The organism is Alkaliphilus pronyensis, from assembly GCF_009017275.1.
In the GTDB taxonomy this organism is placed as follows: Bacteria; Bacillota; Clostridia; order Peptostreptococcales; family Natronincolaceae; genus Alkaliphilus_C; species Alkaliphilus_C pronyensis.
In genome coordinates, this window is sequence record NZ_WBZC01000022.1 from 1 (window position 1) to 54,179 (window position 54,179).

Annotated in this window: 56 protein-coding genes and 1 other annotated feature; of the genes, 4 read left to right on the top strand and 52 right to left on the bottom strand. The window is 34.7% G+C overall.

Annotated elements, in window-relative coordinates:
• Positions 1–202: 202 nt before the first annotated feature.
• From F8154_RS06750 to F8154_RS06760, 4 genes are all read right to left on the bottom strand, one after another.
• On the bottom strand, positions 203–2,848 hold the full coding sequence (locus F8154_RS06750; protein WP_151860850.1) for a valine--tRNA ligase: 2,646 nt from the start codon (positions 2,846–2,848) through the stop codon (positions 203–205).
• Between the two features lie 51 nt (positions 2,849–2,899).
• Positions 2,900–3,073 (bottom strand): hypothetical protein, encoded by a 174-nt coding sequence (locus F8154_RS15050; RefSeq protein ID WP_192930190.1) that lies wholly within the window; start codon positions 3,071–3,073, stop codon positions 2,900–2,902.
• 274 nt (positions 3,074–3,347) lie between these two features.
• Positions 3,348–3,559: a binding site (T-box leader), on the bottom strand.
• A gap of 58 nt (positions 3,560–3,617) precedes the next feature.
• The gene (pgsA, locus tag F8154_RS06755; protein ID WP_151860851.1) at positions 3,618–4,157 is read right to left on the bottom strand and encodes a CDP-diacylglycerol--glycerol-3-phosphate 3-phosphatidyltransferase; all 540 of its coding nucleotides are present in this window, start codon (positions 4,155–4,157) and stop codon (positions 3,618–3,620) included.
• Positions 4,158–4,258: 101 nt separating this feature from the next.
• A complete protein-coding gene (locus tag F8154_RS06760) occupies positions 4,259–4,579 on the bottom strand; it encodes a hypothetical protein (protein ID WP_151860852.1) in 321 nt (106 codons plus the stop codon).
• A 140-nt stretch (positions 4,580–4,719) separates the two neighbouring features.
• Here F8154_RS06760 and F8154_RS06765 point away from each other — a divergent pair, with 140 nt between their 5' ends.
• Positions 4,720–5,727, top strand: a complete 1,008-nt coding sequence (locus F8154_RS06765) for an ABC transporter substrate-binding protein (protein ID WP_151860853.1) — start codon at positions 4,720–4,722, stop codon at positions 5,725–5,727.
• A gap of 24 nt (positions 5,728–5,751) precedes the next feature.
• Here the strand turns inward: F8154_RS06765 and F8154_RS06770 are convergent, their stop codons facing one another.
• From F8154_RS06770 to F8154_RS06795, 6 genes are all read right to left on the bottom strand, one after another.
• Positions 5,752–6,435, bottom strand: a complete 684-nt coding sequence (locus F8154_RS06770) for an anaerobic ribonucleoside-triphosphate reductase activating protein (protein WP_151860854.1) — start codon at positions 6,433–6,435, stop codon at positions 5,752–5,754.
• A 15-nt stretch (positions 6,436–6,450) separates the two neighbouring features.
• On the bottom strand, positions 6,451–6,996 hold the full coding sequence (locus tag F8154_RS06775; protein ID WP_151860855.1) for a GNAT family N-acetyltransferase: 546 nt from the start codon (positions 6,994–6,996) through the stop codon (positions 6,451–6,453).
• 113 nt (positions 6,997–7,109) lie between these two features.
• The gene (locus tag F8154_RS06780) at positions 7,110–9,248 is read right to left on the bottom strand and encodes a ribonucleoside triphosphate reductase (protein WP_151860856.1); all 2,139 of its coding nucleotides are present in this window, start codon (positions 9,246–9,248) and stop codon (positions 7,110–7,112) included.
• Between the two features lie 296 nt (positions 9,249–9,544).
• A complete protein-coding gene (locus tag F8154_RS06785; protein ID WP_151860857.1) occupies positions 9,545–9,727 on the bottom strand; it encodes a hypothetical protein in 183 nt (60 codons plus the stop codon).
• A gap of 108 nt (positions 9,728–9,835) precedes the next feature.
• Positions 9,836–11,368 (bottom strand): putative polysaccharide biosynthesis protein, encoded by a 1,533-nt coding sequence (locus F8154_RS06790; RefSeq protein ID WP_151860858.1) that lies wholly within the window; start codon positions 11,366–11,368, stop codon positions 9,836–9,838.
• A 109-nt stretch (positions 11,369–11,477) separates the two neighbouring features.
• Positions 11,478–11,864 (bottom strand): hypothetical protein, encoded by a 387-nt coding sequence (locus F8154_RS06795; protein WP_151860859.1) that lies wholly within the window; start codon positions 11,862–11,864, stop codon positions 11,478–11,480.
• A gap of 248 nt (positions 11,865–12,112) precedes the next feature.
• On the opposite strand from F8154_RS06795, the gene F8154_RS06800 reads away from it, so the two are divergent.
• Complete coding sequence (locus tag F8154_RS06800) at positions 12,113–13,405, top strand: Sapep family Mn(2+)-dependent dipeptidase (protein WP_151860860.1); 1,293 nt, start codon at positions 12,113–12,115, stop codon at positions 13,403–13,405.
• 53 nt (positions 13,406–13,458) lie between these two features.
• On the opposite strand, the gene F8154_RS06805 is transcribed toward F8154_RS06800, so the two are convergent.
• The 25 genes from F8154_RS06805 to F8154_RS06925 form a co-directional block, all read right to left on the bottom strand.
• Entirely contained in the window at positions 13,459–13,716 is a 258-nt protein-coding gene (locus F8154_RS06805) for a YkoF family thiamine/hydroxymethylpyrimidine-binding protein (RefSeq protein WP_151860861.1), read from the bottom strand.
• A 151-nt stretch (positions 13,717–13,867) separates the two neighbouring features.
• The gene (locus F8154_RS06810; RefSeq protein ID WP_243141193.1) at positions 13,868–14,845 is read right to left on the bottom strand and encodes a DMT family transporter; all 978 of its coding nucleotides are present in this window, start codon (positions 14,843–14,845) and stop codon (positions 13,868–13,870) included.
• Complete coding sequence (gene murI, locus F8154_RS06815) at positions 14,838–15,650, bottom strand: glutamate racemase (protein ID WP_151860863.1); 813 nt, start codon at positions 15,648–15,650, stop codon at positions 14,838–14,840. The genes F8154_RS06810 and murI overlap by 8 nt, the downstream gene beginning before the upstream one ends.
• A gap of 114 nt (positions 15,651–15,764) precedes the next feature.
• The gene (locus F8154_RS06820) at positions 15,765–17,114 is read right to left on the bottom strand and encodes a glucose-6-phosphate isomerase (RefSeq protein WP_151860864.1); all 1,350 of its coding nucleotides are present in this window, start codon (positions 17,112–17,114) and stop codon (positions 15,765–15,767) included.
• A gap of 197 nt (positions 17,115–17,311) precedes the next feature.
• Positions 17,312–18,010, bottom strand: a complete 699-nt coding sequence (locus F8154_RS06825; RefSeq protein ID WP_151860865.1) for an ATP-binding protein — start codon at positions 18,008–18,010, stop codon at positions 17,312–17,314.
• Positions 18,011–18,110: 100 nt separating this feature from the next.
• Positions 18,111–18,476: a hypothetical protein gene (locus F8154_RS06830; protein ID WP_151860866.1), complete on the bottom strand. Its 366-nt coding sequence runs from the start codon at positions 18,474–18,476 to the stop codon at positions 18,111–18,113.
• A gap of 161 nt (positions 18,477–18,637) precedes the next feature.
• Positions 18,638–19,984, bottom strand: a complete 1,347-nt coding sequence (gene ypeB, locus F8154_RS06835) for a germination protein YpeB (protein WP_151860867.1) — start codon at positions 19,982–19,984, stop codon at positions 18,638–18,640.
• A 41-nt stretch (positions 19,985–20,025) separates the two neighbouring features.
• Positions 20,026–20,715: a spore cortex-lytic enzyme gene (sleB, locus tag F8154_RS06840; protein WP_151860868.1), complete on the bottom strand. Its 690-nt coding sequence runs from the start codon at positions 20,713–20,715 to the stop codon at positions 20,026–20,028.
• Between the two features lie 209 nt (positions 20,716–20,924).
• The gene (gene mgtE / locus F8154_RS06845; protein ID WP_151860869.1) at positions 20,925–22,253 is read right to left on the bottom strand and encodes a magnesium transporter; all 1,329 of its coding nucleotides are present in this window, start codon (positions 22,251–22,253) and stop codon (positions 20,925–20,927) included.
• Between the two features lie 141 nt (positions 22,254–22,394).
• Positions 22,395–23,510: a rod shape-determining protein RodA gene (gene rodA, locus F8154_RS06850; RefSeq protein WP_151860870.1), complete on the bottom strand. Its 1,116-nt coding sequence runs from the start codon at positions 23,508–23,510 to the stop codon at positions 22,395–22,397.
• A 195-nt stretch (positions 23,511–23,705) separates the two neighbouring features.
• Positions 23,706–23,963, bottom strand: a complete 258-nt coding sequence (locus F8154_RS15500) for an alpha/beta-type small acid-soluble spore protein (protein WP_151860871.1) — start codon at positions 23,961–23,963, stop codon at positions 23,706–23,708.
• A 346-nt stretch (positions 23,964–24,309) separates the two neighbouring features.
• A complete protein-coding gene (locus F8154_RS06860; protein WP_151860872.1) occupies positions 24,310–24,525 on the bottom strand; it encodes a hypothetical protein in 216 nt (71 codons plus the stop codon).
• 75 nt (positions 24,526–24,600) lie between these two features.
• On the bottom strand, positions 24,601–25,143 hold the full coding sequence (locus F8154_RS06865; protein WP_151860873.1) for a TlpA family protein disulfide reductase: 543 nt from the start codon (positions 25,141–25,143) through the stop codon (positions 24,601–24,603).
• Positions 25,144–25,165: 22 nt separating this feature from the next.
• A complete protein-coding gene (locus F8154_RS06870) occupies positions 25,166–25,870 on the bottom strand; it encodes a cytochrome c biogenesis CcdA family protein (RefSeq protein ID WP_151860874.1) in 705 nt (234 codons plus the stop codon).
• A 21-nt stretch (positions 25,871–25,891) separates the two neighbouring features.
• Positions 25,892–26,833: an LCP family protein gene (locus F8154_RS06875; protein ID WP_151860875.1), complete on the bottom strand. Its 942-nt coding sequence runs from the start codon at positions 26,831–26,833 to the stop codon at positions 25,892–25,894.
• A 42-nt stretch (positions 26,834–26,875) separates the two neighbouring features.
• Complete coding sequence (locus F8154_RS06880) at positions 26,876–27,631, bottom strand: DUF1385 domain-containing protein (RefSeq protein WP_151860876.1); 756 nt, start codon at positions 27,629–27,631, stop codon at positions 26,876–26,878.
• Between the two features lie 105 nt (positions 27,632–27,736).
• Complete coding sequence (locus tag F8154_RS06885) at positions 27,737–28,330, bottom strand: CDP-alcohol phosphatidyltransferase family protein (protein ID WP_151860877.1); 594 nt, start codon at positions 28,328–28,330, stop codon at positions 27,737–27,739.
• Between the two features lie 32 nt (positions 28,331–28,362).
• Complete coding sequence (locus tag F8154_RS06890; protein ID WP_151860878.1) at positions 28,363–29,382, bottom strand: ABC transporter ATP-binding protein; 1,020 nt, start codon at positions 29,380–29,382, stop codon at positions 28,363–28,365.
• 15 nt (positions 29,383–29,397) lie between these two features.
• Positions 29,398–30,132: an ABC transporter permease gene (locus tag F8154_RS06895; protein ID WP_243141194.1), complete on the bottom strand. Its 735-nt coding sequence runs from the start codon at positions 30,130–30,132 to the stop codon at positions 29,398–29,400.
• Positions 30,133–30,213: 81 nt separating this feature from the next.
• Entirely contained in the window at positions 30,214–31,083 is an 870-nt protein-coding gene (locus F8154_RS06900) for an ABC transporter permease (protein WP_151860880.1), read from the bottom strand.
• A gap of 1 nt (position 31,084) precedes the next feature.
• Positions 31,085–32,329, bottom strand: a complete 1,245-nt coding sequence (locus F8154_RS06905) for an ABC transporter substrate-binding protein (RefSeq protein WP_151860881.1) — start codon at positions 32,327–32,329, stop codon at positions 31,085–31,087.
• A 21-nt stretch (positions 32,330–32,350) separates the two neighbouring features.
• Positions 32,351–33,034 carry a TVP38/TMEM64 family protein gene (locus tag F8154_RS06910; RefSeq protein ID WP_151860882.1) on the bottom strand — a complete coding sequence of 228 codons (684 nt, stop codon included), beginning with the start codon at positions 33,032–33,034 and terminating at the stop codon, positions 32,351–32,353.
• Between the two features lie 16 nt (positions 33,035–33,050).
• Positions 33,051–33,836: a (Fe-S)-binding protein gene (locus F8154_RS06915; RefSeq protein ID WP_207706855.1), complete on the bottom strand. Its 786-nt coding sequence runs from the start codon at positions 33,834–33,836 to the stop codon at positions 33,051–33,053.
• Positions 33,833–35,620: an FAD-dependent oxidoreductase gene (locus F8154_RS06920; protein ID WP_243141197.1), complete on the bottom strand. Its 1,788-nt coding sequence runs from the start codon at positions 35,618–35,620 to the stop codon at positions 33,833–33,835. Before F8154_RS06920 ends, F8154_RS06915 begins: the two co-directional genes overlap by 4 nt.
• 100 nt (positions 35,621–35,720) lie before the next feature.
• Positions 35,721–36,695 carry a sulfurtransferase gene (locus tag F8154_RS06925; protein ID WP_151860884.1) on the bottom strand — a complete coding sequence of 325 codons (975 nt, stop codon included), beginning with the start codon at positions 36,693–36,695 and terminating at the stop codon, positions 35,721–35,723.
• Positions 36,696–36,955: 260 nt separating this feature from the next.
• Here F8154_RS06925 and F8154_RS06930 point away from each other — a divergent pair, with 260 nt between their 5' ends.
• Positions 36,956–37,855 carry a LysR family transcriptional regulator gene (locus F8154_RS06930; RefSeq protein ID WP_151860885.1) on the top strand — a complete coding sequence of 300 codons (900 nt, stop codon included), beginning with the start codon at positions 36,956–36,958 and terminating at the stop codon, positions 37,853–37,855.
• Between the two features lie 111 nt (positions 37,856–37,966).
• On the opposite strand, the gene F8154_RS06935 is transcribed toward F8154_RS06930, so the two are convergent.
• The 12 genes from F8154_RS06935 to F8154_RS06990 all read right to left on the bottom strand — a co-directional run bounded on the left by F8154_RS06935 (position 37,967) and on the right by F8154_RS06990 (position 49,911).
• Positions 37,967–38,488, bottom strand: coding sequence for a YeeE/YedE thiosulfate transporter family protein (locus tag F8154_RS06935; RefSeq protein ID WP_151860886.1), 522 nt, complete (start codon positions 38,486–38,488; stop codon positions 37,967–37,969).
• A 28-nt stretch (positions 38,489–38,516) separates the two neighbouring features.
• On the bottom strand, positions 38,517–38,744 hold the full coding sequence (locus F8154_RS06940; protein WP_151860887.1) for a sulfurtransferase TusA family protein: 228 nt from the start codon (positions 38,742–38,744) through the stop codon (positions 38,517–38,519).
• 14 nt (positions 38,745–38,758) lie between these two features.
• A complete protein-coding gene (locus tag F8154_RS06945) occupies positions 38,759–39,451 on the bottom strand; it encodes a YeeE/YedE thiosulfate transporter family protein (protein WP_151860888.1) in 693 nt (230 codons plus the stop codon).
• A 211-nt stretch (positions 39,452–39,662) separates the two neighbouring features.
• Positions 39,663–40,625 carry an acyl-CoA dehydratase activase gene (locus F8154_RS06950; RefSeq protein WP_151860889.1) on the bottom strand — a complete coding sequence of 321 codons (963 nt, stop codon included), beginning with the start codon at positions 40,623–40,625 and terminating at the stop codon, positions 39,663–39,665.
• Positions 40,626–40,642: 17 nt separating this feature from the next.
• Entirely contained in the window at positions 40,643–41,734 is a 1,092-nt protein-coding gene (locus F8154_RS06955; protein ID WP_151860890.1) for a 2-hydroxyacyl-CoA dehydratase, read from the bottom strand.
• Positions 41,735–41,736: 2 nt separating this feature from the next.
• Positions 41,737–42,729: an acyl-CoA dehydratase activase-related protein gene (locus F8154_RS06960; protein WP_151860891.1), complete on the bottom strand. Its 993-nt coding sequence runs from the start codon at positions 42,727–42,729 to the stop codon at positions 41,737–41,739.
• Positions 42,730–42,945: 216 nt separating this feature from the next.
• Entirely contained in the window at positions 42,946–44,298 is a 1,353-nt protein-coding gene (locus tag F8154_RS06965; RefSeq protein ID WP_151860892.1) for a TldD/PmbA family protein, read from the bottom strand.
• 2 nt (positions 44,299–44,300) lie between these two features.
• Positions 44,301–45,689, bottom strand: coding sequence for a TldD/PmbA family protein (locus tag F8154_RS06970; protein ID WP_151860893.1), 1,389 nt, complete (start codon positions 45,687–45,689; stop codon positions 44,301–44,303).
• A gap of 209 nt (positions 45,690–45,898) precedes the next feature.
• Positions 45,899–47,209: a CapA family protein gene (locus tag F8154_RS06975; RefSeq protein WP_151860894.1), complete on the bottom strand. Its 1,311-nt coding sequence runs from the start codon at positions 47,207–47,209 to the stop codon at positions 45,899–45,901.
• A gap of 26 nt (positions 47,210–47,235) precedes the next feature.
• Positions 47,236–48,138 (bottom strand): tellurite resistance TerB family protein, encoded by a 903-nt coding sequence (locus F8154_RS06980; RefSeq protein WP_151860895.1) that lies wholly within the window; start codon positions 48,136–48,138, stop codon positions 47,236–47,238.
• A gap of 76 nt (positions 48,139–48,214) precedes the next feature.
• Positions 48,215–49,027, bottom strand: coding sequence for a PfkB family carbohydrate kinase (locus F8154_RS06985; protein WP_151860896.1), 813 nt, complete (start codon positions 49,025–49,027; stop codon positions 48,215–48,217).
• Complete coding sequence (locus F8154_RS06990; protein WP_151860897.1) at positions 49,024–49,911, bottom strand: Cof-type HAD-IIB family hydrolase; 888 nt, start codon at positions 49,909–49,911, stop codon at positions 49,024–49,026. The genes F8154_RS06985 and F8154_RS06990 overlap by 4 nt, the downstream gene beginning before the upstream one ends.
• 170 nt (positions 49,912–50,081) lie before the next feature.
• Between F8154_RS06990 and F8154_RS06995 the strand changes: the two genes are divergently transcribed.
• Positions 50,082–50,588: a ferritin gene (locus F8154_RS06995; RefSeq protein ID WP_151860898.1), complete on the top strand. Its 507-nt coding sequence runs from the start codon at positions 50,082–50,084 to the stop codon at positions 50,586–50,588.
• Between the two features lie 50 nt (positions 50,589–50,638).
• On the opposite strand, the gene F8154_RS07000 is transcribed toward F8154_RS06995, so the two are convergent.
• The 5 genes from F8154_RS07000 to F8154_RS07020 all read right to left on the bottom strand — a co-directional run bounded on the left by F8154_RS07000 (position 50,639) and on the right by F8154_RS07020 (position 53,973).
• Positions 50,639–52,225 (bottom strand): DEAD/DEAH box helicase, encoded by a 1,587-nt coding sequence (locus tag F8154_RS07000; RefSeq protein ID WP_151860899.1) that lies wholly within the window; start codon positions 52,223–52,225, stop codon positions 50,639–50,641.
• A 216-nt stretch (positions 52,226–52,441) separates the two neighbouring features.
• A complete protein-coding gene (locus tag F8154_RS07005) occupies positions 52,442–52,642 on the bottom strand; it encodes a cold-shock protein (protein WP_151860900.1) in 201 nt (66 codons plus the stop codon).
• A gap of 216 nt (positions 52,643–52,858) precedes the next feature.
• On the bottom strand, positions 52,859–53,050 hold the full coding sequence (locus F8154_RS07010; RefSeq protein ID WP_151860901.1) for an asparagine synthase: 192 nt from the start codon (positions 53,048–53,050) through the stop codon (positions 52,859–52,861).
• Positions 53,051–53,202: 152 nt separating this feature from the next.
• Positions 53,203–53,484 (bottom strand): helix-turn-helix domain-containing protein, encoded by a 282-nt coding sequence (locus tag F8154_RS07015; protein ID WP_151860902.1) that lies wholly within the window; start codon positions 53,482–53,484, stop codon positions 53,203–53,205.
• Between the two features lie 297 nt (positions 53,485–53,781).
• A complete protein-coding gene (locus tag F8154_RS07020; RefSeq protein WP_151860903.1) occupies positions 53,782–53,973 on the bottom strand; it encodes a hypothetical protein in 192 nt (63 codons plus the stop codon).
• Between the last annotated feature and the right edge of the window lie 206 nt (positions 53,974–54,179).

Genomic DNA, 54,179 nt, shown 5'->3' on the forward strand with positions numbered 1-54,179 from the left:
ACCCCTTTTTTTCTTTAATTATATCATACAAACCTTATTATTTAAACGTTTATAGACATTTTTATATGCTATTTTATAGTTTGCTTTTACGCAGTCTGCCGTCCCTGCGTTTCCATTGTTAAAAAGTATTTAACTCTTAAATACTAATATAACTAAAAGTTAAAGGAGCTCATCCTATATGATGAACTCCTTTAAATAGTTTTTAACCTCTGTTTTCTATTGATTCTAGTCTTTCTAAAACTGTATTAAGCATTTGCTGATATTTATCTTGTTTTTTCTTCTCTTCTTCAACAAGCTCTGGTGGTGCCTTCTTTAAAAAGCCTTCATTGGAAAGCCTTCCTTCACCCCTTTTAATTTCTGCCTCTAGCTTCTCCTTTTCCTTCTGTAATCTTTCTATTTCCTTTTTAAAGTCAACCAAATCATCGAGGGGAATAAATATTTCTGCCCCTTCAACTACTATGGATATGGCATCTGAAGGTATAGTTTCCTTGCCTTCTAAATACTGGATTTCTGATACACTGGCTAAGGTTGTAAAAAACTGCTTTGCAGCTTCTATAATTCTCTTGCTGTTATCATTAGTAGTTATTACAATCATTTTTGCCTTTTTGGAAGGAACTACGTTCATTTCTGCTCTAACATTTCTTATGTTTTTAATAATTGACATTATTATTGTCATTTCTTCTTCTGCATCTGTGCTGATGTTTGCTTCATTATATTGTGGCCATTCTGAAACTATTATATCTCCTTTAACAGTAGGCATTGTTCCCCAAATCTCCTCTGTAATAAAAGGCATGAAGGGATGTAATAGCTTCAATATGTTTTCAAGTACATGGGTTAGTGTATATTGTGCTGTTCTTCTATTTTGTAGATTTTCACCATATAATCGTGGCTTTGCTAGCTCTATATACCAGTCACAATATTCACTCCATATAAAGTCATACAGTTTTTGAGCAGCTAGACCTATTTCAAATTTCTCCATGTTTTCTGTTGCTTCTTTAATTAATCTATTTAACTTTGAAATTATCCATTTGTCTGCTACATTTAAGCTAATTTCATCATTATTAAACTTATCAACATCTAAGTTCATTAATACAAAGCGTGTTGCATTCCATAGCTTATTGGCAAAATTTCTACTGGATTCAAGTTTTTCTATGTGAAAACGCATATCATTTCCCAGTGAATTTCCAGTTAGTAATGTGAATCTTAAGGCATCTGCTCCATATTCATCAATGATCTCTAGTGGATCTACCCCATTTCCTAATGACTTGCTCATTTTTCTTCCCTCTTGGTCTCTAACGATTCCATGGATAAACACATGCTCAAAGGGAACCTCATCCATAAACTCTAAGCCTGAGAAGGCCATCCTTACAACCCAGAAGAATATTATTTCATAGCCTGTTACTAGTACGTTTGTGGGATAGAAGTATTTCAGCTCTTCTGTTTCCTGTGGCCAGCCTAACGTTGAGAAGGGCCAAAGGGCAGAGCTAAACCAAGTATCTAGTACATCTTCATCCTGCTTAAACTCTTTGCCTTTACACTTTCCACATATCTGTGGCTTTGATTTTGAAACAATAACCTCTTGACAATCTTCACAATAGTAGGCAGGTATTCTATGTCCCCACCATAGCTGTCTTGATATGCACCAGTCTTGAATGTTTTCTAGCCAATGTAGATATATTTTTGAGTATCTTTCTGGAACAAACTTAATTTTTCTTTCCTTTACTGCATCTATTGCTGGTTTTGCTAAAGATTCCATCTTAACAAACCATTGAAGTGATGTTACTGGTTCTACAACTGTATTGCATCTATAGCATTGTCCTACACTATGGCTGTGATCCTTTACCTTAGCCAACAGCCCAAGCTCTTCTAAATCCTTTACAACTTGCTTTCTCGCTTGGTATCTATCCATTCCAGAATACTTTCCACCCTTTTCATTAATGGTGGCATCATCATTCATTACTACTATTTGTGGAAGATCATGTCGCAAGCCTATTTCAAAGTCGTTGGGGTCGTGGGCTGGTGTAATTTTTACGGCTCCAGTACCAAATTCTTTATCAACATATTCATCCGCTATAATTGGGATTTCTCTATTCATCAGTGGTAGCATTAGGGTTTTTCCTATAAGATGCTTATATCTTTCATCCTCTGGATGCACTGCAACAGCTGTGTCTCCCAGCATTGTTTCTGGTCTGGTGGTTGCAATTTCAATAAATTCATGACTGTCTACTACTGGATATTTAATATGCCAAAAGTTGCCGCTTTTCTCTTCGTGATCTACCTCTGCATCTGATAATGATGTTTTACAAACTGGACACCAGTTTATAATACGGTTTCCTCTATAGATTAAACCTTTCTCGTAGAGCTTAATAAAAACCTCTAAAACAGCCTGACTACAGGTTTCATCTAGTGTAAATCTTTCTCTTGACCAGTCACAGGAATCACCTAATTTCTTCATTTGCTCTACTATTCTACCACCGTATTTCTCCTTCCAATTCCATGCATGCTTAAGGAACTCTTCCCTTCCTATTTCCTTCTTTGTTAGTCCACTTTCCTTTAATTTTTCTACCACCTTAACTTCTGTTGCTATACTTGCATGGTCTGTGCCTGGCTGCCAAAGAGCCTCATAGCCCTGCATTCTCTTCCAACGTATAAGTACGTCCTGTAGACTATGGTCGAGGGCGTGACCTATATGAAGCTGTCCTGTTATATTTGGAGGTGGTAATACTATACAGTAGGGTTTTTTATTTGGGTTTACCTTTGCTTTGAAATAACCCTTTTCCATCCATTTTTCATAAATTCTATCTTCAAAGTCTAATGGATTATAGGTTTTAGGCAAATTATTATTCATTTGATTTCCTCCTCATTATTTACATAATTTTTATTGTGAACTGTAGCATTATTAATTTTTATACAAGAAAATCATTATAGCTCCAATAATAGTAAATACTAAGCCACATAATTTAACATATAATACGTTGTTAAAGGGAGCTTTTTTAATTATCTTTATAATTATTCCTGTTGCATATACCATTAATGCTCCAATAAGTAAGAATACTATTCCTAACTGAAACATTTTTTATCACCACCTATGACAGTAAAGTTAAAAGTTAAAAATGAAAAATGAAAAGTTAAAACAAGAAAACATAGTATAAATCAAAAGCTACAATAATAACTAAGAGTTAAGAGTTAAGAGTTAAGAGTTAATATTTAAAAGCAATGTTGAATGTTGAATGAAAGACGAAAACAAAAACCTTAAAACATAAAATTGAAAATGGATAATCGAAAATTGAAAATTAAAACCATAAAACAAAAATCTTGAAACTAAAAAAACCTTCATTCCTTAAATGTATAAGGACGAAGGATTTCGCGGTACCACCTTAATTCCTGCTCTTAAACAGGCTCTTAATAAAATTTAACGGTTTCCCGTCTGTACCTACTTTGTTTCAATACAGAAGCTCAGAAGCTACCTTCAATAACCATTACCTTAAAGAACCTTTCAGCCTTGGGTTCTTTTCTCTTTTAGGCTGTATTATTTACTCCTCTTCTTCATTGCTGTTATTTATATAATTATATTATTACTTTTATTTACACCTATTATAATGGTTTGTTTAGAAATGTCAAGAGATTTTTTCTGTTCCCTTAATTTTTATAGCCTTTAAGGCTTCTCTTGCATATTGAATAAAGGCATATGCAGTAAATAAAACTGCTGACCAGGTTAAATAAGTATAAAACGAAAGCTCAAAGGCCACCCAAATGATAGCTATATAGAAAACAACCGTAGCTATTTTTCCGTATTTATTGGCTGGAATTACTATTTTACCCTTTTTGGTATATAGAAATAAGCCACCTAACACCATTAGTATTTCTTTGATTGCCACCACCAGTAAAATCCATATTGGAAGGAACTTTTTTATTGTAAAGCAGACAAGTACAGTCAACTGCATAAGCTTATCTGCTAAAGGGTCCATTGCTTGTCCCCACTTTGTAACCAAGTTATATTTTCTAGCTATATAACCGTCAAGCATATCTGTAAAACCAGCTAGCATAAAAATTACTACAGAATATATTACAGCATAAGAGGAGCCTGAGAAAAAAACCATTGTAAAAATAGGTATTAGCAAAAACCTAAGCACAGTAATTGTGTTGGGTAAATTCATAGCTTTTCCTCCTTCTCTTATCAGTATTTAGATATAATTCTTATATAATAGCTCTTCTATTCCTTATTATAACAATTAATTTGTAAAAACAAAACCATTAACTATTTAACAAGCTTAATTGAATAAATTCTTTCTAAGTATTCCACTAAATATCTTATCATATCCTCATATGAAGTATTAAAAACATCCCACCTACGTTTATAGTTGGCGTATATGAGACGTTTTGTATAGGATGACATTGGTATGTCTTTATATACACAAAGCCTTGATATTCTACCATATCCACCTTCAAGATTTATTGGGTCTATCCCAAAGCTAACAGAATCCTTATGGACCAATGCATACCAATGGAAATAATCTATTTCTCCCTTTATATATCCATATCTATTTTTACCTGGCAAAATTTTAATATTCCAAGACATATAAACCCCTCCACGTTTCACTTCTATATACTTTAATTTTATGCCCCTTATTCAAATCCTATTCATATGGAGGTAACACAATATCTTAATATGAATATAATGGATTAAAGCTGTAATATTTTATTTTGGAGGTGAGCAACATGAAAAAGCTTAAATTACTTAGTTTTGTAGCTGTTATGCTGCTATTAGCTTCATTGGTATTTACTGGATGCAGTAGGGAGGATTCGATAACAGAAATTAAGGTTATGGAGGTTACCCACTCAGTTTTCTACGCTCCTCAATATATCGCCATAACTGAAGGCTTCTTTAGGGAAGAGGGGTTGGAGGTGGAGCTAATTGATGGCAAGGGAGCCGATAAGACGATGGCGGCTTTACTTAGTGATCAGGTTGATATTGGTTTTATGGGGCCAGAGGCTTCTATTTATGTTTACAATCAGGGGAAGGATGATTACGCTATTAACTTCCTACAGCTTACCCAAAGGGATGGCTCATTTTTAGTAGCAAGAGAACCCAGCCCAAGCTTTGACTTTGAAGAGCTAAGGGGAAAGGAAGTATTAGGTGGCCGTAAGGGTGGTATGCCTAATATGGTGCTGGAGTATGTGTTGAAGAACAATAGCTTAGTTCCTGGTACTGATTTAAATGTACGTACAGATATTCAATTTGGTGTTATGGCAGGGGCCTTCGCTGGTGGAGAGGGTGACTATACTACTTTATTCGAACCCACCGCCTCTATGATAGAAAAAGAAGGAAAGGGTTATGTTGTAGCATCAATTGGTGAGGAAAGTGGATATATTCCATACACTGTCTATAGTGCAAAGAAAAGCTATATTGAAAAAAATCCTGATGTAATTCAAAGGTTTAGTAATGCCATCTATAGGGGAATGCTTTGGGTGGAGGAGCATACTGCTGAAGAAGTGGCTAAATCTTTACAGCCTCATTTCCCAGATGCTGATTTAGACATTCTTATTTCAGTAGTTGAGAGATATCGTGATATAGGAGCATGGGCACCTAACCCTGTGCTAACAAGGGAGGGCCTAGATAGACTTCAAGAGGTTATGATAGAAGCTGGAGAGCTTGATGAAAAAGTGGATTATGCTGCTATTGTAAATACAGAGTTTGCGGAAAAAGCAATAAAAAATTTAGAATAAAATAAAGGGTGGTTAATACCGCCCTTATCTTATTTCACATATTTCAAACCAGTTCTTTATTTGCTCTTTTATTTTTTCTAATTCCTCTTTTTTAAATGGAGTATACTTATTGATGCCACCATATACGGTTTCACCATCTTTAAAATTTTGAATATAATATCGTTTTGCTCCTTTAACGATAACTGCAGTGCTTATAATATCTTCAGCAGTTAATAGTTCTTTACAGACTGTTGTTCTAAACTCATGCTCTATACTACTATTAGCTAATAGGTTAATGCTTTCGATAATATCCTTTTCCTCTATAGTAGATCCAGTTAAAGCACTGTACTTATTTAGTGGTGCCTTTAAATCCATTGCTACATAATCTAATAGTTTTTTCTGTAACAAATCCTTTAAAACCAATGGTCTTGTACCATTTGTGTCTAGCTTTACACTAAAGCCCTCTGACTTAAGCCTAGTAATAAACTCCATTAAGCCTATTTGTAGAGTTGGTTCACCACCTGATATACATACTGCATCTATGTATCTTTTTCTTTTTATTATGTATTGCCAAACATCCTTTTCTAAAGCTACTTCAGCTTGTTCTTTAACAATATGTCCATTGTGACAATAGGGACACTTAAGGTTGCATCCTCCAGTAAATAGTACCGTTGCAATTTTCCCAGGGTAATCTATAAAGGAGGATTTAGTTATTCCTAGTATTCTCATAATCCACCTCTATTTTTATCTATTTTTCCAATCCTTTGCTAACATTCCATAGACTACATGATTTACATAGTGATCATATAGCCACTCAGCTTCTCTAATTAGCCCTTCCTCTTTAAAGCCTAGCCTCTTTGGTATGCTTCTGCTTTTGCTGTTTTCTTCAGCACATCTTATCTCTACTCTATTTAACTTCATGTCTACTAAGGCATATTCAACGAAAGCCTTTGTTGCCTTAGTCATAATACCATTGCCTTGAAATCTCTCTCCTAACCAATAACCTAAGCTGGTAACTTTATTAGACCAGTCCATACCGTGATAACCTATTACCCCAGCTAGTTCTCCTTTATACCATATTCCTGACTGAAAGCCTTTATTATCTGCATATTGCTTTTTAGTCATTTTTATAAAATTTAATCTATCTTCTATACTAGCACTATCATCTACCCAAGGTAACCACCTTCTAAGATATTCACTACATTCATTTGTTAAATTTGTTAGGGCTTCGGCATCACTTAACTCCAATAGCCTAAGCTCTATTTCATCATTAATATTATGCGTGAACATATGCATACCCCCTTAAATTTTCAATAATTATAGCATATATATTCTATTAATACTATTGGCTACTATAACAAATAATCCCCATCTAAATATAGTAGGGGATTATTTGTTATATATTAACTTGCATTAATATTTTTTTCTTCCTTTATATTTATGGTTTTATTCTTTAAGCTGACCTCTGGAGAAAACTCTTCTCGTATTTTATATTCCTCTTGCTTTCCTTTATTCCATGCCTGCACAGGTCTGTGGAAGCCAACAACTCTAGTCCATACCTCTGCCTCCTTACCACAGTGGGGGCATTCAAAATGTTCTCCAGATAAATATCCATGGTCAGAGCATATAGAAAAGGTGGGGGTTATTGTTATATAGGGTATACTACTGTTCTCCATTACCTTTTTAATTAATAGCTTACAGGTTTCTATATCCTTTATTTCTTCACCTATAAAGCCATGTAAAACAGTGCCACCTGTATATAATGTCTGAAGCTTCTCCTGCAATTCTATAGCTTCAAAAATGTCCTTTGTGTGGTCTACTGGAAGCTGTGTTGAGTTTGTGTAAAAGGGCTCCTTTTCTCCCTGTGTAATTACCTTAGGGTACATTTTCTTATCTAATCTTGCAAATCTGTAGGCGGTTCCTTCTGCCGGTGAGGCTTCAAGATTCCACAGGCTACCTGTTTCTTCTTGGTAAATTTGAATTACTCGATTCATAAACTCCATAACCTCAATTGCAAACTCCTGTCCCTCTTCTGTTGTTAAATCCTTTCCTAAAAGATTTACGCATGCTTCATTCATACCATTTAAGCCTATGGTAGAGAAGTGGTTTTTGAAGTACTCACCTGTGCTATCCTTTACATTTTGAAGATAAAATCTTGAATATGGGTATAGTCCTGCATCCATATACCTTTCTAAAACCTCACGCTTTGCTTCACAAATTTCTTTAGAGTACTCCATAAGCTCCCTAACACTGCGTTTAAACTCCTCTGGTGTTTTTGATAAATAGCCTATACGTGCCATATTTAAGGTAACAACATTTATGGAACCAGTTAATGGATTTGCTCCAAATAAGCCTCCACCTCTTTTTCTTAGTTCTCGGTTATCTAGTCTTAAACGACAACACATTGACCTAATGTCCTCTGGTGATAGGTCTGAATTTACAAAATTCGCAAAATATGGTGTGCCAAACTTCTTTGTCATTTCCATTAGACAGTTAACAACTTCTGTATTCCAAGGGAAGTCATCTGTTATATTAACAGTTGGTATTGGGAAGCTGAAGGCTCTACCTGCTCCATCTCCCTCCATCATAACTTCAAAATAAGCCCTATTGAACATATCCATTTCTTTTTGAAACTCCCCATAGTTTTTGTCCATAGGTTCTCCGCCAACTATAGCAGGAGATTTTTTTAATAGCTGATGGGGTGTTATATCTAAAGTAATATTAGTAAAGGGGGTTTGGAAGCCTACTCTTGTAGGGACATTCAAATTAAACACAAATCTTTGTAATGCCTTTTTAACCTGCTTAAAGTTCAGCTTGTCATAATAAATGAAGGGTGCTAAATAAGTGTCAATACTTGAAACTGCCTGAGCTCCTGCTGATTCCCCCTGCAAAGTGTATAATAGGTTTACCAATTGACCTAAGGCAGACTCAAAGTGCTTAGGAGGTTTTGATTCAATTTTTCCTTTTGCTCCTTTAAAGCCCTTGGTTAAAAATGCTTCTAAATCCCACCCACAGCAATAGGGTGCAAGTAGGCCTAAATCATGTATATGTAAATCTCCCCTTATATGGGCATCCCTTAACTCTTTACGATATATTTTGTTTAACCAATATTTTGTGGTTATACTCTCAACTATATGGTTATTTAAGCCTTGTAAGGAAAATCCCATATTGGCATTTTCATTAACTCTCCAATCTTCAAGGTTCACATACTCTTCAACCATTTTTTCTGCATCCATAAAAAGGTTTTTAACCTCACGTATTTCCTCATGCTTTTTACGATATAGTATATAGGCTTTCGCAGTTTTAGCATGACCTTCTTCAATTAACACCTTTTCCACAACATCTTGTATATCCTCTACCGACGGAATACTGGCTCTGTAGGTTTCATTTATAATATCTGAAACTATCTTTGTTAGTCTAGCCGACTTGACCTCATCCTTTCCCCCAACTGATTGGGCTGCAGCAAAGATGGCATCCTTTATTTTATTTAGATCGAAATCTACAATCTCGCCATTTCTTTTTTGAATTTTGTTAACCGCCATGATACCCCTCCTATTGTATTATTTTCCAAGTAAGACACTATATATTGTATATAATACAATGTTTAACCTCAAAAAATCAATATTACTTGAGTCTTATATTTTGCTTTTTTTCGTCATAAATCTACTCTATTCTTCCAGTATCTTTAGGTTATAGAAATTTAACAATATAATAGCTTTGAAAACAGTATTATTAAAAAACTCAGTTGGAAGCTTGACGGTACTTATTCTCTTTCTTTAGAAGCGGCAGTGTTAATAACGCATCTTAGGTAAATAAAAATAGGAGGCTGTTTAACCTCCTAGCTCCACTTTGGTGTATTAAATTTATTTCCGCCTTTTTTTAATCTTTTGCCTTCATCCTCAGACACAATATAGGCATTAATTCCATTTTTCTCATATTCCTTAACAGTTTTTATAGCTTCAGACCTAGACATAGTACTGGAAATACCACTGTCGGTTCGCACCATAAATTTTTGATCCATCTAATTCCTCCTTCAAATCTAATAATAAATTATATGCTATTGATTCAGAGCTTTTTTCAATACGTTAAGTCTTTACCCTTAGTAATATTTTATACATTATAACTCCATCTATACTTGGAGAAGGTTTCCATCAATAATATATGTTATAGCCAAGTAATATACAAGACCTGCTAATATTGATAATATCGTAGCTATGTACTCTATTGCAAGGTAGTGTAAAGTCAGCTTGAATACTAGATATACTATAATACCCATTGTTAAAGCAGCAAAGAGGGGTTTAATAATTGAATCTAAAATTTTTATTTTAAAACCTATTAACCTCTTTAATTCAAAACAGTTTAAAAGCATAATTATAATATAGCCCATCATTGTACCTATTACAGTACCAATTATGTTTAAGTAGGTCATCAAAAGTAAATTACTTACTATCCATTTGACAATTACTCCTATAATGAGATTACGTACAGGTAAATAAACATTACCTATTCCCTGTAAAATAGCTGTTGTTGTTTGGGCCACTGAAATAAATAGCACATTACATGCCAAAACCCTAAGTATATCTCCACCTAGCTCACCCTTCCCCCAAAGCAGGTGTATTATTTGATTAGACAAAATTGATAAGCCTATTGCTGAAGGTAATGCCAGCATAACTGTTATTTTAATTCCTAAAGCAGCCTTTTTTCTAAGCTCATTAAGGCTTCCTCTACTGAAGGATTCTGAAATAGCAGGAACCAAGCTGGCTGTCATTGCCATACTAAGGGTTAGTGGAACGTTCATTAAGGTTACTGCCTTTCCAGTAAGTCTGCCATAGAGAATTGTAGCTGCCTCGGCTGTATAACCGGTTTCAATTAGCCTAGAATGTACTATAATAGAGTCTATTAATCCCATAACTGAGGCTAAAATACCACCAATAGTTATGGGAAAGGCAATCCATAGTAGCTTTTTTATAATTGAACAGGTGTTATCAATATTTACTTTAGCTATGCCTATACTACTGACTCTTGTTCGCTTTCTGTATTTAAGGTAATAAAGGATTAAAACAATTGTACCTAAAAAGCCACCTATTGTGGCTCCAAAGGAGGCAGCACCTGCTGCAAAACCAGTTCCTTTAGCTATAAAAAGGTATGCAAGCCCAACACCAAAGAATACTCTACCCATTTGTTCTACTATTTGTGATATAGCAGTTGGTGTCATTAGCTGTAAGCCTTGAAAATATCCTCTAAAGGCAGACATAATTGAAACAAAAAATGGTGCAAAGGCTAAAGCAATTATAGAGTAATAGGTTTCTTGAGGCCAGTTTAAGATAGCTATTATTCTGTTTACGTTAAAATATATGAAAAGTGATGTAGCTAGACCTATACATAACAACATGAAGAATGCAACTTTAAATATTCTATTGGCTGCTAAATAGTTTCCTACTGCCATTTTTTCTGAAATAAGCTTAGATATTGCAGAAGGAAATCCAATAATAGAAATGGTTAGTAAAACAGTATATATTGGATATGGTAGTCCATAAATTCCCATACCCTCATCATGGATGAGCCTTTGTAATGGTATTTTAAAGAAAATGCCCATGAACTTAGCTATCAATCCTGCTATTGCCAGTATTAACGCTCCCTTAATAAGCTTATTATTGGTCATAAAAAATCTCCTTTTCTATGGAGTATAATATCTAATATATTCTTTAGACCTAAAGCAATATGTTAAAATACAAGGAAATAATGGATTAATTAATCAACTAAAAAAGATCCTAGAGATTAGGATCTTTTGATTTATTATCATTGTCGATTTTTTTCCAGTGGTACAGCCAAAAACCCCCACCTACAATCATTGCAGAAAAACTAGATGCCAGCTGTCTTAAATCATTTTTTCGTTCACGATTCTTTTCCCGGGTTAAATATTCTTCGTATCTTTTTTCAACTTCTTCGTCAGTTAGCCTTTGCTGGGTATTCCCGTCTGGACCTTTTAACATATATCTTTGTTCATATTCTTCTAGTGTCGGATAGTAGTATCCACCATCAACTGCTATGTCCACTACCCTTTCAATAGTAAATATAGTACCAAAAACAAAGATAATTAGTGTTACAAAGCATACTAGGTAAAGATATATACTTCTTAAATTAAAGTTTTTTGACATAATAACTATACCTCCAATAACTACTAACAGAATTACAAATATCATAATTGGAATTAAAAAGCTTAGAACCAATAGTTACATCACCTCTTTCTTTAAAAAAGAGTTACTTTCCTACTGTAATTTTATACTTATCACCGGTTAATGTCAATGGAAGCCACTATTTACCAATATATAAATCAAAACTACTATATAAAACCTAGAGTAAATGTTAATTATAACAGTATTAGATTTACTAAGGAGAGCTTGATATGGATAAATTACACCAGATAATTTTAAGCTATAAAGAGGATATTATAAGGTCAACCCAGGAACTAATTAGAATTAACAGTGTTAATACAAATGAAGCTACTGGAAAACCCTTTGGAGTGGGTATAGATGCTGCCCTTAATTATGTACTGCAGTTGGGTAAATCCTTTGGCTTTAAAACTGAATATTACGATGGATATTATGGTTATATAGAAATGGGTGAGGGTAAAGAATTAGTTGGTATTTTAACCCATGTTGATGTTGTACCAGCTGGTAATATAGATGAGTGGAAATATCCACCCTTTGGTGGTGTAATCCACCATAATAGAATATACGGAAGAGGTAGCCTCGATGATAAGGGTCCAATTATTGCAGCTTTATATTCTATGAGGGCGGTGAAAGAGGCAGGAATTCCTTTAAATAAGCGTATTCGACTTTTTATTGGTACTAATGAAGAATCCCAATGGCAATGTATTGAAAAGTATTTGCAGATTGAAGAAGTACCCAGCTATGGCTTTGTAGCAGATTCCGATTATCCACTTATTAATGCAGAGAAGGGGCTGCTTCAGATTAAGCTATATACAGATGAAAAGCCAGACTTTATTGTGAGGGGCGGAGATGCCTTTAACAGTGTACCTGATTATTGTCTATTTAAGAGTAATAATTCTACAATTGAGTTTACTGGAAGGGCAGCCCACTCTGGAAAGTGTTGGCAGGGTGAAAACGCCATTGTTAAAGCTGCTAATAGTCTATACAAAGCAGGTATTCAAAATGATATTATAGATTTTATACATAAAGAGCTTAGTGAGGATTGCTTTGGTACTAATATATTTGGTGTCTGTAAGGATTTAGAGTCTGGCACTTTAACTATTAATACTGCCAGGATAAATATTTCTGATAATGCCTGTGGGCTATACCTTGATATACGTTATCCAGTAACCGCCTTAAAGGAGGATATTTTAAAGCAATTACAGTTTAAATGTAGTCTATACAATATTAAAACTGAGGTTATAGATTTTTTACCCCCTTTATTCATTCCTAAGGAAAACTATCTAGTACAGCTTTTATTAAAGGTCTATGAAGAAGAAACAGGCTTAAAGGGTGAGGCTATATCAACTGGTGGTGCAACATATGCTAGAGCTATAAAAAACTTTGTTGCCTTTGGTCCTTTATTTCCTGGTCATGAAAAAATGGCCCATAAAAAGGATGAGTACATTGATATTGATTTATTAATAAAAAATACCCTTATATATTGTAAAGCAATTGCTACCCTAATTAAGGAAAAAAAACAATAAATTATCACTAAAATGGGATGTTTGCCTGTTTGTAGGTAAACATCCCTGTGATATTAGTCTGCAGCATTTGTTATTGTTACCACCATACTAACCTCTCCTGCCTGCTTGGCATCATCAAATAGGCTACGTAGACTATTCCAAACTTCATCATCACTTCCTTGAATGTGGGTATCCATTGCTCCAACATTATAGGTTATTCTATGGTTTTGAAGGGTGTTAATGGAATGGTTTATAACTTGACTGGCATTTGATGTTTTTAAAGGATATAGGGCTACCTCTGCATGGATTCTAATAATAATCACTCCTCTCATACTGACTTTATCTCATAGGCATTATTAATATCCCCCTTCTAAGGGGTAAATAAGTACCCACAAGCTTCGAAAATAAGTGGAACTAATTTTCTTCATAAATAGTATGGATTTATGATTATTCAATTATTCTTAAAGGACAATTAATAAAAAATTATTGCTTTGCTTTTTCTGGTGTTTTAAACAGCTTATTTAAATTATAACTATCTTTAAGCCTTGTTGTTAGGTATACTCCAGCTACAATTAGAATACCACCAATAATAGTAATTGTAGAAACTTTTTCCCGTAGAATTATAACCGATAGAAGCATTGAGAAAACAGGAACAAGGTTTATAAAAATTGCAGTTTTACTTGCTCCTAGCTCTTTTATAGATGTCTGTTGAACTAAATATCCAATGGTTGAGGGGAATATTGCCATATACAGCACGCTACTCCAACCTAATATGGAGGTATTACCTAAAAAAACATCTGGCCTTTCTAACAGTGCAAAGGGAAAGGTAAAAATTGTACATAGAATAAAGCTGTAGCAGGTTAAAATTAAGGGTGAGTATTTACCCATAACTCTTCTGCTAACTATTGAATATATAGCCCAGCAGGATACTGCAATAATCATAATAATATCTCCCCTATTAAAGCTAAAGCTTTGAATTACCGATAAGTCTCCCCTCGATATTGTAATAACAACACCTATTAAGGCAATTATTATTGCCCCTATCCTCAGTAATCCTAGCTTTTCATCTAAAAAGATGCTGGCAAGAATAGTAGTTAATAATGGATTGATAGCAGCTATCATTGAGGCATTAACAGCCGATGTATACTTTAAGGCAATAAAAAATAATATATGATAACCAACCATGCCTACTAAGCCTAAAAACATCATTACAGGGTAATCTTCCCTCTTTAAATGCCAGTTCTTTTTTTCGTACTTAACCATAACCGGAAAAATAACAATTGAGGCAAAGAAAAATCTCAAAAAGGTTAATGAAAATGGGGGAAACTCTTCAACTGCAAGTTTACCTCCTATGAAAGCACCTGCCCAAAATATTGAAGATAGTAGCATTAGTAGTATTGTTTTATTGTTGGTTTTTTCCATTTTAAGTCCTTCTTCCTTTAATGTATTATCTTTACACATACTTAATTGAACCCTTATGATTAAGCTTATGAAGCTCTTCCTCTAGTAGTCGCTTACTTAAGTTAACCATAGCCTTTGAGGTGCTGGAACTCATTATTTGTACACTGGTATGTTCATCTACTTGGTTGTTTTCTTTTCCACTTAGTAGGGATTTAACATGAATAGCTGTACCGTAGTTTCCATCAATTAAATCTACGTTGTTTCCTACTACATTTCTAATTGTATCCTTTATAAACACATAATGGGTGCAGCCAAGTACAATGGTGCTGACTTTTGAAAGGTCTAGGCCATAAAACAGTCTTTTTAAATAAGCTTCTAAATCCTTAGATTTTGATCCATGCTTTTCTATTATTTCAACTAGACCAGGTGCTGGTAGTTTAATTATATCTGCTTCATTTTCAAATTGAAGTATTAAATTACTAAACTTTTTTTCCTTTAGTGTTACTGGTGTTGCCATTACAACAATTTTTTTATGGTTATTCAGCTTTACTGCAGGCTTTAATGCTGGTTCCATACCAATTACTGGTATGTCCAGTTTTTCCCTAAGGGGTACAATAGCAGCACTGGTTGCAGTATTACAGGCTACTACAAGCAGCTTTATCCCTTTCTTAATCAGTATATCTGCCACCTCCAATGACCTCACCATAACTTCCGTGGTGGCTTTTGTACCATAGGGTGCATTTTTTGAGTCTCCATAATAGATGTATTTCTCATTAGGGATTATAGCTATAAGTTGGGCTAAAGCACTTATTCCTCCTACTCCTGAATCAAAAACCCCAATAGGTAATAGTTCAACCTCTTTCATTAATAATTCCACCTATCTTTTAAGATTAATATTATTATATTATCAAAATTCAAAATTAAAGACAATGGTCTACTAAAAGTAGTACATTGCCTTTAATATTATTAACAACTTAAATTACTTTAATCTTTTTAACAGCTGAGCCCTTTCTTTTTCAAAGCCTGGCTTTCCTAGTAGTGCAAACATATTTCTTTTGTATTCTTCTACACCTGGCTGATTAAATGGGTTTACCCCTAAAAGGTACCCACTAATGCCACATGCCTTTTGAAAGTAGTATACTAAATAACCATAGTAAAAGGGAGTAAGCTTAGGAACACCTATTATTAAATTTGGTACTCCTCCATCTACATGGGCTAAAATTGTTGCCTCTAAGGCCTTCTCATTAACAAAGCTAATTGTTTTTCCAGCCAGGTAGTTTAATCCGTCTAAATTATTCTCTTCTTCATTAATAACAATATCCTCTAATGGCTTTTTAACTTGTATCACTGTTTCAAATAGATTTCGTTTACCCTCTTGAATATATTGACCCATTGAATGTAAATCGGTAGAAAAGTTAAGGGTTGCTGGAAAAATACCCTTATAATCTTTACCTTCACTTTCTCCGAACAATTGCTTCCACCATTCGCCAAAATATTGAAGTGCAGATTCATAATTTACTAGAAGCTCTATTGTTTTACCTTTACTGTATAAAATATTCCTTGCTACAGCATATTGATAGCAATAGTTATTGCTTATGTCTGAATTATAGCTATTCTCCATACATGCCTTCGCACCTTCAATAATATTTGTAATATCAATACCAGCTACAGCAATGGGTAATAGTCCCACAGGGGTAAGTACTGAGAATCTTCCTCCAACATCATCTGGAATTACAAAGGTTTTATAGCCCTCTTCATCTGCTAGTTTTTTTAATGCCCCTTGCTTCCTATCGGTGGTGGCTATTATTCTTTTTCTTGCTTCTTCCTTTCCATATTTTTTTTCCAAAAGATTTTTTAGAGCTCTAAAGGCTAGAGCTGGCTCGGTGGTGGTTCCAGACTTAGATATAACGTTTACGCAAACATCCTTTTCCTTAATAATTTCAATTAGTTGGGCTAAGTAGGTTGAGCTTATATTATGGCCTGCATAATATATGTTAGGGGTTTGTTTTTCATCCTTCGAGGTATAATTATGAAAATGATTAGTAAGCATTTCTATAGCAGATCTAGCACCAAGATATGAGCCACCTATACCAACAACTATAAATGCATCACATTTACCTTTTATTTCCTCTGCTGTTCTGATAATTTCTTCTAACTCATCATTGCTAATTTCTTCAGGTAATTGAAGCCAACCGGTATAATTATTTCCTGCACCTGCTTTGTTGTGGAGAAGGTTGTGGGCTACATCTAGCATAGGCCTCATATTCTCAAATTCATGCTCTCCTATAAAATTTATTGCTTTAGAGTAGTCAAACTTAACTTTTTCCATTAGCTTTGCCTCCCGATAAATATCTTGTTATTAAATAAACAGCTCAATTATATGTGAATTACCCCAAGTAAATTAGGGGGTTTTTGGTACTTTTCTATAAGGTAACACAATTAACAGTATATTACAAGGTTATCAATGCTTATGTAGCTAATTGTAAAAGCCTGCATTATGCAGGCTTTGTAATATATAGTTTTATATTATTTTTTACCATTTATACCTATTTTGACTTTGTTTAATGGAATGTCTTTATTTGCAGCTTTCAAAGCCGCTTCTGCTGCCATTACAATTCCTTGACAGCATGGAACCTCCATATATGCCACCGTGACTGAATTTAAGTTGTTCTCTTTTATAATTTGTGTTAGCTTTTTAATGTAGAATTGAAGATCGTCGAGCTTTGGACAGCCTACTACAACTGATCTCCCCTTTAGCAAATCTAAATGATAGTTTGGATAAGCAAAGGGTACACAATCTGCTGTTATAAGTAAATCACTATTGTTGAAATATGGTGCATTTACTGGTACAAGCTTTAATTGAACTGGCCATTGCTTTAATTGAGGCTTTATATTGATTTCTATATCACCGCTGCTAATTAATTCTCCTGTACTTTCATTATCTTCTTCCTTAAAATCCATCATTCTACTACCTGGACAACCACCTTGTCCTCTAGCTTCAATAACTGCCTCTTCATCAAATTCTTCTGCTTCCCTTTCAACAATTTTTAGGGCATCCTCGGGACAATGACCTAAGCAAGCTCCAAGCCCGTCACAATAAACATCACTTATTAGCCTTGCTTTGCCATCTATAATTTTAATAGCACCCTCTGCACAGTTGGGAACACATAAACCACATCCATTACACTTTGCTTCATCTATTTCAATGATTTTTCTTATGCTCATTTTATCCTCTCCTTTAGCTTATCTTAAGTTAATAATACACTAGAGGGGATATTAAGTATGTGATAATTAGCACAAAAACCATTGAGATACATCACAATTATTAATTTTTTAATCTCTTCCCACACAGAGGACAGTATTTAGCCTCATCATCTAGCTCTATTTCACAGGCTTCGCAAAGGTTTACACCCTTTAGATTTAAAATAAGCTTCTCTAATGAGCTTATATCCTCCTCCAGCCCATGAATTTCTGAAATAAGCTCTACAAGCTCAATTCGATTTATCATATTCATTCTTTTCAGGCGTCCATATACATATTGTCCTATCTCTTCAAATTTTTCTCGTATCTCCTCCTCTCTTCTTTTAATACTAAGATTTAATTTACTTATTTCTATCATATTATTAGAAACCTTTGAAAAGGATTTAGCAGTGTTGGACATTGAGCTTGATAATTTATTCATTAACCCCATGATATTACCTCCTTTAATACAATTTATTCTGATTAAAAATAAAGGGTACCATTAAGTTAATCTTCAACTTTAACTTCAAGCTACTATTTAGTATTTTAAACATGTACAAACTTAAAGTTAAACATTAACTTTAAGTTTGTCTCTTTACCAAATTCAGTTGATTAAATTACTAATGTACCGTCCTCCTGCTCAATTAATAATAATACTCTTTTTTGCTGCCCTGTGTTGGCATCAATGTATATTAGATAATTGTCCTGCCCAAACTTAACCTTAAACTCGTAGCATAGTATTTCATGTTTACCTTCTGTAGGTATTATTGCTAATCTTGAATTTTCTACTTTCACCCTACTTGAAAGCTTCTCCTTTGCCTCTTCCTCCGATAGCTCTGGCTCTTGGATTTCCCTTTCATGGTGATTAACTAAATAGCCATGAGATTCCATACCAATAATATCACCATTATCTAGGGCTACCTTAACCTTAATAAGGTCGGTGTATATTAAAACATCCTTTTCCTTGTATGCAAAATTAATAATCATCTCACCCTCATATGCCATTTTATAGGTGGGCTCCATTTTTGAATAGCCTCTTTTTTCTAGAAATTCATTTGCCTTAGCAACAGCCTCCTCTGCATTTAGTTTACTTTCTCCTAAGGCTCTAGGGTTAAGATACCATATAATATTACCTCCTATTTTACTAACACCAACAGAGACCTCACTTCCATTATCACCATTCTTTTCAGCTTTAATATAGTATCCATCTATTGTTGTGTTTTGTATGCTTTCTATTACTCTTGGATTAGTTATTCCTTCATCCTTAAAGGTATCTGTAACTATTTGAAGGGCTTCCTCTTGATCTATAGCTTCTCCCTTTATTCTTGCTTTAATATCCTTCATATGCTCGGAAAAGGGACCATCATATATTAATTCGGGGTAATCCTGCATTCTCTCTTCAATATTAATTAGGTTTAAATCCTTCATATGTTCATCTACATCTTCAATATCTCTGTTACCTATTCTCCTTAAATCTCCAAAGTTAACTCCCCCAGAGGCAACATGCTGCTGCATTTCTACTAGCTCCTTTGCCAATAAATTAGCATAATTATGTAGCTCCTTCATTGTTGTCATTTCTTCTTCATTGGGAACATAGCCCTCTAAGGACTTGCTTACCATGGCTGTACAATAGTCTCCAATTTGACTTAAAAACTTCTCTGTTTGTCTTATGGTGCTATGATTAAAGGGTAATTGGGTTAGCTTTTCCTGTGCTAAATAGGATTGGTTGACTGTATTGTTTAAAAATCTAACCATGTCATTACTTGAACCAGAAAGCATTGCCTTTGATAAATCCACTTGAACATTTTCTACATGACCTATTAAATCATAAAACTGTCTTTGAAACTGGGTATCAAGGTAGATATGATAATCATTTTTTTGCTGTTGTTGATTATATCCCCATACTCCTACAGCAATTAGGGCAACTAAAAGTATACCGGGTATAATATATTTTTTCATCTAATACCTCCTCCTTTTTCATAAGTTACTTAACACTACTTTTAATGGGCAAAAACATGCCTTCCAATTCTTAATGTTATTTGCCTAGTCCAAATCCATCTACTGGTTGCTGTAGCAGGGTTCCAAAAGTATATGGCACCACCAGTAGGATCCCATCCGTTTAATGAATCCCTAGCAGCCCTGTAGGCTTCATCATCTGCTGCTTGATTTATTGATCCATTTTTAACTGGCTCGAAGGCACAGGGCTGATAAATAACCCCAGCCATAGTATTGGGGAAAGCAGGATTTCTAACTCTATTTAAAATTACTGCACCAACAGCAACTTTTCCCTCATAGGGCTCTCCCTTTGCTTCAGCATGGATAATCCTAGCTAGTAGATTTATATCGTCACTTCTTGAAACCCCCTGACCTGTGGAAGCTGCAGCTGTAACCCGTTGTTGTGACATTCCTAGAGCAGCCCTGGTCTGAGGTCCAACAACCCCATCAACAGCCAGCCCATTTGCCCTTTGAAAGTCTTTAACTGCTTCAAAAGTTTGTGGTCCATATACACTACTGATTGGTCCATCATAATATCCCCATCGCTGTAGTTTTGTTTGAAGCTCTCTTACATCATCGCCCCTAGAGCCCCAGTATAAATTTTGTCCATTTACCCTTTCTATCGCTATATAGGATATGGACAAAAACAGCATAGCTGATATAAAAAAGATGGCAAGAGTTTTGATTCTTCTCATAAGTATCCTCCTCGCATAATCTAGTTGAACAATATTATTTTTATCAAAATTTAGTGTATTTATCCAAAATATCATAACTAAAAAAAGGGGCTGTTGCATTAGCAAATTGAATTTGCTATTGCAACGCCCTTTTCCTCTTGGTTTATGGATTATTAGGCTGGCTATGTGTGAACACAGCACCTCCGTCCCCCTGTGTTTCGAGGGTTTGTCTACAATATTAAAACTCCTGCAATATTGAAGTAAACTAATAGTGCCATAACATCTACAATGGTGGTAATCAATGGCCCTGCCATTATTGCTGGGTCTAGCCTTAGCTTTTTTGCCACTATAGGTAAGGTACCACCTACAACCTTAGCCATCATAATGGTAATTAGTAAAGTAATAGATACTGTAAAGGCAACAGATGCTTCACTTCCCAATAAAAGCATACGGATTAAATTTATAGAAGCTAGGGCGATTCCTACTATGGAGCTAACCCTAAACTCCTTCCAAAATACCTTTATGTAATCTGTTAGCTCTACCTCACCTAATGCTATACCTCTAATTATTAGTGTTGATGATTGGGCACCAGCATTACCTGCGGTATCCATAAGCATAGGGATGGAGGCAGCCAAAACTGTAATAGCAGCTAGAGTGCTTTCAAACCTGCCTATAATCATTTCTGTTAATGTTGCAGTTACCATTAATAGAGCTAACCAAACTATTCTTCTTCGGGCTAGGGAAAATACATTGCTATACAGGTACTCCTCATCATTTGGTTCCATAGCAGCCATTTTTTGAAAGTCCTCTGTGTTTTCTTGATCAATTACATCTACAATATCATCAATCGTTATAATCCCCACTAGTCTAGCCTCTTTATCAACAACAGGTACAGTTAATAAGTCATATTTCTTAAAAAGCAATGTTACTTCCTCTTGATCATCTAGGGTTGTACAGGAGATATAATCCTCGTTCATTATCTCTTCTACTAATAAATTATCCTCCAGTAAAACAAGCTTCCTTAAGGATACAATACCCTCCAGCTTCCTTTTCTCATTTAAAACATAACAGGTATATATTGTTTCTTTATCAACCCCTGTTTTCTTTATATGCTCTAATGCCTCTTTAACTGTCATTTCCTTTTTTAGATCTACATACTCAATAGTCATCAGGCTTCCAGCTGAGTTTTCTGGGTAGTTCAAAAATTGATTTATTAGTTTTCTTTCTTCATCTGTAGCATTAACTAAGATTTTTTTTACAACATTGGCTGGCATCTCTTCTAAGAAGTCTATCATATCATCAAAGTACAATTCATCTATAATTTCATTAAGCTTGGTTTCATGGATGGCATCTACAATATCCTTCCTCTGCTGCCCTGATAGATAGGAAAAAACATCTACAGCCAAGTCTTTACTTAGTAATCTAAAAAGAATAATGCTGTTTTTTTTGTCTAGCTCTTCAAAAGCTTCGGCAATATCAACTGCCATAGCTTCATTTAATTCTTCCTTTAATATTGAAAACTTTTTTTCGTTTATTAGTTGAATAATTCTCTCATTCATTATTTCACCCTCCTAACTATGAAGAGGATATTTTCTTAGTGATGGAAATATCCTCTCCCTTATATTGTTTTTTATATGTTTTCTGTAAGAGTCCGGGTGCGAATCCATTTCCACCACCTCCATTCTAAATGCTGTTTTATGTTAAAAATTAATTTTATCTCGCCTCATATTAACATTTAATATTATACCAACAGCTATCATATTGGTTAGCATGAAGGTTCCACCATAGCTTATGAAGGGCAGGGGTTTTCCAGTTACAGGCATTAACCCTATGGTCATTGCAATATTGGCGAAAATATGAAAGGCTAACATAAAGGTGTTACCTATTACAAGAAATGCTCCAAAATCATCCTTTGCATCTCTTGCAATGCTTATAAATCTTTTAAGGAGAAAACCATACAGTGCTATTAAAGCAGTAACTCCTATAAATCCTAGCTCCTCTGCAATTACTGAAAAAATAAAGTCGTTATGCTTCTCTGGTAAAAAGCCATATTGGGTTTGACTGCCATTATATAGTCCTTTACCCCAAAACATACCTGAGCCTACAGCAAGCTTTGATTGTAAAATTTGATAGCCAGTATCTGATGGATCAAGCTCAGGATTTAAAAAAACCATAATTCTATTTTTATGATAGGGCTTTAATAAGCCAGTAAACCACATTATGGGAAAGCAAATAACTCCAGTTAATATAGTACCTATAATATATTTAAACCTTAGGCCTGCTATAAAGATCATACCAAAGGTGAAAAAGGCAAAGGCCATGGTAGTTCCTAAGTCTGGCTGTAAATAAATTAAAACCATAGGTAATCCAGCATAAGCAAATATTTTTAATAGAACTAAGGGTTCATTAATACGATCTTTATTATCGCTAATTATTTTTGCTAAGCAAATGATAATCCCTATTTTTACAAAATCAGCAGGCTGAAATTGACGGCCTGCAATTCGTATCCATCTATTGGCACCCCATGTTTCCTTACCTGAGCCAAATAACAGCACTGCCAATAGTAAGCCATTACAGGCTATATATATTGGCACCCAAAATCTAGCAACTGAATTATAATCTATTAATAGTATAATAGCTATAGCGATTAGTCCTAAAATTATCGAAGTAATTTGCGTTTTAATAAAGCCTTCGCTTCCTCCAACATAGGTATGGGTAGCACTGCCAATCATTAAAACTCCTAAGCTACATATAAGCAGCACTATTATAATTATTGTATAGTCAATTTTTTTTATTAATCGACCTTCTAGTTTCATTTTATTCACTCCATATCCATTTTAAAACACACTATTATGTCTAAGCAAGCATGTCATAGTTAAATCTTTGAATTGCTATCTGACACTAATAAGTTTACTTTAATTTATAGTATTTTGCAACACTTATATAGGCTGTAAAATAAAAGCGAAGCCTATAGGCCTCGCTTTTATTTTTATTTAGTTTAATCTATTTTATTATTTTCCACCCATAGTTCTTTCAGCATACTCAACTAATCTCTTAGTAATTGTTCCGCCTACATAACCGTTTTGTCTTGCTGTTAAGTTACCCTTATCAATTTGATCGTAATTTGATATCCCTAGTTCATTAGCAACCTCAATTTTCATTTGGTTTAATGCTTGTCGAGCTTCAGGAACTACAATATTGTTTCTGCCTGTTCTGTTAACATTACTAGTTGTACCAGTTTGGCTAGTTTGATTAGGTGTTGTATTCATTATTGTTCCTCCCTTCGATGTTATTTTTTTAGTAGCTCATTTGCTACACTAGTATTATTTGTAGAATCTTTTCTTTTACACATTGTAAATTTTAGCACCAACCTCATAATTTAAGTGTTTTTCAACTATTTCCCTAAATATCATAATTAATTTTATTTAAAAATAGTTGTTAACTATAATCATTTTTTTATTAGTAATAATATTTACAGCCATTAAAGCAAATATAATTCAAAGCATTATACATTTTGGAAATATATTTATATGGGCAACAAAAAACCCGGCAATCATTTTTACTCAATTAAATAAGATCGCCGAGTTTTTTAAGGAAAGAGGATATGTTAAGTACTTAAAATTTAAAGGAACCACTACCACCAAGTAGAATTATGAAAAGAACAAACACAAGAATCAAGTTTTCATCAAGTTTGCCCCAGAAGGTTCCTACGTTACCCAAAAGCAGTAATACAACTATTATTAAAATAATGTTGCTGTGTTTTCCACCGATTCCACCAATGCCGCCCAAAAAGGAACTTAAAATATTATTATTATTTTTTACCTCTGACATTAATTATTCACTCCTTTTATCATCTTTATTGCTATAATATGATATTAAGTGAAATATGTGATTAGATTATATTTATCAATTGAATTTTTCTTTTAGGTCTTCTAATGTCAAAAGTCCTACGTGAATATCTTCAATTATTCCTTCCTCATTAATAAAAAATGTTGTTGGCATATAGATTATTCCATAGTCTTCAGCAACACTAAGCTTTTCATCTAAAAGAATTGGAAAGCTGTAGCCTCCATCCTGTATAAAGTCCTTAACGGTGTTAGAATTTTCACCGAGGTTCACCCCTAAAACTACAATGTTATCGTGGCTTAAATGAAACTCATCTAATGCTGGCATTTCTTCTCTACAGGGTGGACATTCACTAGACCAAAAATTAAGAATAATCTTTTTTCCTGCATAATCCCTCAAGCTAACTTCTTCACCCTTAAGATTACGGAGAGTAAAATCTAAGGCTTTATCATTTTCTTTAGAGCCAAAATTTAGCTCCTCATTTTGTGTATCTTCTATTTTAGTATTATCTTTGCTACTGCCATTATCTTCAAGGATATTGCAGCCAGTATAGGCCACCATAGCAACAGCTACCAACAGAATTATAATGGTTTTTTTTAGCATATTATCATTCCTTTATTTAGATTTAAATTCCAATATTAATGAAATCAAAGTATTTATTAAAAAAGGTTAATTTATTAAAGAAAATAGCTAAACCAAATATAATCATTACAATACCTCCTACTTTTGCAATAATAGGAGATATTTTGCTTAGCTCTTGAGAGTTCCTATTGAATTTGTTTATTAACATAGCAGTAAGCATAAAGGGCAACGCTAAACCAACTGAATACATTATTAATAGTAAAACTCCCCTATAAAAGGTGGTAGTTGTGCTGGCATATAAAAGGATAGAGCCTAATACAGTACCAACACAGGGGGTCCAGCCTGCTGCAAATGCTATTCCCATTAGAAAAGCATCTAACCCATTATTTATTTTTGTAGGTGCCTTCACCCTAAGCTCTCTGTTTAAAAAGGATATATTCAGTAATCCTACCATTTTCATACCAAATATAATGATAAAGATACCTGCAATTCTCATTAAATAAAGTCTATAGGTAAAAAGCCTACTACCAATGAATCCTGCTGCTGCACCTAATAATGTAAAAACCATAAAGAAGCCTATAACAAACATTAAGGCTCTTCTTATGATTAAACCCTTTTTAGTATTAACATTATCAGAAAAATCATTACTTATAAAGCCTATATAGGCAGGTATCATTGTTAACACACAAGGAGATAGAAAGGACAACACTCCAGCCAGCAATGCTATTATTAAAGATACCTCTGTCATATTTATACTCCCCTTAACAAGCTATTGATTTTCATTATTAGCTCCATATATATCATTTTTTAAGTTCTCTAGCTGTTGTTTATCAATTACATAATAGTTTTCTGGCGTCATATTTCCTGGTATTATGTGAAAATTAATGTTTTCTGATTTAATACCCACTAATGATATACCTATAACAGCAATATCTTTAGCTGTAAAATCTGTAGTCAAATACTTAAAGGCTGTTGTTAACACAGTTGGTAGCTTATAGGTGAAGGCTTTATCTAAGGCCTTTCCTATAAATACCTGGGTTTCCTTAATCCTGCCTATATCATCTCCACGACTTGCAAAGTTAGATTTATTTCCCTTGATATAACGGATATATTTTAAGCTATCTGTGCCATTAAGATTATATGTGCCGGGCTGAAAATCTATTATTAGGGGAGGCTTTTGATATGGATCATTATAATACATCCTATCTTTTATTGTAATCTCAACTCCACCTATGGAATCAATAATGTTTATGAAGCCTTTATAGTCAGTTACTATGTGGTTATTTATTTCAATATCACCCATTATATCCTTTACAGCATGTATTAGCCCATCTACTTTCATGGAATCATAAACATCCTGAATTTTATCTACATTGGCCTTTTTACCACCTTTAAATCTATAATAGGTGTCCCGTGGAATAAAAACTAAGTCAAGCCTTTGATTTTTCCTGTCGTAGGTGGCAAAGGCTAGGGTATCATTCTCACCCTTATCTATACCTGCAATTATAAAGTTTATATGTTGCTGAGTTGATTCATTATTTACTGCTGTTTCTTTTATTAGTTGGTTGGCTTCCTTTATTGTATCCCTTTTAAGGCTGTCGTCATGGTCAACACCATCTGAAGTAAGCATAAAGCTAACAAAACCAGAAATAAAGGCTAATGCTATACATGCCAACACAAACGCAAGTCCCTTTAGAATAAATCCCTTCATATTTATCCACCTCTTATTCTTATGCTGAATTGATCTATTATATTATAACACATCTATATTAGCTTTTCTCATTTCTCTACAATAGATGTTGTAGGACTTGTATAGCTTTAAAAAAGCTTGCGTAGCTATATATATCTCCTCTTCAGAGGGTTCCCAAACGGTTATCCATTGAAAAGCATTTACAATTGAGTTGGTCCTTTTACCTTTTAGCTTTGTTAGTGCCTTGGAAATTATAATTGATATAAAGAATGCAAAAACTACAATAATTATTGATTCAGCAGCAAAAACTGTTGAAATACCATATAATATTAGAAAGATTACAGCAAGATTAGTACCACACCTCTTGTTAAACCTTGAGGATTTTTTTACTAGTTCTTCACTTACATAGCCATAGCTTATATAACAGTTTATTACCTTATGCTCTGCCCCATGGAATTTTAAGGTTTTAATTATGGGTCTATGGAATATAACAATTATTGCTATAACTACACCCATTGCTTCTAGCGGATTTAAATAATATTGAGGGTTATACTTTATTGGTATAAAGGGTTCAATAAAATAAAGTAGAAGTATTAAGGCCAACAGCAGCTTAATCTTTGTATCAAAGACCATAAATTGATAGTATATTGTATTAATTATAGTAAATACAGGTCTAATTCTTATTTTTTTAAACCAGCTAGGTGGTAATATCCATTTTATTTTATAGTCTATTTTATTGTTTTTCTTTATGGCTTTTATTTTAAAGGCGTCACTAAAAAAAGTAACGCCATTTCTATGGGCTAACCCACCAACCTTCAAAAAATCACCTCTTTATAGACTATTTGTTCATTTTCCGCATCCATCTCCCCAAATAGCAACAACCTTATTATCCATTTCAACCTTTATTACTTCACAATTGGCTGTTTATTTATCCTTAAAAAAACGATGAGCCTCCATAAACCGCTGCCCAGAAGTAAATATAATCATAGCTGCAAAAATTAGTGCAATATAATCAGTATAATTAGGCAGTAAAATCATTAAAGAAAACATAATAAATCCTTCAGTTCTTTCAGTAAGTCCAGGTTGGTAATAAAAGCTTTTCTGCGAAACTTTATCTGAGGCTGCACCAACAGTTAGGAAAATTGTCATATTTATGATGATGGTGGCTGCTAGAACTACAAATACGAATGGATTACTGGAAAATTTCAGGGCCAATACAAGCATCAAAGAGATTTCTACTATACGATCAAAGGTAATGTCCATAATCGTTCCAAAAGGAGATGATGCCTTAGTTTTTCTTGCAATTGTTCCGTCAACTGCATCTAGGCATCCCGACAGCCATAGTATACTGACAGCCAGTATGTTGGAAAAATCTAGATATAACACTATTGATGGTACTAACCCAATTATTAAGGCTATGACCGTCACATGATTAGCAGATAATTTATACTTTATACATAAGTCTGCCACCTTGTCAAACAAAGGTTGTATATAGCTTCTGGCTCTTGTATCTAACATCTGCTTCCTCCTTATTCCATGCTACAATCCAATTATATAAAATAAACTGCTTTGTCAAAGTTTGCTTGCAGAGCTACTTCTTCTCCTACTTTAAAATCCTTATGTATAAAACTAGAAACATATATTTCAAAGTCCCTTACATCTATGGTGTACATGACTTTATCGCCAGAGTACACTCTCCTTTTTACAATACCTTCTATGCTATCCTTCTGCTTTTCACCGAAGCTAATCTGCTCTGGTCTAAACATAAAGGTTATTTTCTCACAATCAGATAAATGAGTACTAAATCTTCCTAGTGGAGAATGAAATTCTCCATCTATGATTTTTCCTTCAAAATAATTTCTTACACCAAAAAAATCTGCTACTTCTTTTGAAACTGGTTTTTCATAGATTTCATTTGGCGAAGCGTACTGTTTAATTTCTCCATAAAGCAACAGGGCTACTTGATCTGCCATTGATAATGCTTCCTCCTGATCATGGGTCACCATAATCAAGGTAATATTCAACTTTTTTTGCAATGCTCTTACGAACTCCTGCATATTTTTTCTTAACATGATATCTAGCTTTGAAAATGGCTCATCTAAAAGCAATACCTCAGGCTCGATAGCTAAAGCTCTAGCAATGGCCACCCTCTGCATTTGCCCTCCCGATAATTCATTGGGATACTTTTTTTCATGTCCCTCTAATTCTAATAATCGAATCAATTCATCTACCTTTTGCTTGATGACGCTTTTCTTTACCCTTCTCATCTTTAATCCAAAGGCTATATTGGATTCAACTGTCATATGGGGAAATAATAGTAGGTTTTGATCTACTAAAACAGCATTTCTTTTATCAATGGATACATGGTTCATCAGTTGGTCACCAAAAAAAATATCCCCTTGGTCAAAATCAATCATACCAGCAATACCATGAAGCAATGTCGTTTTACCAGAACCACTTGGTCCCAGCAACACTACCAATTGTCCTTCATTTATTATCAAATTAATATCCTTCAAAACGACTTTATTATCGTAGGATTTGTTTATGTTCTTTAGATATATTATTGCCATAATTGCCTCTTTTCACTAAACGTAGTATCGACTACTCTTCTCATAGAAGTTTCCAACTATTTTTTCCGTAATAAATAGTACTAATGTAATGGAGAGAATAAAAACAATGCTTAATGCAGAAGCCATGGTTCTGTCCCCTGATTCAACAAATGGGAACAAAAACATAGCATAGGTGACAATCCTTCCGCCTCCAATCAAGAAGGTGATAAAATACTGACTAAAGGAAGCGATATAGATGATACTTCCCGCAATGATTAATCCAGGGGTAATCAATGGCAATGTTACATAGCGGATCACCTGCAAAGGTGAAGCCCCCAATATTCTAGCATGAGTTTCAATCTTATTGCCATTTAATTCAAAAACATTTAAAAGAATTTTTACTCCATAGGGTATCCCTGGTATTACATGAATCAAGACAACTCCCCAAAAAGTATTGGCTAGACCTACTTGAATAAATCTTAAATGCACCCCCATAGCCACCGTCAACATGGGAACAATAAGGGGCAACAGGATTAATACCTTTACCACTGATTTTCCTTTAAAATCATAAAATGCAATTGCTCTAGCTGCTGGTATACTCACCAACAAAGTGAGGGCAGTCACTACAATAGAAAGGATCATACTATTTATGAGGATTTTAAATACTCCAGTTGTAGGCTCCAATACATAGGAATAGGCCCTGAAGGTAAACCCTTGAGGGATTAGACTGGGCCATGACCACCCACTGGTAATACTCCATCCTATCATCATTAATAGTGGAAAAAGGAGCCCCGTTAAGATTATATATTTTATTATCCATTTTACTCTCATTATAACACATCTTTCCATAATTTATTGATTATTATATTTTTTAATAAACTGAAAGGTTAGTACATATAGTCCAACTGTTATGAATCCACAAAGGGCAATGCACATATTAATAACCATAGCATAGGGTCGATCTGCTAGATTCACACTGTTATAATGAATATATGACAAGATGGGCAATGCCTTTGGTGTAGATGGTCCTAGTAAATAGGGTATTTCAAAAGCACCAAAGGAAAAAGCAAAAATAATAATGAACCCTGAAGCAACAGTGGGCAGAATCAAAGGTAATAAAATATACCAAAACACTTGAAAATGGTTGGCACCTAGATTAGCAGCAGTTTTGGCATACTTATTCTCAACACTCCTCAAAATATCAAAAGTGACCAATGTAATAAAAGGCAGTCCCTTCCATACATAGGCCATTATTACCCCTAATCCTTGCCGATCAAATATCAGAGGCTTAAAATATTTCATATCTTCAATAAATCCTAGGTGATACATCAGCCTTGCTACCCATCCACTTTGGGTAAATAGGATGAAGATTAAGAGGGCTGCAATAGTGTGGGGTACAATGATGGGTACCTTATAAATATTGACCAGTGGCCCTCCTTTTCTTCTTCGATCATAAAGCAGTAGGTATGAAAATAAAACACCTAATACAACCGCAACCAACGACGATATAAAAGACGTAGAAAAGCTAAATCTCAGGGCCCTTATAAAACTAGGGCTACTTAAGACATCCTTATAATATTGCAATGTCAATGTTTTCAACCCTATTGCAGGAAAGTATCCGAAGCTCTGTAGTAGTCCAGATACTATTCCCACAATAAATATCCCTAATATAAAGACCATAACAGGTATTAACATGATATAGGGTTTTATTTTCTTCCTCATTTTACTCATGTCCTAAAACAACTTCCCTCCATAATTCTTCAATAATCGGTACTAATTCTGCCCTCATTTCAGGTACTCTATGTTGTAGTAGAATATCTTGAGGAATTACACCTTCTCCTAATTCAACACTCTCAAATAATTGTTTTTGCTGATCATTTAATAAATTTGGATCAGTTACTGGTAAGTCTCCCCATACCGTTGGGTCGTACTTTGTCACTTGTACTTCTGGAGATAGGATGTGGTTAATTACAACCAATGCCCCTGCCTTGTTTGGTGCATTAAAGGGAAGCCCCATGAAATGAGTGTTCCCAATGGTTCCTTTGTCAAACAAGAAGGACTGAGATGTTTTAGTAAAGGTACCATCAGCAATTTTTCCTGCGATGTGGAAGGGGGTATAGTTCATAGTCATCAGCACTTCACCATCGGCATACATGTTGTCTAACTGGGCAATTGTAGCTGGATAACTCTCTCCTTGTCGCCATAGATATGGCTTTAGATCAACTAAATAATCCAACGCTGGCTGGATAACCTCCCTCACCACTTCTTTATCTGCTTCTAATTCAAGAAAAGCTTCATATCCTACAATGTCATAGATGATATTTCTAATAAAGGCACTACCTGTAAAGTCTGTTAGGTCAGGATAAGTTATCTTCCCCACATGCTTTTCAGCTAATTCCTTTAGTTCAACATGATTTGTTGGTAATTTTTTAATCACTGCGGTTTCACCAATAAAAACCATTTGAGCTTTTCCATAGGGTGCTTCATATCCCTCTACTGGGTGTCCAAAGTCGTACTCCACATCGGGGGAATCTGTATCAATAAATTGGTTAAAATTTGGCAACATTTGAGTAAATGGTCCATATAAAAGATCTTGATTTTTAGCATTATAGAAGTTCTCTCCATTTATCCATACAATATCAATAGTCCCTTCAGCCTTTAACTGTTTTTCATTTAGTAGCTTTGGCAAATATTCATTGGGCACCATTGGTACACGCTCCAACGAGATATTATACCTTTCCTTCAGCTCTACAGCAACAGTTGTATCTAACCAACGATTGATTTTCTCATTGCCACCCCAGCCATAAAAAGATACTGTAGTGCCATTTGCTTCCTCCACTATTTCTTCCCAAGTCTTATCCTGTAAACTAGCTCCATTATCTTGTTCCTTATCTTTTTCTGTACATCCAGCACACAACAGAGAAATTACTAGGATGAAGCAAATCAGTAATACTCCTTTAGTCCTCATAAATCTTCCTCCTACCATTCTTTACTTGTTGTTAACTGGGTCCATATCAATTCCTTTTTTCTTAGCAAAAATCTTTGGAATTTGAGAAACCCCAAACAACACAACACCTGCTAATAACAGTTTAACAAAGAAACCTGTTGTTATACCATTTTGAGCAATTTCTCCAGCCATATAAGCATAAACAAATGCACCTGGTGCCATCGTAATTAAAGTAATAATAGAGTAGGTGGCTAATTCAATATTCGTTACCCCATAGGCATAGTTTTGGATATTGTATGGGAAAACAGGTACTAATCTAGTTAAAATCAAAAAGTCTTTTCCATTCTTTTCTACACCAGACTCAATTTTTTTAAAAATTGCATTTTTGCCAAACTTATCTACAATAAAATCTCTTGCAATATATCTTGAAACAAGGAAAGCTGCTATAGCTCCAGCAGTTGCTCCTGCTAAGGCTAAGATGGCACCTAACACTGGTCCAAAAACAATACCTCCACTAATGGTAATAACACTAGCAGGTAAAGAGAATACTGCTGCTGCAATAAATATTAAAATATAAATAACATATCCTAAAGATCCTGCATCTTCGATAAGTTTTTGAAATTCATCAAAATCCTTCAGTGTATCAATTAAACCTGTGCTATAGATTCCATAAAAGGCTATTGCTAAAACAGCAACCATTATGATTGTTTTTAATTTTTTATTCATAACTATTCCCCCTCTTCTATTTTATCGCCTTTTCGATGCCTTTTTTTGCTTTATATCTGTTAATCCATGCTTTAACTGGTGAAGACAATACATCTTCTGGTGGTGCATCCTTTGCGTATACTACTGGTCCCCACACAAGGTCTAATAAATGCCAAGCCTTTGCTCCACCCTTCAAAATAGATGAACGACAAGCAGAACAGTATACTACGATTTTATCAGTTTCTAATGTCTCTACTCTACGCTTCATTACTTTTTCAGCCACTGGAGGATTTGCTGGTACAACCATCCCTCCAAACCCACAACATCTTGTCTTTTCTCTGGAGTATTCTGACTCTACAACTTTGTATCCCAGCTCCTGCAATATCCAACGAACACCATCATGAAGTGCTGTTAAATGACGGGTTGAACAGGAATCATGGATGGTGAAGACAATATCACTATCCTTAGCCTTACCCTTAAGCTCTTTAGGTAAACCAATAATAGGTAATAATTCCCATAGTGAATGGGTTGGTGTTGGACTAGCTTCGTCAAAGGTTAATTTGCAGCTTTGACAGGCTACAATCATTTCATCAATATCAACATCATCCATATCTTTTTGTAGGTCCGCAAATCGCTCCTTGAATAAATCGTATTGTCCCACTGCCTTTGTTGGCTTTCCACAGCATTTTTGCACTGCAGAGAAGTTTGGGAATACTTCGTTAAGATATGCTGTTGTCTTAGTTACTGCCTCTGGACTGTAGGATGGTAAGCTACATCCTGGCATAAACCCATAACGTTTACTTTTATCGATTTTTATAGTCATTTTTTCTTACCTCCACGAATTTTTGTAGTAAATAGCTTAGAGAAACCAAGTATTTGGTGTATCTTAATTGCTCCGTGGCCTTTAATTGGTGATTCCCCTTTATTTGCTTTTACAAAGTCTTTACGGGACCCAATGAAAATGTTCTTCATCGGTAGTTCATGAGGACAGACAATTGTACAGTTATCACAGGCATTACATGAATAAGCTAACATCGCTTCCATCTTACCTTCTTCTACTAACCCCGTTATGATATCCTTTGGACAGATTCCAAAGTCGTTCATCATAATACATTCCTTCATACAAAGCTTACATTCACAAACTAAGCAACGGGATGCCTCTTTAACTGCTTGTTCTTCAGTAAAGCCTAAATCTGACTGAGCAAAATCCTTTTTACGTTCTTCAGCAGGTCGCATATTTGTGTGTAGTCTTTGTAAATCTTCTGTTCCCTCTGGTAGTGGTACGTTTAATTTAGTTTCATAGGTCCATTCATTCTTGAAGTCTCTATCAGCCCTTAAGTCTTGGCCCTTTAAATATCTATCAATACTGTTTGCAGCCTTTCTACCCAATGCCATTGCCTCTACTACGATGAAACCACCGGCAGCATCTCCAGCTACAAATACATTATCAAGCTTTGTTGACAGGGTCTCTTTGTCTACCTCATATCTTCCGCCTCTTGTCTGGGGAAGAACTCCTCCTGTAACATCTTCTACCAATTGCCCTGTAGCCATTATCACAGTATCAACTTCAATTACCTTTGCTTCTCCTTCATACTGTGGATTGAATTTACCTTCTTTGTCTAGGATAGACTTTACTTTTTGTATCTTAATTCCTGTTACCTTGCCATCCTCCTCAATTATTTCAAGTGGACCCCATCCAGCATTAAAAACAACGCCCTCTTCTACAGATTCATGAATTTCTTCTTGGGATGCAGGTAACTTTGCCATGTCTTCTAAAGAACATTGATATACTTCCTTAGCACCAATTCTCCATGATGAACGGGCACAGTCCATTGCAACGTCTCCACCACCGATTACCATAACTCTTTTTACTGCTCTTGAGAATTTTTGAGTAAGACTAATTTCCTTTAAATACTCGGTAGCTGGATAAACACCTTCTGCCTTGTGGCCTGCCATTGGAATAATGTTACCCTTGTGGGCTCCATGGGCAATGATTACCCCGTCATATTTTTCGCAAAGCTCATTAAAGCTAATCTCCTTACCGATTTCCACACCAAGCTTCATTTCCACACCAAGCTTGTTTAGATAATTGTACTCACGGTCTATAATATCTCTAGGAAGTCTGTATTCAGGTATACCCACCCGCATCATTCCCCCCACTACATTAAGCTTATCAAAAATAGTAACAGCGTGGCCTTTTTTCCTAAGATCAATGGCAGCTTGAGCCCCAGCAGGACCAGCTCCGATAATGGCAACCTTCTTTCCAGTTGGACTTTCTGTTGTTGTATCCCAGATAGACTCATTGTCTGCTTGTTCAGCTGCAAAACGCTTTAAGGCAGCAATAGCCACTGGTTGATTGAATTCTACCCCTCTTCTGCAATCCTTTTCACATGGATGGGCACAAATCCTACCCAGCGTATTAGGTAAGAATAATTTCTCACGAATGACTTTAATAGCCTCATCATACTTTTTCTCGCCTATTAAATTAACATATTTTTTAACATCTGTACCCATAGGGCATCTACTCTGACAAAACGCATCTTCATACCCCATACAGTCATCTATTATTTTTTGAGCATTTTTTATAACACCTTCACTAAAAACCACATTGCTCAACACAATCACCCTTTCTTATTTTTGTGGGTATCCATCTAAATGTAAAGTGGGAGACGACCTAAAATAAGCCGCCTCTCCATTATTTCTTAATTTACTTACCATTTTCTACTAGAGCTTCTGCATTATTCTTTTCATAATACTCATAGCTCCATTCAATCCAAGATCCATCATAGTTTTTGACATTTTCATATCCAAGTGCTTGAGTTAATACAAGTAAAGAGTGGGCACTACGAACACCCGATTGACAGTAAGGGATAATTTCTTTACCTTCTAATTTACCATAAAGTTCCTTTAACTCATCTAAAGACTTTAGTGTTGTATCTTCATTAACTGAATTTGTCCACTCGATCCATACAGCACCTGAAATCTTTCCAGGACCGTAAGCTCCTTTTTTCGTTGAGCTACCATCTTCTTCATCCTTTGCTCGTGTATCTAATATAACAGTATCTGTATTTAATGCCGCAACCACATCTTCAAAGTTGGCGACCAGTGCTTCACTTGCTTTTGGTGCCTTATAATTTGTTGCTTCTACTACTGGGGCATCGCCACCTGTTGGATATCCAGCTCCGATCCAAGCATTTAAACCACCATCTAAATATCTAACGTTCTTATGACCTAGTAATTTAATTTGCCACCATAGTCTTGCAGCATCATGATGAGCATTAGATGCATAAACTACAATTGTTGATTTTGGTGTTGCACCATAGCTAGAAAGAATTGCTTCTGTTTCTTCGATTGTATTTCTCATTCCTCCGAACTCATAAGCGCCTTCTTTTGCTGAATAATCATCCCTCCACATTGTGAATGACCCTTCGATCGGTGCATCGCCTGTTTTAGGATTTAAAGAGCCGATTATAACAACATCCTTACCAGAATCCATAAGATCCTTTAATTGTAAAGGTGTGATAAAGGCATCTGGGTTTGCATACTCTGCAATCTTTTGACCTTGCTCTGTTGCATCTACAATAACTTTTTGAACTCCGAACATTTGAGTATAGCCGTAGTACCCTCCACCTGCAATTACAACTAGGGCTAATAAAATAATCATTAAATTTTTACCTTTCATGAAAAAATCCCCCTTGTTTTTTGTTTGTTAAACTTTTTACAATCTAATTGTATAATAAAAATTCTTGTTATGATAATAAATGTTCTTTATGGTGCATAATCCTTTCCTATATTAGTTAATGTTTTAACAATGTTTAGTATATTTAAAAAATCATTGAATATAATCATTAAATTAACCTACCAGTACCTATATAGTATAGCTACATTACATATGCTATAATTATAATAATTGTAATAAAAATTAGATTGGTAGGTGATCTCATGAATTTTCAATACTTAAAAGCTTTCTTTGTTACTGTAAAGGTTAATAGTATTACTAAAGCCGCAAAGATCCTCCACCTAACTCAACCTAGTGTCAGTATGCAAATACAATCCTTAGAAAAGGACCTTCAAGTAAGTTTATTGAATCGTAGTAATAAGGGTGTTGAACTTACAGAGGCTGGAAAGATTGTTTTCGACTATGCCAGTACAATATTATCTATTCAAGATAATATCGAAAGGGATTTGACTAACTTAATTGATAATAAAAAACAGTTATTAGTAGGAGCTTGTAAAGCTGTAGGGGAGTATGCTTTGCCCTGTAGTATTTATGTTTATAAAGAAAGCAACAAAGATATTCATATTAACTTAGATATCAACAATACCTCTGATATCTTTAGAAAGCTTTTAGACAGAACGGTTAACCTCGGAATTATCCATGGTGATTGTAATCATAGTAAGCAGGATGAGTTAGTGCTGGAGCTCATCACCAGTGGTCGTCTATTACTGGTGACATCCCTTCCCTTAATTAAAGATACAATTTCCATAAAAGAGTTAAAGCAAATTCCTTTAATTTTTAGAGAAGAAGGCTCTGGGGTTAGGCAGTGTCTATTAGATTCATTAGCAACACAGAATATTGATTTAAATGATCTAAATATTATTTATGAATTGAATTCAATGGAGGCCATTAAATCATCAGTTCTCTCAGGCAAAGGCATTTCTTTTATTCCAGAGCTATCTATTAAGAGAGAGTTAAAAGATGGTATTTTAAAGAGGATTAATATTGATAATCTTGAAGTAAACACCGAGTTCTATATGGCTTACCGAAAAGACCACACTTTAAGCCCCCATGAACTGAGCTTTATCCAATTTATTAAATCCTCCAAGAGGGGCTTTTGTTAAAAAATCATTTGATTCAAGGACCAAAAAAGAACTAGCGTAGGCCCCAGCTATATACTAGGCAAGGGTGCTAATTCTTCGCAGTAACGCAGAAGGTGGGGCATTTTCAACAGGCTACAGTAGGTATCTTACAAGTATTTTAGACCCAACCCAAGCCCCCACCAACATAAAAAAAGCAAATACCCATCCATGTAGTGAAAAGGATGGTATGGCGCTAAAATATCCACCAATATTACAACCAAAACTCAACCTAGTTCCGTAGCCCATCATTACTCCACCAAGCAAAGCAAAACCAAGTTGTTTTTTGCTTTTTATTTTTTTCCACTTGAATTCAGAAGCTAAGAGTACAGAGATTAGGGCACCCAAAATAATAGCTAGATTTAGTAGAATATATGGATTTGCCAAAAAAGATTCACTGGTTTTAATATCTATATTTCTATAGGTGGTAAAGTAGTACCACTTTGATGGTTCTAAGCCTATTTTTTCTAGAATAAAGGCACCAATAGAAACAATACCATTGGTTACTCTCCACATTCTGCCTGTAGTGTAAAACAGTAGAATATTGAAAGTAGCAAGAAGCACAGCTCCAGTTCTATAGGTCCAAGGATTTTTAAATATTTTATTATATATTTTCAATCTCTTCCCCCCCAATTAATCGCCATATTCACTTCTGCTTTTCTATAAAAATTTCCCATTGTCCTTCAGTAATTTCAATATAATCCACATGATGGCCCTGCTTTTTTACCCAGTCTACTACATTTACAATTGAACAATTGTGGTCTGTTTCTAGTATTAATAAATCCCCAATCTTCATTTGCTGTAGCTTTTTATGGGCCTTCAACAACGGAATGGGGCACGCTTCATATAAACAATCTAATCTAAATTCTGCCATACTTACCTCCTATATCACATAGACATAATGCTATTTTTTTTATCATACCAATCAGCTAGAAAATATAAGAATAATAAAATAATAACCTGACCAATGGTGGCGAATGGTAAAGCTACATAATCTGGTATAAAGATGGTAGGAGAATTTGAAATCAGTACTTTATCCCAAAACTCAAAATGCCATGTTCCAATAACTGCCCCCATCATAAATGCAAAAAATACCACTATCTGAAGTAAGAATCCTTCTCCCATTCTCATCAGAAACCCACTGGCACATCCTCCTGCTATCACCATCCCAGCACCAAATAAAATAGCACCTATGGCTGTATGAATGCCTACTGGATGAACCTGTCCCATAGTTTTAATCCAATCTAAACTTTCACTTCCACCAGAATTGGAATATTCAATTGCAACGAAGCCGATAGTAGAAATAATGAGGGCTAAGATGATGGCCTTCAAAAGGGATGTACTCCCAACTAATACAGGGTCCCTAAAGCTGGCAGAAAAACAGAATTTGGACCTTTGTAATGTTACTCCAATCAATATCCCTATAATCCAAAAAGTACTATGATTAGTACTGATTTGTAGACTCAAAGCGTATATTGCTACTGCTAACACAATACATATCATCCCACAGGGCACCTGGCTACTTCTTTTTTTAAATTGCCCTTGTCGCTTAAGCTTTAACTCCTCTATAGCCTTCGACATACCATCACCCCTTTATCTCTTGTATATTTTTTTAACATGCTTTACTTATATTTAATCATAACAATTTTTTGTGTTTAAATGCAAGTAGCGGCCACCACCATTATTATCCATAGAGATACTGATGGGGTGCACCGCAACCAGGACATATATCATCAATCAAAACAGAAATAAATAAGGGGCAACGTAATGATTTAAAGCTTTTTTAATCTCTTTATAGACTATTTGTCCATTTTCCACATCTATCTCCCCACATAGCAACAACCTTACTATCCATTTCCACCTTTATTACTTCACAATTGTTGGAGCAGCCTCCACATTCAAAGGCAGAGGGTTGAAAGCTTAAGTCTGTGGTTTCAAAGCCTCTAAACCTAGTTTTGGTGTTTGATTCCCCAATATACTCCTTAGCCAGTATTGCTGTACCTATTGCCCCCATTATATTAAAATGCTTAGGAATAATAACCTCATGTCCTATTTCTTTTTCGAAGGCTGTCTTTATTCCAAGATTAGCTGCTACTCCACCTTGAAACACAAAGGGGGGCTCTAGTTTTTTTCCTCTACCGAGGTTATTAATATAGTTTCTAACCAGTGCTTCACACAAGCCCTTAATTATCTCCGACTTTGAAAAACCAAACTGCTGCTTTGCAATCATATCAGATTCAGCAAAAACAGTACATCTTCCAGCTATCCTTACATCTCTATCTGCCTTTAAAGCCATTGCTCCAAATTCTTCAATTGGTATACCTAGTCTCTCTGCTTGATGATCTAAAAAGGATCCTGTTCCAGCAGCACAAACTGTATTCATGGCAAAATCAATAACCATCTGATTGTCAACAATTATTATCTTGGAGTCTTGTCCTCCAATTTCAAAAATAGTTTTAACATCTGGAACTACATGGACTGTTGCAGTTGCATGGGCCGTTATTTCATTCTTAATTACATCTGCCCCCACCATTGTTCCTATAAGCTGTCTTCCACTACCAGTAGTCCCTACTCCCTTTATATTTGCCTGCTGTTGCAGTGTACTTTGTAAATCTTTAAGTCCCTTCTTAACCGAATCAAGTGGTTGACCGTTTGTTCTAATATATGCACTATAATGTACATCGCATTTTTCATCAATCAATACTATGTTGGTGCTAACAGAGCCAACATCAATACCTATATAGAAATCCTTCACTGACTTCATCTCCTATATTACGATATTTTTTTAATTCGCTTCCCCTTAATAAGATCGATAAATGCTTCTACTCTAGTTAAGCTATTTGCTGTACCACTTTGCTCGTCAATTGATAAGGTTAGTACAGGTATATTTAAGCTTTGTGATATTTTGGGTATAATACTTTGGGAAACCAACTCTGGTAAACAGCCAAAGGGCATTAAATGAATAACTCCGTCGAATCCCCGTTGACTATAGTCTACTATATGACCTACTGTTTGCTTTGCATGTCCTCCTATGTTAATAGGTATATAGGGTTCTCCCTTTTTAAGTATTTCTACCTCATGGGTTTGATTTATGAAGGCAGGCAATGCATTATATGCAACCCATTGTGATAAATATTGGGAACGCTCTACCTCTGCCCCTAGATTACCCAATAGCTCCTCCATCTTCATATTGATTGATGCTTCCATTACTACGTATATTTCTCCTACAATTCCAATTCTCATTTTTTCCTTTTCATTTACATTGTAGGTTTTTATTTGGTCTAGTTGCTGGCTTCCGTCATAAAAGGCCTTCTGAATAGACCCTTTACAATTTGCTCTATCGAATTGATTTTGTATTATATCCCATACTCTAGTAGCTTCACCTTTTTTTATCTCGTAGGCTCTAATTTTTTGTACACGCTTTTCTAATTTGTCCAATTTTCTAATCATATCGTATACCATAAATAATGATTGCCCTACCTTAAGCCAAGAGCTATTTCCCTTTAGCTTCATAATATTTTTAAAAAATTGCTTGGAATCCCTAAACATTGAATTAAAAACAATAAAATCTATATCGAAGCCTTCTTCCTTGAGGATTCTTCTATGTACCTGTTCATAAAACCCAGCACGACATGGGCCATGTCCACCCGAAGTAATAATTACCTCTGCTCCTAATTCAGCCGCCTGTAGATAGCTTCCTGTAATAACCTTCATTGGAAAACAAGCAAACTCTGGACTATATTTAACTCCTAAATTAATAGTATGCTGACTTGGTTTTGGTGGCATTATTACCTCATGCCCCAATAATTCAAGTAGCTTTTTATATACCACCGTAGTTCCCATGTAGGGAAAGGACACCCTCATCTTTAAGCACCTCTTTTGGCTTTTAGTTTTTTTCTCTTTATCATATCTACAAAGGCTTCTATTCTGGTTTGTAGATGGTTTTCACCGGAATGCTCATCTACTCTTATTGTCATGAAGGGCTTTTCATATACAGGTGAATCTAGCTCTAGTAGCTTTCCAATAAAGGAATCTGGTCCACAGCCGAAGGCTGTAACATGTATAACTCCATCAATATTTTCATCATCATAAAAGCTATAGCCAGCTCCAATAAGCTTGTCACTAAAGGTCCAAAATAGGTTTTTGGCCATAGTTTTTATTTTTTTATTTAAGCTATTTTCATTAAGCATCTCAAAGGTTTTAACACTTACATCCATTTCCCGTAGCTTTTTTACTATATCCATACTTATATAAGAATCATAAAGATTATAAACATAGCCTACAACCCCAATGGTAACACTAGCTTTTGCCGGTAATATTTTTGCTTCTTTTATGTTACCTAAAGCTAGATCACTGGCCTCAACCACCGTATAGCCTAAATAACAATAATTTCTAAAGCTCTCCCATATTTTACAGGCCTTTTCAAGGGCTTTTTTATTTGCTTTTGGTGAAATTGCAAGCTTTTCCTCCAGTGGTCTAAAGTTGTTATATTCAGCAATATTGTCATTTTTTGCTGTTATAGATGGCATTAGCATCTTTTCTTCTATACCTTCAAAGGAATGTCTTATCATATCAGGTAGTCCCATGAATTTAGGACAAAAATATTGTCCCTTTAATACTGATATAAACCTGGGTACATAAATATAGTCTACATTTTCCTCAAGGAGCTTTAAGAAATGACCTATGTATACCTTTATTGGTACACACAGCTCTGGTACAGAATGCTTTATACCTAAATCAATAATACTCTTAGAGGTTGCTGGAGTACTTACTACCTCAAAGCCTAACTCTTCAAAGTATGTTTTCCATAATGGATAATAATAGTAATACAATAAGCTTTTAGGGATTCCTATTTTCACTGTTTTTACCTCCAATGCATAATAAGTACATGGTTAGTTCAATATACATTATACCTTATTATAGTAAAATATTACTACCATAGCCAATCAAATATAATTAATAATTTGCTATTTTTTTTATATTTAATATTCAACAGAAATGCTATTTTTCCTTTTGCTTGTAGGTGTATTTACGATTTAAAAAAGGGCAAATATTATTGCCCTTTTTTTAATATTCTAATCTCCTGATATGGCCAGCTTACTTATTAATAGTGAAGGTGATCCTACATAGCTTTCACTAGGAAAAGCAAAGTCAAGATCATTTCCAACAGCTTCAACATCCTTTAAGAGGTCATAAAAATTTCCGGCAATAGTAATATGATTTACTGGTTTTTCAATTTTACCATTTTTAACATAGTAGCCCTTAGCTGCTAAGGAAAAATCACCTGAAATTCCATTGGCACCTGCGTGCAGTCCTTCAAGCTCAATAATAATTAATCCCTCTTTAATTGATGCTACTAAGTCATCATATTCATTGTCACCAGTTTCTATGAAAAAGTTAGTTGGTGCAATAGATAATGTACCCTTATAGGAGTTTCTATAGCCATGTCCGGTAGGAGTCACCCCATCTTTTTTTGCAGTTTTTAAGTTATGAAGATACGTTTTTAATAGTCCCTCCTCCACAACAATGCATTTCTTTGTAGCAACCCCTTCACTATCAAAGGTTCTGCTTGCCATTTTATCCTTCATATGAGGATTATCAATAATTGTTATGTTATGGCTTGCTATAGCTTCTCCAAGCTTGTTCTTTAATAGTGAACGACCCTGTTGCACATTTTCTGCTGAAAAAGCACCTATAAAGGTCTGTAATAGTGAGGCAGCAGCTGTATTTCTTAATAATATTGGATACTCCTTGCTTTTTACTGCTTCAGCCCCTAGTAGGTTTATTGCTTCATCAACCACCCTTTTAGCCATTTCCTCATAGTTAAAGTCCTTAAAGTCTCTTGTTACCTTTAATATATCACTGCTCTTAGAATCTTTACTATCCTTAACCAGTAGTGAGAAGTAGATAATACCTATATTTCCTTTTTCAACCTTTGATAAGCCCTTTGTATTAAATATCATTCGAGTTGATTCATGATCCTCGTATAAGTTAAACAATACCTTATCTACTCTCTTATCTAGCATTTTCACTTTCTGTGATAGGTTTATAAGTAGCTGCATTTTTTCTTCAATGCTTACTTCTGCAAATTCTTGGGAAAAAATATCAACCTTCTCATAAACAGGCGAGCCTGGAAAGATTTCTTCTATGTCATCATTTTCTATTACTTGGGCATTTTCTTTCGCTTTTTTTAATAATAGCTCTATAGAGGTTTCATCTACCTTCTCTGTATAGGAATATCCCATTTTATTATTAAAAACACCCCTGAAGGAAAGTCCACCTTCTACCGAAATATTATAGCTATCTATGCTATTATCAAAAACCTTACAGTTGAATTTCTTGTTGCTGATATAATTAATCTCCATATCTTCAAAGCCAATTTCTTTACCTGCTTCAAATATTTTTTCCTTTAAATCACGTATCTCCACCACTACTCCCCCTTCCTTCCACCAACGGTTATTTCGCTAACACGAATCATTGGCTGACCTACATTTGCTGGTATTAACCCACTAACAGATCCACACATTCCTTGACCATAATCAAGATTGGTTCCTACCATATCTATTTTATGTAGTATGTTTGGTCCGTTACCTATTAATGTAGCTCCTCTTATAGGTCTATCTATTTTACCCTTCTTAATAAGATAGCCCTCCATTACTGCAAAATTAAAGTCTCCTGTAGCAGGATTAACGGAACCTCCACCCATATATTTAGCATAAATTCCATTTTCAGTATTACCAATAATTTCCTCTGGTGTAGATTTACCTGCAGCAATATATGTGTTTGTCATTCTTGAGGTTGGTGCATATTTATAGGATTGTCTTCTTCCAGAGCCAGTTGACTCCATACCCATTCTTCTGCCATTTAACTTATCTATCATATAGCCCTTTAATATACCATTTTCAATCAATATATTCTTTCTTGTCTTTTCCCCTTCATCGTCTATATTAATTGATCCCCAGTGATTGGGTATTGTTCCATCATCTATTGCCGTTACTATATCAGATGCCACCTTCTCACCAATTTTATCTGCAAATACAGAGTTTTTCTTGGCAATAAAGGTTGCCTCTAAGCCGTGTCCACAGGCTTCATGGAATATAACACCACCAAACTTATTATCAATAACTACAGGGAACTTACCGCTTGGACATAAATCAGCATTAAGCATTGTAACTGCAATTCTAGCAGCCTCCCTTGCATATTCCTTTACATTTATCTCTTCAAATAGCTCAAAGCCTTTATGGGCCCCTGGTGCAAAATAGCCGGTTTGCATTTCATTAGAATTAGCTGCTACAGCTTCAATGAGTATTCTACTTCGTACTCTTCTATCCTCAACAAATTTTCCTTCTGAATTTGCAACTAAAATCTTCTGATCTTCATCTAGGTAGCCTACAGTAACCTGTGTAATTTCCTTACTGTATTTTTTAGCTGCATCTGAGGCTTCCCTCATTACTGAGATTTTATTGGATAAGCCAATATTCTTGGGATATTTCGTTATGTTATGTATACTGTTATAGGTTTCATTCATAAAATTTAATGCTATGTTTTTGGGGTTTTCTTTAATGGCCTTAGCAGCCTCTGAAGCAATTTTCATAAGGGATTCTGCATCAGTTTTGTTTGTGTAGGCATATATGCTATTAAAACCATTTATAATTCTAATTCCTATTCCATAGTCTCTTCCAGATATGGTTGATTCCACCTTGCCCCCCAACAGTTTAATGCTGGTTGTGTCTTTATCCTCTACAAAAACCTCAGCAAAATCACCACCTGTAGATAATGCTTCTGTAATAATGTTTTCTATAAGTCTTTCATTTAGCAATTTACTTCCCCTCCTTTATATATACTATTTATATATAATCTTAAAAAATCCTTTTTTACATATATATTTTTTTTTATCTCAGCGGCGTTACTAACTCTCCCGCTTCTTAAGCGGGAGATAAGTGCCGCCAAACTTCGAAATAAGTGCAACTAGAGTTCAGGTGGAGTTAAAACTCCATCTGAACTAAGTTTTCTTTATATTCTAAATTATTAGTTAAGTTTATATTGATGCCAATAATTATATCTTTCCTTTTGGTACAAGGGTGTTTCAGCTGTAACCCCATTTAGCTCATCCTCAATTATTGCTACAGTGCTTGCTTTAGAGTTTTCTGCCCTCCATATACTATCATTACTAATTAGGTTGTATTCTTCTTTGTTTTCTAAGACATCTAGTAATGGTATTATTTCATATACTGCTCTTCCATTTTTTCTATATTTATGTACCCAGGTAGGTACAAAGGATATTTTATTAAATTGGATGTCATTGTTTAATAAGTTCTTTCTTAAAGTAACATTTATTATTAAACCGTCTTCAGTGCTTCTATTGTTTAAGTATTCATATCTTTGGTTTGATAAGAAATTCCCTAAGGAGTATACTACAAGGGTTGAATTAGATTTACCATTCTCTTCAGCTTCGATTATTTCTATTGGCTGAAGCACGTGGGGGTGACTTCCAAAAATAATATCTACACCATATTCTGCAAGCTCATACGCTATTTTTTTTTGGTATGGGTTTGGTTTTTTATGATATTCATGTCCCCAATGTAGGTAAAAGCAAATTACCTCTGCACCATTAGCCCTCATTTCTTCAACTCTATTTTTCATCTTTAAAAGGTCTTCATCTAGGTACTCATAGCTAAAGGTATCAATTAATGCCTCAGTATCCTTTGGAATTGGAATTGCATTTATTGTTTTAAAATCACCGTATCTGGGGGTTTCATAGGTGAAGGCCGATAATCCCACTTTAACTCCCTTTATGTCTATAATAGAAAAGCTTTGCTCCTCTGTATTTCTTCTTGTACCAAAGGGAATCAAGCTATTCTCCTTAACAACATCTATTGTTCTTATAACTCCTGCTTTTCCTGTATCTAATGTATGATTATTTGAGGTGGCTAAACCGTGGAAGCCAGCCTGCTTTAGTGCTTTAGCCAGGGCATCAGGAGTATTAAACATTGGATAGCCAGCATAGCCTAAATCACTACCTCCAAAGGTTATTTCTAGGTTTCCAAGCATAAGGTCAGCCGATTGCAGATAGGGCTTTACGAATTCAAAGTTATTTTTAAAGCAGTAGGTATCATCAAAGTACTGGGCTGTTAACTGTGGACTATGGACTATAATATCCCCCACTGCCGATATTGTTATATCAATAAATTCAGGCTTTTTAGGTTTGCTCTCCTCAATTACTACCACATCAGCTTCCTCTTGGTTTCCTTTTGCAGTAGAGGTATCTTCTTGCTTATTATGACAAGCAGTAAATAGTAAAGTAATGGATAAGCCTACCATAGCTATTTTTCTTTTCATAAGCGCAGCTCCTTATAGGTTATAACTTATATTAGGTGTGGCTCTGTGTTTTCTAGGGTTCCTTTTGCTTTTTCTAAATGTAGAAGTACTTCTTGAAGCATAATTATTTTATTTGTATCCTCATCGTGTGTTAATCTTGCGTTTATTGAGTTTATATCTTCATTAATGTATGCTATTCCTCTTTCATGTATTTTTTTCATTTCTTCCATCAATAGGTTACGGAGCTTCATTTGATTTTGACTGTCTAAATTAACTAACCATTTTAGTGAATAATAGGTGGCAAATCCCATAGCAATAGATATAGCTAAGCCTGTAGAGTAGCTTTTCTTTTTATGGGGTTTCATTCTACTAAGCCCCAATAGTCCTGACAAAATCCCAATTGGCCCTAAACCCTTATAACATCCTGAAAAGTACACGGCTGTAATTGGTATACCAATTGCTAGTGCTTTTACTGTGGTGTTTTTTATCATTAATGCTATATCCTTTTCTGCATTTAAATTGAAGGCTTTGTCTTTTTGGTATTCCTCTGTAAAAAAGCTTAATTGCTCATCAGTTATTTTATAGATACTTTGGATTTTACTAAGATAGTCTTTTTCTTCTTGGTTCTCTGAATGATCTGCCTTCATAACATTAATTAAGTCCTTCATTAATGAAAAGCGTAGTATATTTTGCTCCTGTTGATTTAAGTCAGCTAGTGCTTTAGTACACATTTCCTCTAATGGTTCTTTTTCTTGACTTAAAATGTATTCTATTACCCTCTCCCTCATACATGAGTTTAATTTTATGTTTGCCATTAGCCTATATAGCTCTGCTACCTTTAGCTGATTTAGTTCTCCATCTGTTGTAACCATCAGTGAAAGTAATTTACAGTATGTTAGCTTTGTTTTTGATGGTAGATTATCCAGTGACCTTACCTTCTCTTTATACATTTTATCACCCCATTATGTATGACTTAAAAATTAGTGTAATTATCAATAATTATATTCTTTATTGATTTTGCAGGCTTTATACCAGTTCAACTGGCTTTTGATTATACAAAAAGCCTCCATAGTGGCTACAGGTATTAATAGCCCATTTTGTACCAGTAGCCATAGCATCTTTAATAGTTCCACCCTTTAATACTTCTGACATATATCCTGCAATATAGCTATCACCAGCCCCTAAGGTATCAACAATCTTACCCTTTTCAGCCGATTGACAATAAAAATCTTTTCCATCATACCCTATACTTCCTTTTTCACCTTGAAGAAATATGCAGTGTTTTGTCCCTTCTTTACAGGTTTCTATCATTAGTAGCCTCTCCTCTTCTCCAAAGCTTCTACCGGAGAAAAATCCATAATCTATATGCTTTTTTGCAGCTGTTATTATGGTTTTATTTCTTAATATGGAGAAGTCAAAGGAAATAGTTCCATCGCCTTTTAACTCCTTTAGCTGATTTATAGTGCCTCCTAAAATGGAGGAATGTATATGATTATGCCTTTTAATAAAATCCTTCTGATGCTTATCAACTGTAAAGCCCTCTAAAACACCTGGTTTTAATCCTAAAAAGCTTCTATCCCCATTGTTTAACTCAACTGTTGATAAGGGTGTTTCTCCTTCTAAAATAATTGAATATTCAGTATCTATATTGTTGTCCTTTAAAAGCTTTAATAGCCTACACCCTGCTTTATCATTTGCAATAGGTCCTACATAGCTTAACTGATAATCTGTATATCCTTTAAGGTTCATTATAAAATTTATGGAGTTGCCTCCTAAATACTTTTTTTCTAAGTTCTTATAATAGTCAAGCATATTATCCCCAACAGCTACTATTTTCATTTCGACTCTACTCCTTGGTCAATAGTTAAATCACCTGAAAGGATTCTTTCAATTAAGTAGGAAACCCCGTCATCTTCATTAGATTTAGTCCTCCACTTTGCACTTTTCAACACTTCTTCTTCTGCGTTTTCCATTGCAACACCTAAACCAGCTATGCTAATCATTGATAGGTCATTATAATTATCACCCACTGCTGCGATTTCATTTGTGCTGATATTAAGCTGCTGCGAAAGTTTTTTTAAGGCGTTACCCTTAGATGCAGACTCATGTAATATTTCGATATTTTCTCTACCTGAACTTGTTATAGCTATACCACCAACATTTTTAATTTTGCTTTTAGTATTCTCCAGTTGTTTTGGTTCAAGTGAATAAATAAAAAGGCTTGCAAAGGTTCCGCCACTTAACACATATTTACGCATATCTACTTTTCTATGGGCTCCACTTAAAAAAACTGCATGTAAAGACTTTGTCCATGTAGTAAAATGAGAGCTGCTTTTTAGCTTGATATAGTTTTTTATTACCTTAATTCTTTCCCTATAGCTCTTGATGTAGCTGTGACACCCATCGGAGCCATGGAAGTATATATTTTCCTTTTCTAAAATCGGTATTAAATCAAGAATAGCCCTATTGTCAATATTAATTATATTAATAATTTCCTTTTCCTTATTACGTATGACTGCCCCATTATTACTTACCACCCAGCATGGAAAGCCAATTTCCTTTAGATAGGGTTTAATTGTAGCATAGGGCCTACCTGTACAAATTACTATCTCAATACCTTTTTCTTGTGCTTTTTTTAGTGCTTTTATATTATTGGTTGATAATGTTTTGTTGTTTTTTAATAACGTACCATCCATATCTGTAGCCAACATTTTAATAACCATTATATTCCTCCGTTTTCTTTATATATATTATTATAACTTTTTTTATTTAATTAGGAAAGAAACAGAAAAAGTGTTTTTTCTGAATACTATGACTTAATAATGAATATACTAGCAATTGACGTAGATCTACTACTTTACTGGGTTTTATTATTTAATAGGAGGGCTTAGAAATGTTATCTAAAAACTTAGTTGATAAGCTAAATGAACAAGTTAAGCATGAGTTTTTTTCGTCAAATTATTATCTTGCAATGGCCTCATATTGCAAGGAATTGGAGCTTGATGGCTTTGCTAACTTTTTTATAGTTCAGGCAGAGGAGGAAAGATTTCATGGAATGAAGCTTTTTAATTTTATTACTGAGATTGGCGGAAGGGCTTACATTTCAGCCTTAGATGAGCCACAGAATACTTTTTCTTCCCTAGAGGAGGTATTTAATAATGCTTTGAAGCATGAAACCTTCGTCACGGAATTAATTAATCAATTAATGGATATTGCAGTGTCAGAAAAAAACTATGCTGTAATTAGTTTTTTGAATTGGTATGTAGATGAACAGGTAGAGGAAATATCTATGATGACCTCTTTATTAAACAAGGTAAGGCGAATTGGCGAAATCAATTATGCTATTTATATGCTGGATCAGGAGCTAGGAAATCGTACCTTTACTCCGCCTGCAGAATAATTAATGTTAAAAGACAAAAGCATCAGTTATTCAACTGATGCTTTTTCTTTTTAGCAGCCTCTTACCTTTGCAACCTCAACACTTATTTTTCTACCCTTAATACGTTTTTTCTTTAAGGCTTTAATAATGTCCCTCTCCATATGTCTTGGAACTTCAACAAATGAAAACTTATCATACATATTAATAGCACCTACGCTACCACCATCTATACCTGCTTCATTTGCAATAGCACCAAGTAAATTACCAGCATTGATACCATGTCTTTTGCCTATATTAAAGTATAATCTTACCATACCTTTTTCGACAGCATTATTATTGTCCTCTTCTTCTTCATGGGACTCTTTTAACTCGCCTTCTTCTTTTTTCATTATCATCTTTAATAATGCTGCTCCAATTTCAATAGAGTTGTGGGTTTCTGCCAGCTTCTCAATAAAGTTCATATGTTCACTAATTCCACCGGTCTCTATTATCGATGCAATATTTTCAGCAATTTCTTGCTTTTTCTTTTCTACTATGTCATTAAATGAAGGCACCTTTCTTCTAACTAGCTTTGTCTTAATATATCTCTCTAACATTTTCATTGTACGTATTTGTCTTGGTGTTACTAATGTATAGGCTAACCCTACTCTGCCAGCTCTTCCAGTTCTACCAATTCTATGAACGTAATACTCGAAGTTTTCTGGCAGATCATAGTTAATTACTAAAGCCACATCATCTACATCTATTCCCCTTGCTGCCACATCAGTTGCTATAAGCATATCTATAGTTCCGTCTCTAAACTTTTTCATTACCCTATCTCTTTGACTCTGCTTTAGATCCCCGTGTATTCCTTCAACTGAATAGCCTCTACTCTGTAATTTTTCCACAAGCTCATCTACACCTTTTTTGGTGTTGCAAAATATCATCCCCAAAGCTACGCTTTCCATATCTAAAATTCTAGTTAGAGACTCTAATTTTTCATGGGTTTTCACTTCAAAGTAGAACTGTGTAATCTGAGGTACTGTTAATTCCTTATGAACAACCTTAACCTTTTTAGGATGATTCATATACTTTTGTGCAATTATTTCTATTTCCTTAGGTATTGTAGCAGAAAACATTAGAGTTTGCTTTCCATTAGGTATTTCATTTAATATTGCTTCTATTTCCTCTTGAAAACCCATGTCCAACATTTGGTCTGCTTCATCCATAACAAGTCCCGAAATGTTATTGAGCTTTAGGGTTTTCCTCCTAATATGGTCTAGTATTCTCCCAGGAGTTCCTACAACAATTTGCACCCCTTGCCTTAAGGCCTTAATTTGCCTTTCTATTGGCTGTCCACCGTATATAGCTAATGTCTTAACACCCTTTTTATATTTAGAAAATTTCTGTAGTTCATCTGCAACTTGTATGGCTAATTCTCTTGTGGGGGTTAATACCAATACCTGAACTGCTTTGTCTACAAAGGAAACCTTTTCTATCATTGGTATACCAAATGCAGCTGTTTTTCCTGTTCCCGTTTGTGCTTGACCAATTAGGTCATGTCCTTGAAAAACTAGGGGAATAGCCTTCTCTTGTATAGAGGTTGGTGTTTCAAAGCCTAATTCTTCAATAACCTTTAATATTTCATTACTAATTTTTAAACTCTCAAATTGATTCATGTTTTGTGTATCTCTCCTATTCTTATTTCATACTGCACTATTATATCTTTTTTTAGTATTTATGTAAATAAATAAATCGGTGATATATACATAGTTTTTACAGTATAGTCTAAAACTATTAAATTAATTAGTGACAAGAGCAAAACAAAAGTCACCTACTTTTTTAACAAGGTGACTTTATGTATAATCGCCATTAACATCTATATTAACTTACGATTATAGCTTAGTTACATTAGCAGCTTGAAAGCCTCTTGGTCCTTCAACTACTTCAAATTGTACTTGTTGTCCCTCTTCTAAGGTCTTGTACCCTTCAGATTGGATAGCTGAATAATGTACAAATACATCGTCTTCTCCTTCAACAGAAATAAAGCCAAAACCCTTTTCCCCATTAAACCACTTTACTGTACCAGTCTTCATTTAACTTCCTCCTAAACAATAATTATTTGCCTAATTAAATTAAAATTAACATTTTTAAAAGCCTTTGTCAATAATAATTGGCAAATTTGAGTCTTTTCAGATACTTATTACCTTTATTATATGATTATCTCCATGCTATAAAAGGTTTATTCATAACATTATGGCTGTTTTATTGAATTAGAGCAAGGTTTTACCTACCTTGCTCTAACTGACCCTTCATCCATTATCTTCAACTAAGTCGATAGTTCCAAGTACTATATGGGCTAATCCAAAACCGATGATACCTGCTGCAATCATAGGCATTAAATCATTATTGTCTTGTCTATTTTTCATGCTCATTCCCTTTAATGCTACACCTGTTGCTGTTACGCCTGTACCTAGAATGGTAGGGATCATTCCTTCACGCATAGAAACTCCTCCTTTTATTATATGAGATTAATAGAGAAAGATCATTATTATTTTTTCTATATTAATTTTTTTTATCCCCACTAAAGAACATTTTAGCTTGTAAAAAAATAGACAATACTAGAGGCTCACTCTAACATCGTCTATCTTACACTTTACTTAACATCTCTAAACAAAATATCCTCGGGACAGTTAAGCTCTTTACATATCTTTTCGATGTTTTCATCTTTAGGTATTCTTCCCTCATATAACCATGCCTGCACTGTTCTTGGTGATACTCCAATTCTTTCAGCCATATCGCTTACCTTTATGTCATCTGCAAACATTAGCCCCAACATGTAGCGATTCTTTACTTCCCATTTTTTAAGTCTTCTAAATCGCTTTTTCCGTATTCCTTTTCCTAAAACTCGTCTTGCTCTTTCACTTGCAGTTTCCATACTTTCCCCTTTCCTTCAATAGTTCCTTTAACAAGGTTTTTATAACTTGAAGCGCAAATTTAATCTTTAGCTAAAATTATTGCCTAAAAGATACATTTTATACATTTTACCTCATTTTTTATCTCAGCGGCGTTACTAATACTCCCGCTTCTTAAGCGGGAGTTAAGTGCCGCCAAGCTAGAAAGTAAGCGGAACTAGAGTTCAGGTGGAGTAAAAACTCCATCTGAACAAAGTTTTCTTTATCTCTCTTGCTTCTTTAGCTTTTAAGGGCTACAGCTCATATATTAAGTATTAGCTCTACATTCTAACAATAACACCAGCCTTCTCAGCACAGGTGCTACATATGATTTTTTTAGGCCCCCCTGCAGTAGCCAATAGCTTTTTACAATACAAACATTCAACACAACAGCTGGTTATTAATCCAAACCTTTCATAAACTGGTTTTCCTTTATTATCATATCCTATTATTTTTCTCTCAACTGATTCCATAGTAATAGACACCCCCAAAAGTATTTATACTATATATTATGTAAATCACTCGAATAATTCTAATACTATCTTTAGTTATTCTAACTTCCCGTAATGCTTTATTCCACAGCCTTATTTTTAGCTGGTTAAGTAACATAATGATTTTTTTATTCATACTATGTAGCATATGGCTTTGCTATTTCCTAGGTAGTGTTAAGTAACTTATG

Excerpts from the sequence above, each read along its gene's own strand:
- F8154_RS06750 (WP_151860850.1), bottom strand. The coding sequence starts at position 2,848 with ATGAATAATAATTTGCCTAAAACCTATAATCCATTAGACTTTGAAGAT.
- F8154_RS15050 (WP_192930190.1), bottom strand. The coding sequence starts at position 3,073 with ATGTTTCAGTTAGGAATAGTATTCTTACTTATTGGAGCATTAATGGTA.
- pgsA (WP_151860851.1), bottom strand. The coding sequence starts at position 4,157 with ATGAATTTACCCAACACAATTACTGTGCTTAGGTTTTTGCTAATACCT.
- F8154_RS06760 (WP_151860852.1), bottom strand. The coding sequence starts at position 4,579 with ATGTCTTGGAATATTAAAATTTTGCCAGGTAAAAATAGATATGGATAT.
- F8154_RS06765 (WP_151860853.1), top strand. The coding sequence starts at position 4,720 with ATGAAAAAGCTTAAATTACTTAGTTTTGTAGCTGTTATGCTGCTATTA.
- F8154_RS06770 (WP_151860854.1), bottom strand. The coding sequence starts at position 6,435 with ATGAGAATACTAGGAATAACTAAATCCTCCTTTATAGATTACCCTGGG.
- F8154_RS06775 (WP_151860855.1), bottom strand. The coding sequence starts at position 6,996 with ATGTTCACGCATAATATTAATGATGAAATAGAGCTTAGGCTATTGGAG.
- F8154_RS06780 (WP_151860856.1), bottom strand. The coding sequence starts at position 9,248 with ATGGCGGTTAACAAAATTCAAAAAAGAAATGGCGAGATTGTAGATTTC.
- F8154_RS06785 (WP_151860857.1), bottom strand. The coding sequence starts at position 9,727 with ATGGATCAAAAATTTATGGTGCGAACCGACAGTGGTATTTCCAGTACT.
- F8154_RS06790 (WP_151860858.1), bottom strand. The coding sequence starts at position 11,368 with ATGACCAATAATAAGCTTATTAAGGGAGCGTTAATACTGGCAATAGCA.
- F8154_RS06795 (WP_151860859.1), bottom strand. The coding sequence starts at position 11,864 with ATGTCAAAAAACTTTAATTTAAGAAGTATATATCTTTACCTAGTATGC.
- F8154_RS06800 (WP_151860860.1), top strand. The coding sequence starts at position 12,113 with ATGGATAAATTACACCAGATAATTTTAAGCTATAAAGAGGATATTATA.
- F8154_RS06805 (WP_151860861.1), bottom strand. The coding sequence starts at position 13,716 with ATGAGAGGAGTGATTATTATTAGAATCCATGCAGAGGTAGCCCTATAT.
- F8154_RS06810 (WP_243141193.1), bottom strand. The coding sequence starts at position 14,845 with ATGTGTAAAGATAATACATTAAAGGAAGAAGGACTTAAAATGGAAAAA.
- murI (WP_151860863.1), bottom strand. The coding sequence starts at position 15,650 with ATGAAAGAGGTTGAACTATTACCTATTGGGGTTTTTGATTCAGGAGTA.
- F8154_RS06820 (WP_151860864.1), bottom strand. The coding sequence starts at position 17,114 with ATGGAAAAAGTTAAGTTTGACTACTCTAAAGCAATAAATTTTATAGGA.
- F8154_RS06825 (WP_151860865.1), bottom strand. The coding sequence starts at position 18,010 with ATGAGCATAAGAAAAATCATTGAAATAGATGAAGCAAAGTGTAATGGA.
- F8154_RS06830 (WP_151860866.1), bottom strand. The coding sequence starts at position 18,476 with ATGGGGTTAATGAATAAATTATCAAGCTCAATGTCCAACACTGCTAAA.
- ypeB (WP_151860867.1), bottom strand. The coding sequence starts at position 19,984 with ATGAAAAAATATATTATACCCGGTATACTTTTAGTTGCCCTAATTGCT.
- sleB (WP_151860868.1), bottom strand. The coding sequence starts at position 20,715 with ATGAGAAGAATCAAAACTCTTGCCATCTTTTTTATATCAGCTATGCTG.
- mgtE (WP_151860869.1), bottom strand. The coding sequence starts at position 22,253 with ATGAATGAGAGAATTATTCAACTAATAAACGAAAAAAAGTTTTCAATA.
- rodA (WP_151860870.1), bottom strand. The coding sequence starts at position 23,510 with ATGAAACTAGAAGGTCGATTAATAAAAAAAATTGACTATACAATAATT.
- F8154_RS15500 (WP_151860871.1), bottom strand. The coding sequence starts at position 23,963 with ATGAATACAACACCTAATCAAACTAGCCAAACTGGTACAACTAGTAAT.
- F8154_RS06860 (WP_151860872.1), bottom strand. The coding sequence starts at position 24,525 with ATGTCAGAGGTAAAAAATAATAATAATATTTTAAGTTCCTTTTTGGGC.
- F8154_RS06865 (WP_151860873.1), bottom strand. The coding sequence starts at position 25,143 with ATGCTAAAAAAAACCATTATAATTCTGTTGGTAGCTGTTGCTATGGTG.
- F8154_RS06870 (WP_151860874.1), bottom strand. The coding sequence starts at position 25,870 with ATGACAGAGGTATCTTTAATAATAGCATTGCTGGCTGGAGTGTTGTCC.
- F8154_RS06875 (WP_151860875.1), bottom strand. The coding sequence starts at position 26,833 with ATGAAGGGATTTATTCTAAAGGGACTTGCGTTTGTGTTGGCATGTATA.
- F8154_RS06885 (WP_151860877.1), bottom strand. The coding sequence starts at position 28,330 with ATGTTAGATACAAGAGCCAGAAGCTATATACAACCTTTGTTTGACAAG.
- F8154_RS06890 (WP_151860878.1), bottom strand. The coding sequence starts at position 29,382 with ATGGCAATAATATATCTAAAGAACATAAACAAATCCTACGATAATAAA.
- F8154_RS06895 (WP_243141194.1), bottom strand. The coding sequence starts at position 30,132 with ATGATGATAGGATGGAGTATTACCAGTGGGTGGTCATGGCCCAGTCTA.
- F8154_RS06900 (WP_151860880.1), bottom strand. The coding sequence starts at position 31,083 with ATGAGGAAGAAAATAAAACCCTATATCATGTTAATACCTGTTATGGTC.
- F8154_RS06905 (WP_151860881.1), bottom strand. The coding sequence starts at position 32,329 with ATGAGGACTAAAGGAGTATTACTGATTTGCTTCATCCTAGTAATTTCT.
- F8154_RS06910 (WP_151860882.1), bottom strand. The coding sequence starts at position 33,034 with ATGAATAAAAAATTAAAAACAATCATAATGGTTGCTGTTTTAGCAATA.
- F8154_RS06915 (WP_207706855.1), bottom strand. The coding sequence starts at position 33,836 with ATGACTATAAAAATCGATAAAAGTAAACGTTATGGGTTTATGCCAGGA.
- F8154_RS06925 (WP_151860884.1), bottom strand. The coding sequence starts at position 36,695 with ATGAAAGGTAAAAATTTAATGATTATTTTATTAGCCCTAGTTGTAATT.
- F8154_RS06930 (WP_151860885.1), top strand. The coding sequence starts at position 36,956 with ATGAATTTTCAATACTTAAAAGCTTTCTTTGTTACTGTAAAGGTTAAT.
- F8154_RS06940 (WP_151860887.1), bottom strand. The coding sequence starts at position 38,744 with ATGGCAGAATTTAGATTAGATTGTTTATATGAAGCGTGCCCCATTCCG.
- F8154_RS06945 (WP_151860888.1), bottom strand. The coding sequence starts at position 39,451 with ATGTCGAAGGCTATAGAGGAGTTAAAGCTTAAGCGACAAGGGCAATTT.
- F8154_RS06955 (WP_151860890.1), bottom strand. The coding sequence starts at position 41,734 with ATGAGGGTGTCCTTTCCCTACATGGGAACTACGGTGGTATATAAAAAG.
- F8154_RS06975 (WP_151860894.1), bottom strand. The coding sequence starts at position 47,209 with ATGAAAAGAAAAATAGCTATGGTAGGCTTATCCATTACTTTACTATTT.
- F8154_RS06980 (WP_151860895.1), bottom strand. The coding sequence starts at position 48,138 with ATGTATAAAGAGAAGGTAAGGTCACTGGATAATCTACCATCAAAAACA.
- F8154_RS06985 (WP_151860896.1), bottom strand. The coding sequence starts at position 49,027 with ATGAAAATAGTAGCTGTTGGGGATAATATGCTTGACTATTATAAGAAC.
- F8154_RS06990 (WP_151860897.1), bottom strand. The coding sequence starts at position 49,911 with ATGGTTATTAAAATGTTGGCTACAGATATGGATGGTACGTTATTAAAA.
- F8154_RS06995 (WP_151860898.1), top strand. The coding sequence starts at position 50,082 with ATGTTATCTAAAAACTTAGTTGATAAGCTAAATGAACAAGTTAAGCAT.
- F8154_RS07000 (WP_151860899.1), bottom strand. The coding sequence starts at position 52,225 with ATGAATCAATTTGAGAGTTTAAAAATTAGTAATGAAATATTAAAGGTT.
- F8154_RS07005 (WP_151860900.1), bottom strand. The coding sequence starts at position 52,642 with ATGAAGACTGGTACAGTAAAGTGGTTTAATGGGGAAAAGGGTTTTGGC.
- F8154_RS07010 (WP_151860901.1), bottom strand. The coding sequence starts at position 53,050 with ATGCGTGAAGGAATGATCCCTACCATTCTAGGTACAGGCGTAACAGCA.
- F8154_RS07015 (WP_151860902.1), bottom strand. The coding sequence starts at position 53,484 with ATGGAAACTGCAAGTGAAAGAGCAAGACGAGTTTTAGGAAAAGGAATA.
- F8154_RS07020 (WP_151860903.1), bottom strand. The coding sequence starts at position 53,973 with ATGGAATCAGTTGAGAGAAAAATAATAGGATATGATAATAAAGGAAAA.